Consider the following 57671-nt stretch of genomic DNA (forward strand, 5'->3'; position numbering starts at 1 on the left):
TACGCACTTAACAAGCGGGATACCTTATAGTACCTCTAATACAACCTTGGTTTTAAACCCGGATCTGTAAGTTTTCCTTTTCTTCATGACAACAAAAAGAATACAATTTATTAATGATACTTGTTGTCCAAGATTTGGGGGTAATTATAATGTAGATGAATTAGAAAATTATTGATTTTTTGAAAGGATCAAGGTAATGAATCAAATTAGTTCAATGCCATAATGTTTTGCAAGTCTTTCTATACTGTCAATGTAGTGTTGATTTATATAAGTTCTTGTATTCTCTTTTTTTGTCCCACCAGGGAAATTTACTGTATCAATAATAGTCCGGGGGGTTAAGGCAATTTTATATTGTTCCTTCATAAATCGTTTGCCTTTTTCTGTTTGTCCCGTTAGCATAAGAAACACAATTTGTCCGAATGGTGAAAGAAGAAAACCTGTATTTTTTTCTGGAAATCTTTTAAGGTCATCAAGTGATTGGTAATCATCAAACAATGGTTTAAGATATTTTTCAAGGTCACTTTTTACTTGTTCCGCTACTTTATTTCTATCAGTACGTTTATTTAATTCATACCATTGGTCACGTTTATGGGAATAAGTTCCAAGTCTGTCTTGTATAAAACAGTCAGTAGTTTTTGGAAAGTCAGTCGGTATTTCTTGTCCCCAAGAAAGAGTTCTGATAGTTTCATTATAAAAGCCAAGATTAAATGTAAAGCTCAAACTGTCATGGTATGAGTTCCATTGACTTTTTTGAATATTAAAGCATTGTGTAATGTCGTTTGTCTGTCGGGTAAAGTGTTGTATCTTACGCTTAAACGCTAAATCTTTAAAGAAAGGTATAATTACTCCTTTAAAAATCTCGTCAAAGTCTCTCTTTAAGTTGTCAGGAGTCATTTTAGTCTGTCTGTTTATGTTTGCCGCTAACGGTTCTTTTGTGTTTGGGTGGTTTTCGGAGGTACAAAGTTAAAGTTCATTAGAAACACAAAACTTTAAGTTGGCAAGCCAGCTCACCTGTGTTACCTGTCAGCGGTTCGTTATTAATTTTTCGTCAGTCATTATTTTAATTGCTTTCGCCGTTGCACTTTTTCCGTCTGTTGATGAACCTGGAAGCATAATTAGGCGTTTTTTTATTTTGCCTTGTTCGTCTTCAAACAGCACTTCAAATCTTGAACGTGTCAAACCGGCAATTGCTTTTTTAAATTTAACTTCTTTGATTTTTTCCCGATCTATAATTGGCGTTGCAGAGTTGTTGATACTATTGACTATTCCATAAATTAAATAAATTCCCAAAAGACCAAATAGGGCTGGTTGTGCAATTTGTCCATTTTTATAACTGTCAAATGCGAAATAAAAAAGTCCGATTGATAGTCCACCGTAAATAATTAGTATTCTTGAGATGTTATTTCCAACCGTTGCCTTTGCAACATTTCCAATAATTCCGTCACGTGTGAGAACAATTTTTTCTGGTAAAATATGGCAAAAGCCTGTCTTTGTTTTAAATGTCTTTTCTTTGTCCATTGTTTCTCTGCTTGACACTTATTTCTTAAGCACATGACGAAGGTAACCTTGAAAATTTTCATAACCGTGGTTTGTAGGTTTTTCCAAGTCGATCATCTGTCCATTGCCGGTATCAAATATTTGCCAATTGTATTTCTTTGCAAGTTCTACCAATTCAAATAGTCCATTTTCACCATAAAGGCTTACTATTTTGTTACTTACCTTATCCTCCTCTATGAAGTAATCAATTGTGAAGTCTTCACCTTTAATTTCTCTATGGTCGCCATCTTTTATGATTTGCGAAAAATGACTTTCGAAAGCAGCGCAAAAGTCTGTAGCTTCTAACTGTGTGTTGTCCACTTCGTCAACCGAGGTGATTTTCTGTCGTGAATTAAATAAAACTATGTCCCAACTCATATTTTAAAGATAATTCAGTTTACGCCTATCCTCATCTCTTTCCATTGGAAAGACCGGACATTCTTAATTAACGTTCTTCTTGCAAAGATAGACTTTTTCACCCACTATACAACTTTGAGAAAAATAAAAATCAACTCAGGTTTTCGTTAAGCATGGACAGAGAGAGTTTACAACACCTTGGCATATTGGTACGTTAGTTTACTCATCTCTCAACGCTTCTGCCGGCGGCACTTTTACCGCTTTTCGGGCTGGAATCAGGATACCGAAGATAATCATCAATGCTAACAGTAGATAGGTAATGAGAAAACCGATAAAATATCTTCCGACCGTGAAAGGCATCAGATAAGTTTCGAATATCCCTTCCCTGCCAAGGATAAAGATGATGATCATCGTGGGGATCATTGCTGCCGTAAGCAATAGCAGACCTTCTATATAATATTTTTTCAATACCTCTTTGGGTGTGTCTCCGAGTGAAATACGCAGACCAATTTCACTCTTGCGGTGCTGTGTCCTGAACCAGAATATTCCGGTAATACCCAGAAAGATATTAACCAGCAAAAAGAGTACGATAAACATACGCATCTTCAGGTCGTTGATATCATCTTTCTGGAATGCTTTTTTATTGGCCGGTATCGATTGTATCTCTCCCAGATAGTAGTTGCCAAGGCGTAATTGTTGGGTCATATCCTGCCGGAAACGGCGGATAAAATTATGGTCCTCTTCCGGATTTACACGAACACAAAATTCAAGAGAAGAGACCCATTCACCCGAAAATCTTTCAAGAAAATCGTTATCCATGCGTTGCGCAAAATAAGAATTCCAATTGGAGAAATTGTCGTAACGGACAACATCGGAAACGGCTCCTATCCTGTATAACTGTGCAGAATCGCTTTTGGAGAAGGATATCTGTTGACCTACGGGTAATTCGTCTGATTTAAACAATTCTGTTACCACATCAGTAGAGAGAACGAGCTCGTTGCGTTCCAACGCTTGTACTAATTCGTCGCTACTGCCATTTACCGACTTGTATCTGAATACACGGAAGAAATCCGGCGTAACCGTTCGGTTCAATACACCATATCTTGTCTGCAATGTATCCCGGTAAATGGTCATCGACCTGTTACTCCCGATATGAGGACTGGAGTTTTGCGATATGCTGGCCGCTTCAACCATGGGATTCCGCTCAATGCGCTCCAACGCCGTATGTAAGTACCCGACAGCTGTTTCTGTGGATATATCTTTTACATATTCATGACTGCTCTCATTCAACAAGCCCAAATGCATGATATAGGTATGCTCCGTATCGAATCCCAGAGGCTTATAGTAATTATGGAGTGTGACATACACATTATCTACTATGTACCAAAGGAAGACGGAAACAATCAGCAGTTCTATCCATAAGCCGATATTTTGCTTGCGTTCGTTTTTGATGATCGTGAGGATATGCTTCAACATACTATGATTTATTTAGAATGAATAGAATCTACAATGGGCTTGTGCGATACGCTCCGTGCGGGGATAAATGCCGATAGCACATTGAGCAACAAACAGAAAAGGAAAGCATACAGGAATATGGCGGGACTGAGCAGTGACGCCGGGTTCAGCGTGACTTCTCCCAATTGGTATGCCATATCACTATTTTCATAAATGATTCCTTTTAAGGCATAGGCGGCAATATAGGAAAGAATCAACCCTACCATACCGCCCAACAGCGTTTGCAGCAGACTTTCCCACATCACTTGCGAAAGCAGGTTACCTCGAGTGGCGCCGAAGGCCCGCCTTACGCCGAGTTCGGAGAGGCGCTTCCTCATCCTGGAGTTCATCATTCCCGATAAGTTGATCGCCGGCACGATTAACAGCAATACCAATACAATGGCCGACTGCTGTACAATCGCTTTCATATCGGGTTCCATATTTGCCCATTTGCGGTGTATGTAGACAAAGTGGGTATCGGGTTGTTTGCGGTAGAATGCCTCGTAAGTGGTTGTTGCGTCATTGTATCTTTTGCGGAGTACTTCAGCTTCTTCCTTTATCGCAGAAAAATCCTTTTTACTTTTTGCCAGTATATAGACCCTGCAAACGCCTTGTATTCCTTCTTCACCACCGTCAGGAAGAACTGTCGTGGTGATTGGCGCCCATATCTGAGAGTAAGCTGCCGTTGCCACTGGGGAAACATCTTTTACTACACCGTTTACGATGAATTCAGTGTAGTCGATTAAAATACGCTGCCCGGAAACGGCCGTAGTGCCGAATGTTTTGAGGGCAGTTTTTTCTGAGATCACTACTTTTCGTAATCCGGCATCCACATCCTCTTTAGTGTAGGGTTTACCATCGATAAATGAGAAATCGAATACACGCCAGAAATCTTCATCGGTAAGCATTTTATCATAACTCTCAGCGAAGATTTGTCCCGGGATGGATGCTATCGCTGATGGTGTAAAAGGCGACACAATGGCTACAGCTTCGGCCGTTTTCAGGGTTTTAAAACATGCCTTTGCAAATGCATACGACATGGAGCCATTGCTTGATCCGCTATTCGGGGATCCTTTCTCCCTGCTCGACATCCATTTCACATAGAGCATCCGGTCGCGGTTGGTCTCGGGCGGATAGGGCGCGTTCTTCACCTGATGCGACATCACCATCACCATGATCATGCAGATCGCCAATGCCGTGCCGATAATGGAAATGGCACTCAGCACGGGATTTTCTTTTAACAGCCTCCATGCTTGTTTGAAATATTGTTGTAGCATACTTTTTTAACTAAGAAAGTAAAAATGAAAACTATGACTTTATTAATTGACAATGAATTGCAAATAGAGGTAGTCAATTAATAATCGGGATCAGTAAATCATCACATCAATTTCATGAGATTTGCCGGCCGTCGAGGAAGCGGATGATACGGGAAGTCTCTTTGGCCTTGCTTTCGTCATGCGTTACCATTACGATGGTATGGCCGTCTTCCTTGTTGAGCTTGTGGAGCAGTTCCATCACTTCGGCACCCATTTTCGAGTCGAGGTTCCCGGTCGGCTCATCGGCAAGGATAATGGACGGGTTACCGATCACGGCACGGGCGATTGCCACACGCTGGCACTGCCCTCCCGATAACTGGGTGGGAAAATGGCGCATCCGGTGCGATAGCCCGACTCGCGCAAGCACTTCTTCCGCCAGGCGGCGGCGTTCACGTGCCCCCGTCTTGCGATAGAGTAGGGGTAGTTCCACATTGTCGAGCACATTGAGCGAGTTGATCAGGTGGAAGCTCTGGAACACGAAGCCGAGGTTTTCGTTACGGAACTTGGCCAGTTCGCGATCTTTCATCTCGGCTGTCTCTTTGCCGTCGATAATCACTTTCCCGGAGGTGGGGGCATCTAACAATCCCATCACATTGAGCAGGGTGGATTTGCCACATCCCGACGGTCCCATTACCGCGAGGAATTCGCCTTGCTTCACTTCGAGATTCACGTTTTCTAACGCCACAGTTTCAATCTCTTCAGTGCGGTAAATCTTGTGTACCTTGTCTAATAAAATCATTGTTCCCATTTTTGTCATTTATTTATTTGAGTAATTATTTTTATTTTTTACATTGTCACTACCTATTCCGATTTATTGGAATTATTCAATCATCCCATCAGACCGGAATCTTCACTACGCTTCGATTGGCACTACCTGTCCCGATTTATCGGGATTAATCATTCCTCCCTCAACGCCTCCACCGGATGGATTTTTGATGCCCGGTAAGCAGGTATCCATGCGCTTAATCCGACGATTACCGCCAAAAAGATATAAGTTATGATATATGTAAAGAAAAAGCGAAGCCATTTTCGGCCGGTTATGTATATATCGTCAGGGATCCGTTTCCCAAGAGTCTCTATCAGGTCGGCCTGCACGATAAAGGTGCTGATACAAATGGCAGGAATGATGGCTATGGTCAGTAATAATATCGCTTCCAGAATAAACTGTTTTTGTAAATTCCCGCGGGTACTGCCCATTGCCATACGCACGCCTATTTCGTTGCGCCGAGAGGCAATACGGAACCAGAATGTGCCGATCACGCCCAATGCAATACAAAATAAGAAAAATGCCATGATAATCATATTGGTGCGAATTTCATTGGTCTTTCCGAACTCGTATTCTATATTGGCTTTCTTCGCTGTCATGGACTCGATATCCTCCAGATATAGATTCCCGATCCGCAATGAAGGAGTCATATCTTTTTTGAAGCCGGAGATAAACGGTTTTTCGGGTGTTCCTGCTTTCAACCGGATACACACGGCGTGGCTGTTCATATTCCCGACTGATAATGGTTCGGCAGGGATGAAAACGGCCGGTGCCGGAAGGTCGTAATCAAACCGCTTTTGGTCGTTCAGTATATCTGCAACCATATATTCCTTGCTATTATCGCCTCTGCCGATGGTTATCTTTTTGCCTATGCCTGATTGTTGTCCGAACAATTTTTTTTCGATCATACGGGTGATGAAGACCGCATTGTCCCGATACAGGTCGATACCTGCAGGACGTTCCCATGAGTTGTCCATGGCGGATGTATACCGGAAAATGCGGAAATAATCACCCGATGAGATAAACTTTCTTTCAGTAGACGTATTAATGGTATCGTATTGTATTACCCCTCCGTAAAAACCGCCGGAATTGGGGAGTGTTCCCCAGCCGGTATTGAGCAGGCTGGCCGTTTCTACCTGTCCATATTGTCTGATTTTGCGCGTGAATAGCTCCAGGTTCTGCATCATCCGGAGGGAATCGCTCTCCGCGGCATCATACCGTGAGTTTTCTTCCGGCAGCACACCATAAGTAACCACATAGGTATCGCTGATATCCGAGCCTGTCGGAATGCTTTTATTATGGAGGAGTACGAAGCAGAAATCCACAATGTACCACATCAACATGCAGACAACCAACAACTCAGCGAATATCCATCCGTTTTGCTTGCGTTGTGCCCAAATCTGTTTTAAAAGTTGTTTTATCATCTTTGAATCATGTATAGCGTATGTGAAGCGAATCAGTTATATTTTTCCGTAAGGAACGGTACACGGGGATCAATGCCGAAAGGAGGTTCATCACGAAACAAACCAGCAATACCGCCACAAATATCTTGAGATTGAAGAGCATGGACAGGGAAAAATCGACTGTTGCACCTTCCGGTAAAATATCTGCAATTTGTTTTCCCAAATCGAGTATCCAGTTGCGCGATACCGATATAAACAGATAGGAAAGCAGCAATCCCGTCAATCCCCCGCCAAAGGTCAGTAACAGGTTCTCGGTAAATATCTGGTTGAATAATTTCTTGCGCGAGGCGCCGAAGGCTTTCCTCACGCCCATTTCACTCATGCGTTGTTCCATACGGGTGCTGTTCAATCCGGAGAGGTTGATCGCCGGAACCAATAGGAATAACAATACCAACAATACGTTGTGCAATGTGATTTTATGCATGTCGGGACCGACATTCGACCAGAAACGGTTGACTTCCACTTTCTTCGTATCGGGTTGTCCTGCCAGGTTGATATTCCACTCGGTTGATTGCGCATTATAACGCCGGATATTTTCGTTGACTTCTGTGCGGATCATATCAAAGTCATCGGCTGAATGCGCCAACAGGTAAATATTCCGCATTGATCCTATCAATCCATCGAGTTCATTGTCTTCTTTGTTATAGTTTTTATTTGTAGTATAAGGTATCCACACCTGCGCATAGGTGCCCGAAAGCACATACGATACATCTTTCACGACACCCGCTATCCGAAACTCTTTAAAACCGCATTCGATGTATTTTCCTACAATATCGATCGTACCGTACAATTTTTTAGCCAGTGATTCGGATATCACCGCCGCAGGTATCCCGGAGCGGAAATCAGCTTCGGTAAAGGATTTTCCTGATAAAAAATGAAAATGAAATACATTCCAGTAGTGGTTATCTACATAGCGTACCTGAACCTTATTGAGGTAATTATCATTTGGCAGGGAGACGAATTTCGAGACAGGATCCATTGCCAATGATACCAATTCGGGCGTTTTCAGTGACAGGAAAAATAGGGTGCTGCTTTTATAAGAAAAACCTCCCGAGTTCGTCCATTGGAGGGCGGTATCTTTTGGTGTTACTATAATCGATTTCACGTACAGTGTCCTGTCGCGGTTGGTTTCAGGATAGATGTTCGCCGTTTTCACATGATTGATGATTGCCATCACCATCACCATGGAAATTCCCAATGCCGTTCCGGCAATATAAATGCCACTGAACAGTTTATTTTGCTTAATCAGATGCCACGCCTGTTTGAAGTATTGTTTGAGCATTGTTAAAAAATTAAGAACTAAAAATTAAGAACTAAGAGTGAAAAATTAAATCAGAACCAAGAATCAAGAACCAAGACTTCTTAACTTCTCAACTTCAGACTTCTTTTTTCATTATTCACATTGGCACATTATTCAATCATCACATCATCATATCTGTAAATCATCGAATCATCACATTGGCACATTAGTCACTCTTCCCTCAACGCTTCCACCGGATGCAGCTTCGCCGCCCGACGGGCAGGAATCAGTACACCGACTAAGATCGTGCCCGCCAGTATGATTGCCGTTGCAATAATCGTTATCCAAAAGCGTCCCCATGTATAGTCCATCGCATTGTTATAGGTATAGGTGACATCCCAATAAGCGAGGCTGGCGCAGATGATGAGCGCGGGAAGGAAAGCGGCGGAGAACAAAGCCAGGCTTTCAGTCATTATATAATTTAAAACACCCTTCCTGCTCGATCCCAACGCCATACGCAGGCCTATTTCCCCCTGTCGCGATTCCATCTGGAACCAGAATGTTCCCAGCATGCCGAGGAAAATGATGAACAGGAAGAAGAGGATCATCCACGTGATGATGTTGACATACTTGTTGATGCCGGTGGCGGTTTCATATACTTCGGCCTTGTAATCGTAGGAGGAGAGGCTGAAAAGATAAAACGGACCGATATTGAGTTTGCTTTTCATCTCCTCCGTAAACCGTTGTTCAAATCCGGGAATGTCGGCTTCGGGACTTATCCTGAACCCGATGACCGGGATTGTATAAGCGAGCCGGAGCATATTGAAGGGGGTATAAATAAAAAGGCCGTACCGTTCGTAGATATTGTATTTGGTGGGTTGTGAAACGCCTGCCACTCGAAATTTGAGACTGGGTTCGTAATAATCCCTGAAAGTCTTACCTGTAGCCGATTGTGTATGGAAAAGAGAATCGGCCAATTCAGGCGAGACAACCGCCCCCTGGGGAGATGTCTGGATACCCCAATCGGTGAATCCACCTTCCTTCATCTTAACTTTAAAGACCTTGTCATAATTTTCGCTGACATAGCGGATATTGGCGCCATACGCATTCTCCTCATCTGCCGTGTATCCCTGGAACATGAGATTATCGTCGTAGGGTTCGCTGGCATAGTAGTAAGCGGTGGTCTCCACGCCGGGGTATCCGTTTACCAACTGCACGATTTGCCATATCGGGTTGATCCATAAAGCCTCAATGCTGTCGGGATTGCTTCTGTCGATTGTCTGTGTCGGGTCTACGCCCAGCTTTAATCGATATACATGTTCGAGGTTTATACCCAATGGTTCGGTGTTCTTGCGGACAACCACATAGAGAAAATCCACACAGTACCATAGCAATACCGCCACGGTAACGATCTCGATAAAGATCCAGCGGTTGGACTTCCTGTTCTTCCAGAGTTGTTTGATGGCTGATTTCCACATGGTCTTATTCTCCTTTTATGGTTTCGATGATGGTGGTGCGTGATGCATTCCATACCGGAATAATTGCCGACAATAAGTTGATGATCAGACAAAACAGGAATGCGAACACAAAAAGTAACGGTCTGAAAAAAGCACTCAATGGCAAGTGGAAATTCTCCATGACATTGACCGTCATTATATCTCCCAAGAGCGCGTTTTTGAATAGAATGACGACGGTGATGGAAAGCAACAGGCCGATGATTCCACCGATGAGGGTCAGCCACAGGTTCTCAAACAGCAGTTGGCCGCCTATCTGCATATTACTCGCCCCGTAGGCTTTGCGGATGCCTATTTCTGCGCTGCGTTTCTTGATTTGCGTGGAGAGTAATCCCGACATATTGATAGCCGGCACGATCAGCAATATCAGCATAAGGATAATGAATATCCGCGCAGGATTGGTATTGCTCTCTTGAAAGAAGTTGCTTTGCGCCTGCGTGTGTACAGCTTGCTCGAAAGTGAATTCCCGCAGATTGTGATTGAATGCCGTTATATTTTCGTCAATTTCTTTTTCCAACGCTTTCAGCGATGAACCTTTTTTTGCCACAACCGCGACAAGGCAATTGCCCACCAATCCCTCCGACCGGTCAGGTACCCAGTCCATCGCGGTTTTGTCGACCACAATCCAGACATCGCTGTAAGCTTTATTAAAAAGAGAACTGACAGAGCGTACCACCCCTGTGATTTTGTAATCGGTAAACCGGATCATGATATTTTTACCGATGACGTCCGTCGTGTTGAAGAACTGCATGGCCACCTTGTCGGTGATAATGGCTTCCCTGCGGGCGGCATCCGCCTGTTCGGGAGTAAAAGGGGTTCCCGCTATGAAATCATAATTGAAAATCCGGAAATAGTTATTGTCGACGGGGCTTACAATTTTCTTTTCGAAGTTGGCCCGGCTTGTACCTACAAATCCGGCCCCCTCACCTTTGGCCATAAAATAACTTACCGTTTCGGCATGCTCAAGATTGTCAAAGATATTTTTAGCTGCAGTATAGGACATGCCACTGTTGGCCTGTGACCGGTCTTTGGTCAGGTAAGAATATCCTAAATCGGAATACAAGGTGCGGCTCCGGTTGATTTCCGGTTCCATGTCGGTAGTCCGGAAAGCATATACCATATACAACACCATCACAAAAGTAATGGTCAACGCCGTGGCCAGCACCGAGATCGCACTGAAAAGCGGATTCGACTTCCACAGTTGTATGACTTGTTTGTAATAATGTTTGAACATTTTTTTAGACTTTTAGAATCAAGAACCAAGACTTTATAAGTGAAAAATTAAAAGTTAATTCTTAACTTCTTCACTTCAGACTTCTTTTTTATTAGTCTCATTATTCACATTGGCATATTGGCATATTAGTCTCAATCAGATACCTTTAACTTGTTCTTATCCCGATACCGGCTCATGTCTGATACTACTGCACGATCGCCCGGTTCCAGGCCGGAGATCACCTCTACATATTGATAATTGCTTTCGCCCAACCTCACCTTGCGTTTTTCAAGTGTACCGCCATTCAGGACAAACAGTTCATAGGTACCCGGTCCACTGTAATAGGGTCCGTTGTCGATGTGCAGCACATCCTCCTTGACGGCATTCATCACATAGACATCGGTACGTAATCCCGAGCGTAACCGGGCGTTGTCGGGATCATCTAATTGCACGGTGAACTGGATTACGCCGTTTTTCGACAGTGGTGTCACGTTGCTGACGACGCCCGTCAGCTCATCACTCCCGACCCTGACGACTGACTTGCTTCCTACAGAAATACGGTCCCCATAACTGTCGGCAATCTCTCCGTCGATACGGAACTGAGACAGGTCCGAGAGGATGGCCACTTCAGTGCCTTGTCCCACGCGGGCACCCACCTGGTTGTTGATATAGGTGAGGATTGCTTTCCTTGGCGAGCGGATCTGTGCGTCTTCGAGGATACGTTTCGTTTCGGCCAGCGTCTTGCGGAAAATCTCGAGTTCCAGTTCCTGCACACGCAGTTCGGCATCAGCCACCTTGCGGTCGTTCTCTAATTTCTTGTGTGCCTGTTCCTGTTCTAATTTTGCCACGTTGTATTTGATCTCCACTTCACGCACCTTATCGGTGGTACCCGCCCCAATGCTGTCCAGATATTTCTCATTGACCACCTCCACCGCCATCTTATCTATCTGCATGTCATTGACTTTCAACTGCATCTGCATGTCACTAAGTGTGCTGCTGTTTTTAATGCGCTGCTGTTCAATGCGGTACTGGCGCATCTGTAGTTCGTCTAACATCTTGCGGTAGTCAGTCTCAATACTTTGAAGGTCGAGTTGTAGCAGGGGAGTACCTACATCCACGGAGTCACCGGCTCTTTTATGCACTTTCATGATGCGGCTTTCGATGGGAGCGATGACAGTCTCTTCAAATGCCGGCATCACCTTTCCCGACGCGCTTACGGTGACTTCAATTGTCCCTTTATCGACGGAGGAGAGTTGGATGTTTTTTAGAGGTATACTGTCCCGCAACAAAGAAATGATCACAGCTATGACCACTATAGAGGAGAGAATGACCGTTCCATATTTGATCCATCTTTTTCTTTTCTCTTTGAGGAGAATATCTTTGGGTATTTTTCTGTCCATGAATGTTGTTTGTTTTGCCGGATCAAAAACAAAACGTGTGCCATAAATGTAATAGATTGATTTTTAGGTGTATGATATGATATGAAGTGTCCGATATCGGACAGTGCTGTACGGAAGCGAACACCCGTATAGAAGGTCGTATTAATGTTGGTCTTTAATGTAAAGGGGCTTAAGATAGTATTGGAATAAGTATAACAAGAATAAGTATTAAAGTACAGCTGTTGCTTTTCGTATTTCTGCAAGTCGATCATTCCATGATTTGTTTTGACGGATAGTTTGCACATTATAACGAGATTGCATTTTTAGGAGCATCTCTGCCTCAATACCTAAAGCTGCTTCAAGCAGTAAGGCATATTCAGTTGTAACGGGGCGTTTACAGTTCAACACTTCATTCAGCACAGAATATGCAACACCCATTTGAGTGGCGAGTTTACGTTGTGATATACCACGAAATTCTATCTCTTCTTTCAATACTTCCCCCGGATGAGTAGGTTCATAAGGAGTGAGGTTGTTTGCTATCATGTGTGAATCAATTCCTTCAATCTTAATCATAATAAAATCATTTATAATGGCTTGATAATTCTAAGATATTACATATCGTGACAATAGGTTCAATTCCACTGATCGTTACGGTAAATTCAATTCTACATTGTTTGTTTACTCTAATTGAAGAAATACCTTTCTTGTCACCTTTCAGCACTTCATAATTTAAAGCATTGATTGTATACAGATTCTCAACATCACTCGAGTTTATAAGTATATCGATACAACGTTTGTACTTACGCACGATTTCAGGTTGAAACCGGTATTTCTTTTCTTTCGTTTGTCCGGTTTCATATAAATCTCGTAAATATCTCTTTTCAAAGGTTACAATCATACGCCTTTTTACTTTACTGGAAACAAAGATAATAGAAATTTCTCATATTCGCAAAAAGTAGAACATTTATTATTATTCAATTTTACTCAAAGTAATTCTTTTTTCAGCAAAGCATCCCAAAACGTTTTCTCCGTTCAAAAAATGGGGTGAAACAGTTGGATTTTAATTTTGTTTCTTAAGAGAATACTGAAGTTAGTAAAAATCATCTATTTGGTTACTCTGCCGGTTTTTCATGTAGTTTGCCCAGTGATTTGGCTACCACCACCGATACCATGGCGTCACCTGTAACGTTGATTACTGTGCGGCACATGTCGAGTGGACGGTCTATAGCGAAGATCAGTGCGAGACCGATTGCCAGTTTATCAGCAGCATGCTGATTCCGAAAATAATGGAAAAAATATCACCTGCAGCATCAGGCTGTTATTGCCGAAAGCCGTAAAATATTATCAAGTAATAGCCGCAATAGTGGTACTTACATATAGAATGATCGTGCAGATTCCTATGTTCCGGAAGCTCGATATATCTTTCAGGTCGGAAATCCTCTTTACTAATAATTTGAATATTAGTGCGATATCGATCAGCTTCAACAATCTGATGAAGATAGTCCCGAAAGGAGCGATCCAATCGCCTATGAACTGCTTCCCCATTAAAACAACTGACCAATATGCTGAGCACCATTCCTATTACAATCTTCCGATGAAAGGGAAGTTTTTCACTCTTTATGATGATTTTTTATTTATCATTTCCAATAATACCAGCGCATGGGTATGTACTTCATCTTTTCCGGCATAAAGCAGTGTTACGTTTTCATGTTCTTTTTCGAGGTCTTTTATCCTGCGCAGGTCTTCCTTTTCTTCTTCTTCGGAAAGTTCTTTACGGTATCGTTCGCCAAACTCTTTCCATTTTTCGGGATCGTGGCCGAACCATTTTCTTAATTCGGTCGATGGAGCGATCTCTTTCAGCCAGAGATCCACATGGGCATTTTCTTTTGATACGCCGCGCGGCCAGAGTCGGTCAATCAATATGCGATAACCGTCATCGTCGCCTAACTGTTCATATATACGCTTGATCCGGATCATATTCTTTCAGTTATAAGGTGTTGTCGTACCTGTTGGATAAATAGGGACCTATTTATAACAACAAGGAAAAACCGAAAGTTCAACAGATTCCTTTCTCAGGTATTGTGTTTATTTCCAACCACAATGCATACAGTTGCTATTTTAATTGATCTGTGTTGTTTTCACAATAAAATCTCGTAAATTTGCCTCATCAAACGATGATTGAGTATAATCATAAAAAATTACCATTATGAGATATTTGCATTCAGTGATAATATGTGCTGTGGCACTACTGATCATCTCCTGTAATCCTAAAAAAGAAGAAGTGAAGATTTTGCAGCAATCCGATTTTCCCGCTCCTCCCATAGCGGATGTACTTCCCGATACGTTTATTAACTTCGGGCAACAGCGAGTCGATAATTATTATTGGCTAAAAGACAAGAACAACCCAAAGGTAATTGATTACCTGACTGCCGAAAATGTATATACTGATAGTGTAATGGCGTCAACCAAAGGGCTTCAACAGACCATCTATGATGAGATCGTAGGCCGCATGAAAGAGGACGACGAGAGTTATCCTTCATTTAAGGATGGGTATTATTACTATAGCCGTACTGAAAAAGGGAAACAATACCGTACCTACTGCCGCCGTAAAGGCTCGATGGAGGCGCCCGAAGAAATAATTTTCGATGTGAACGCGATGGCGGAAGGCAAACCTGCATTTATTTTCAGGGGCTATTCCATCAGTCCGGATAACAGTAAGGCGGCCTATTTTTATAATGAGACCGGCTCGTATGCGGAATTCACGATGAAAGTCAAAGACCTCGCCTCGGGTGAAAATGTGGGGTTTTCGAAAGACGGCGTGGTTTCGGTGGCGTGGGCCAATGACAATAAGACGCTTTTCTATAGCCTTATCGACCAGACATTGCGCTCTTCCAAAATATACCGACAAGCGTTGGACGCATCCGAGGGTGAGCTGATATATGAAGAGAAGGACGCCCGTTTCGGTACCTATGTCTCCGGCAGCAAGACCAAACAGCATATCTTCATCACCAGTGCAAGTTCCACCACATCCGAAGAGAGATATATCTCTGCCGACCGGCCTGCCGATCCGTTCAAAGTGTTCCTCCCCCGTGTGCAGGATGTGGAGTATGAGGTGTATTCTCATAGGGATAAATTTTTTGTCCGTTATAAGGACAAGGAGAATCTCAATGGCATGATCTATGAAGTGCCGCTCACAGGCTACGAGGATCGTGCTACCTGGAAGCTGTTTGTGCCGCACGACAAGGATGTCCGCATAGAGGGGATCGATATACTGAAAGATTATGTGTTATTGGAGTTAAGGAAAAACGGTTTGGCGGAAATCCGGATCAAACCGGTGTCAGGTGAGGGAGATACAGAAACCATCGCTTTCCCTGAACCGGTTTACACGGCATCACTGGGTGGTAATCCCGAATATGATGCTGCCACATTCCGTTATTCATACACCTCGCTTAACCGCCCTACAACCTTGTATGAGTACAATATAGCCACCAAAGAGACCGGGAAACTGAAGGAGCAGGAAGTGCCCTCCGGTTTCAATCCCGGTGATTACACGGTAGAACGGCTATGGGCGACCGCCTCCGACGGGGTACAGGTGCCGATGGCTATCGTCTATAAAAAAGGATTGAAAAAAGAGGGCGGCAATCCGGCATTACTGTATTCCTATGGCAGTTATGGAATGAGTTCCGACGTCTATTTCAGCGCCAGCATGTATAGTTTGATCGACCGCGGTTTTGTATACGCCATTGCCCAGATTCGCGGTGGAAGTGACCTCGGTGAGCAGTGGTACGAAGATGGAAAATTGTTGAAAAAGAAGAATACTTTTACCGATTTCATCGCCTGCAGCGAGAAACTGATAGAGGATGGTTATACCTCTCCCGACAAATTGGCTGCCATGGGCGGAAGTGCCGGTGGTTTGCTGATGGGGGCGGTGACGAATATGCGTCCCGACCTCTACCGGACAATCGTGGCACAAGTGCCCTTTATCGACGTGGTCAATACTATGCTCGATGATACTTTGCCACTCACCACAGGCGAATATGAAGAGTGGGGAAATCCCAATGAAGAAGAATATTACAACTATATCCTCTCTTACTCTCCCTATGACAATATTATAGCACAGGATTATCCCAATATATTGATTACCGGGGGGATCAACGACTCGCAAGTGCTTTTCCATGAGCCTACGAAATATGCGGCCAGACTGCGTGCCATGAAGACGGATGATAACATCGTGCTGCTTCACATGAATATGGATTCCGGCCATGGTGGTGCTACTGGACGCTACGACGGCATCAAGGATACGGCCTTTGAGTTCGCCTTTATCCTCAACCGTGTCGGGATTGACAAATAGAAACAGCCAAGTGTATGGATCCACATCATCACGACCACGGGGATGTGAAGAATAATATGACAGAGGAGAACGGCAAATTTAGAATAGCAAAGATGGAACATTTATTGCCGATTTTATTTTCAATAGAAGCGAAAAAGAATAACTGCCTTTAACAGTACAAGATTTCTCCCACACAACCAGAAAAGCCACACAGTCTAAAAATCAAATTTATGGAACCAGAAAATCAAATTATGCTGTTGCGGGAAGCTGAAATTGAACCGACAGACGAAGTTTTGAAAAAAGCGCTCGGAAAAGAAGTTTTTGAAGTTTACGGGGATTTACTGAAAGATATTTCGAATGAATTCGGCTTGGAACACGAATGGAAGTTTTATAAAGACGGAAAAGCTTGGCTTTTTAAAGCGACCTGCAAAAAGAAAACAATTTTTTGGCTTTCAATTTGGGAAAAGTTCGTAAAGACTAGCTTTTATTTTACGGAGAAAACCCGTTCCGGGATTTTTGATTTGCCGATAAGTGGAGAAATGAAGGAAAGTTTCGATAAAACGGAACCAGTCGGAAAATTAATTCCGCTGATTTTCGACATGAATCAGAAAGAGCAATTAAAGGATTTTCGAGAAATTGTGAAATACAAGAAAAGTATAACGTAGGGGGCACTTCAACAATCCGGGTAAATACATAGGATGAAAATGGAAAATATGAGTAGTACATCACATTTTTAGTACTAATAATGTGGTTTTATATATCTTTGCGGTCGAATTATCAATCGTAAGTAGTATACAAAATCTATCCGATAGAAGTAAAATCAGGTGAAAATGTCAAAGGTAAAAGTTTGATAGTTTTCAGAGAAAAATACAGTCCGGATTTGAGCATCCGTTTCTCACCCGGAGGATTGGAATATAATGACGGCTTGTTGAATGTCCCTTTGTATTACTCATTCTTATTCAACGATTTACTTGATCATAAAGACAAATTCGACATTTGCATTCATAAAAGAATAGGCAATAGGGCCACAGATACACATGATCTTGACGCGGTGCTTTCAGGAAATTTTAATTGTTTTGGAAAACACTGCGGGAAGCTCAAGCTCGTTAGCCGTCAGCAGGCGAACAGTATGGTGGTTATATTACTTTACTCCAAATAGGTATAACCATATAATCCCGACCGGTAGTTGGAAAGGAACTCCTTGCCTTCTTCCACGGATATTTTTCCCTGCTTCACCGAGCTCATCACCCAAGTCTCGACGGTACGCACTAATTTTTTTGGATTGTACTGCGCATATTCCAGCACATCCGCCACCGATTCGCCATCAATCACCTGGTCGATTTTGTGCCCGTTTTCACTGGTCGATACATGCACCACGTTGGTGTCACCGAACAGGTTGTGCAGGTCGCCCAAGATCTCCTGGTAGGCTCCCACAAGAAATACACCGATATAATAGGACTCGTCCTTCTTGAGCGAGTGGACGGGGAGGTAGACGGAACGGAAGCCGTCCTGCGAAGCGAAGTTGGCTATTTTCCCATCGGAGTCGCAGGTGATGTCCTGTAGGGTGGCAGTCCTGTCGGGTTTTTCATCCAAACGATGGATAGGAATGATGGGGAATACCTGGTCGATTGCCCAAGAGTCGGGGAGCGACTGGAATAGCGAGAAGTTGCAGAAATATTTGTCGGGCAACAGGGTGGAGAGTTGCCTTAACTCCTCCGGCGCGTGTTTGGCACGGTTAATGGTGATATTGATTTCCCTGATGATTGAGAAATAGAGCTGTTCCATCTGCGCACGTGTTTTCAGGTCGAGCATGCCCAGACTGAAAAGGTCGAGCGACTCTTCCCTTATCTGCTGTGCGTCGTGCCATGCCTCCAACATCCGGGCTTGCGTGAGCGTATCCCAGATATTATAAAGTTCTTTCACCAATTCATGCGCATCCTCTTCAAGTTCCTGGTCTTCGGGCCATGCGGGTAAGGTCGCCGTTTCAAGTATTTCGAAGATTAGTACGGAGTGGTGTGCCGTAAGTGCGCGCCCCGATTCGGTAATAATGTCGGGGTGGGGCAGGTTATTTTTGTTTGCCGCATCCACAAAGGAAAATACGGAGTCATTCACATACTCCTGAATGGAATAGTTGATGCTGTTTTCAGTGAAGGACGAACGGGTGCCGTCGTAATCTACACCCAGTCCACCCCCTATATCCACATATTTGATCTTGAATCCCAGAGAGTGCAGCTGCACATAAAATTGGGCTGCTTCACGGAGTGCCGTTTTAATACGGCGTATTTTTGTGATCTGGCTTCCTATATGAAAATGGATGAGCTGGAAGCAATCTTCCATCTTGTTTGATTGTAGTATCTCCATGGCTTCGAGTAACTCACTCGAATTAAGTCCGAATTTGCTGGCATCGCCACCCGATTCTTCCCACTTGCCGCTGCCGGAACTGGCCAGTTTTACCCGGATACCTATGTTGGGTTTCACTTTCAGTCGTTTGGATATCTTGATGGTCAGGTCAAGCTCATTCAGTTTCTCTACCACGATAAATACTTTCTTTCCCATCTTTTGTGCCAGCAAGGCCAGTTCTATATAGCTTTCATCTTTATATCCATTGCAGATGATGAGCGAGTCATTGTCGGTATTGATGGCCAGCACGGCATGCAATTCCGGTTTGGACCCCGCTTCAAGACCGATATTAAACCGCTTTCCACTCGAAACGATCTCTTCTACCACCTGCCGCATCTGGTTTACCTTGATAGGGTAAATGATATAATTCTGAGCTTGGTATTCATATTCTTTGGAGGCGATAGCGAAGCTTTGGGATATCTTCTCAATTCGGTTATCCAATATCTCAGGAAACCGTATTAATACAGGAGCTGAAACGTCACGCAGGTACAGTTCGCGCATCAGTTCGCTCAAATCTACGCTTTGACCGGCTTCCTTGCGTGGAGTTACCTGTACATGCCCTTTTTCGTTGATGGAGAAATAACCGTTTCCCCACCCGTTGATATTATATAATTCTTCTGAATCTTCGATACGCCATTTTCTCATTCCGGCAGATACTTTTTAATGGTGATACATGAATGGTGATCAATCCACACTAGATTTGACCAATCATCCGGCAAAAATACGCATTAATTTTGTCTTTTGAAGTTATGGCCTGCAAAATGATAGCGAAAACATTTACTTTCCCTCATATTTTATTTATTTTCTTTCGCTTGTTCTCCTGAATATTTTTCCTGTTTTGTTTTTTTAAGAGATTTTTCGCAACAATCTATAGTCAAAAAACATCATACTACATATAAGCTGGAAATGTTTGTCAAACTATGTTGTTTAAAAACAGCAAAGAGATAATCAGCTTCCTAAGTTTTATTCGATATAAATTTTATCTAAATACTAAATATAAATATGATGTTATTAAAGTTCAATCCATTTCTACCGCTAATGATAATATGCCTTTTGGGGGCTGCGGCATGTAATAAAAATGACGCCGGTATGCGTGCAGGGAATTTACCGGATCCCATTCGGATAGAATTACGCTCGGCAGAGCAGGAGATGATACGTGCAGATCAGGCATTTGCTTTTGAGTTTTTTGAACAGATATTTCTGGAAGAGGTACTGGATAAAGATAAAAATTTTATGGTATCACCGTTGAGCCTGAGCATGGTGCTGTCGATGACCGGAAACGGTGCGGTCGGTGAGACGAAGGCTGCCATGCAAAAAATGCTGAAAATGGAAGATTTTTCGGATGCCGATTTTAACAGCTACTACAAAAAAATGAAGGAGGCACTCTTGAAAACGGATCCTTCCACCAAATTGTCAATCGCCAATGCGATTTTCACTAATCAGTTTATTCCCATCAAGCCCGACTTTATAGCTGCTAACCAGTCTTTTTATGACGCGACGGTAAAGCCGGTCGATTTTGGCTTGCCGCAGACAGTAAACATTATCAATAATTGGGCTTCTGACAATACCAATGAGCTGATAAAAAAAGTGATAGAGAACACTAGGGCAGAAGACCTGATGTATCTGTTCAATGCCATCTACTTCAAGGGAATCTGGACATCGGAATTCAATAAGAAAAATACGGATCAACAACCGTTTACTTATGAAAACGGTACTCGCAAACAGGTGGATATGATGAAACAGACCTCAAAATTCAACTATACTGTAGATGAGAACATGCAGTTAGTGCAACTTCCTTATGGAAATCAGGCTTTCAGCATGATGGTGTTGCTACCTGCGCAAGGGAAAAAGTTACAGGAGATAGTAACTGCGATCCGTCGGGAAGGATACTGGGAAGGGGTGAAGTCCAGTTTGCGCGAAGCCGAAATCGAACTATCCTTGCCTAAATTCAAAACCGAATACAGTAAGAAATTGAACGATGTGCTTACGAAGATGGGGATGGGAATTGCCTTTTCCGATGCTGCCGATTTTTCGAGGATGAGTGATGTGTCAGCCAAAATCAATTTTGTGAAACAAGATACTTATATCAGTACGGATGAGACAGGTACCGAAGCGGCGGCCGTCACCTCTGTTGGGATGATGATGACTTCTTTGCCCGTGACCCCGCAAAAAGTAGTGTTCAATGCCAATCATCCTTTCCTGTATATGATCCAAGAGAATTCCACCGGCGCCATTCTTTTTATGGGAGCAGTCAAAAATTTTGATAAGTAGGCTTTTATTCATATCCTCATTTTTTATCACTCAACGTGTTTTATGCATTGAGTGATTTTTTTATTTATATTTTGTCTCTTTTCCGTAATTCTATTTTTTCCTATTTATCCCTTTGAGTTTCAGTGAAGTTGTGCTAATTGGAAAACTTTTTCCCTTTTGCTGAAAATTAATCATTTGATTATTAGTGTGTTGATATTTTTTTTGGAAAACTTTTTATTTTTGTTGATAAAAAAATAGATAAATATTTTGCATTCTTAGAAACTTTCCATAAAATTGCAGAACCAAAAACCTTACTTTATAAATTTTGTTATAGATTTGGAAAGAAGGAGTCATTATTAAAAGACAGTTTTAATCATTTATTAATTTTTTTTCCCGATGAAGAAGAAAACATACACTTTTGACGAAGCCTATAAAGCCTCCCTTAATTATTTCCAGGGCGATGAACTGGCAGCCAAGGTGTGGGTAAGCAAGTATGCCCTTAAAGACAGCCAGGGAGCGATTTACGAGAAAACCCCGGAAGATATGCATTGGCGATTGGCTAATGAAGTTGCCCGGATCGAAAAAAAATACACCAATCCATTGAGTGAAAAAGAACTTTTCGATCTGTTTGACCGGTTCCGTTATATTATCCCTCAGGGAAGTCCTATGACCGGTATCGGGAATCAATACCAGGTGGCATCGTTATCCAACTGTTTTGTGATAGGAATGGATGGTGATGCGGATTCCTATGGTGCTATCATCCGTATCGATGAGGAACAGGTGCAGCTGATGAAACGCCGGGGTGGTGTAGGGCATGACCTATCCCATATCCGGCCGAAAGGATCTCCTGTGAAGAACTCAGCGCTCACTTCTACCGGCTTGGTACCTTTTATGGAACGCTATTCCAATTCCACCCGTGAAGTGGCACAGGATGGTCGCCGTGGAGCCCTGATGCTGAGCGTGTCGATCAAGCATCCCGATTCGGAAGATTTTATCAATGCCAAATTGGAACAGGGTAAAGTGACCGGCGCCAATATCTCTGTGAAAATTGATGACGGATTCATGGAAGCGGCATCAGAGGGAAAACCTTATGTGCAGAAGTTTCCTATCGACTCCGATAATCCCAAATATGAAAAAACAATCAATGCGGAGAAATTATGGAAAAAAATTGTGCACAACGCGTGGCAGTCGGCCGAACCCGGCGTGTTATTCTGGGATACCATTATCCGTGAGTCTATTCCCGATTGTTATGCCGATCTAGGCTTCCAAACCGTTTCGACAAATCCATGCGGTGAAATCCCGTTGTGTCCCTATGATAGTTGCCGTCTGTTGGCTATCAACCTCTATTCTTATGTGGTGAATCCGTTTAAGGAAGATGCTTATTTCGATTTTGAACTGTTTGGCAAACATGTACGGTTGGCACAACGCATCATGGATGATATCGTGGATCTGGAAGCAGAGAAAATAGATATGATCCTCGAAAAAATAGAAGCAGACCCTGAATCCGAAGAGGTGAAATCGTCGGAGCGTAATCTTTGGAAGAAGATTCAGCGTAAAACCCTGCAAGGGCGTCGTACCGGTGTGGGTATTACTGCCGAAGGCGATATGCTGGCAGCACTTGGTATCCGTTATGGTACCGACGAGGGGAATGATTTTTCTGAAAAAGTACACCGTATCGTAGCGCTTAATGCCTATGCTTCTTCGGTGGAAATGGCAAAAGAACGGGGGGCGTTCGAGATATTCGATTTTGAAAGAGAAAAAAATAATCCCTTTATTAATCGCTTGAAAGAAGCTGATCCCCGGCTTTATGAGGATATGGCAAAATATGGAAGGCGGAATATAGCACTCTTGACTATTGCACCCACCGGAACGACCAGTCTGATGTCCCAAACCACTTCGGGAATAGAGCCTGTATTCCTGCCTGTCTATACTCGTCGCCGCAAGGTGAATCCCAATGACAAGGAGGTGAAGATTGATTTTGTGGATGAAAATGGCGATTCATGGGAAGAATATACCGTATTTCATCATAAGTTCGTTGACTGGATGGAAGCCAACGGCTATACAACCACCAAGCGCTACACCAATGAAGAGATTGAAGAACTGGTGGCTAAGTCGCCTTATTATAAAGCTACATCCAACGATGTAGACTGGTTGCAAAAGGTGAAGATGCAAGGGAGGGTGCAGAAATGGGTAGATCATTCCATCAGTGTTACCATCAATTTGCCGAATGATGTAGATGAGGAACTGGTGGGTCAATTATATATGGAAGCATGGAAGAGCGGCTGTAAAGGATGTACCGTATATCGTGACGGCTCACGTGCCGGTGTACTTATTTCCAATGGTGACAAAGATGAGAAGAAAAAAGACAATGATTGCTACGAATTACCGCCCATTGTCACTTCGCGTCCCGTAGAGCTGGAAGCTGACGTGATCAAGTTCCAGAATAATAAGGAGAAATGGATCGCTTTTATCGGATTGCATAATGGCCGGCCATATGAGATCTTCACAGGTATCAATGACGAAGACGATGGTATCATGTTGCCCAAGAACGTCACGTCGGGAAAGATTATCAAGGCATATGACAGTGACGGCCGAAAACACTACGATTTCCAGTTTCAGAACAGACGGGGGTACAAGGTGACCATCGAAGGTCTGGATGGTAAGTTTAATCCCGAGTATTGGAACTATGCGAAATTGATTTCCGGCGTATTGCGTTACGGCATGCCAATCGATCAGGTAATCAAATTGGTATCGGGACTGGAACTCGACAGTGAAACGATCAATACATGGAAAAACGGTGTGGAGCGCGCGCTGAAGAAATACCTCCCTAATGAGTCCGAGGCTAAGGGGCAAAAATGTCCCGTCTGCGGACAGGAGACATTGGTCTACCAGGAAGGATGCCTCAAATGCCGCAATTGCGGTGCTTCCAAGTGCTAGAACCTGTGCCGTAAAAGAATATTACTTAATTTCTGCCCCGTCCTTCCGGTTCAACTACCGGGATGACGGGGCAGTTTTCTTTATGGCCGTCCCATTATGGGGACTAACTCCTATCCTGTGCAGCCTTGGGTGTTAAGGATAAATCAAAGACGAAACTAAAAATAGTACCCGATACTTGCAAAAGGATAAAGTGTTTTGGAAAGGGTGGAGTATCCCAGTTCGAGTGAGAGTGGTCCCAGCCTGGTGAGGTTGGAGTAGCCGATGCTTCCGCCAAAGAAATATTTGCCGTCCAGTAGTTTCAGCAGTTCGTCGTGATGCACGATTCCATTCAAACGCAAGAGAAGATGCTGCTTTGAAGCGACGCGATAGCGGATTTCCGTGGAGAGCATGCCTACCGCGTCTTTCATTAATTCCATACCGCGCGATCCTTGCAATGCTATCTGTTGGGGAACGTAATGTCCTTTGTATTGTCCGCCTACAAAATTGGCATATGCCAACGGGATGCTGTCATTGGCGTTGAAAATAGCCCGTCCCGACACTTCGGGGGTGATGGTGAGTTTATTGGACAACCTGAATGGCTTAAAAAAGTTTATATCCAATACGTTAAGAGGTGCTTTACCATACATCTGATAGAGATTGTCGGTATGAAGGGCGTATTGAAAGGATAAATACTGCCCGGAAGTGGGTAGGTAGCTCCTGTTGAGATTATCGTAAGTTCCCTTGATGAAATAATTTATATACATCTTGTCCTTCAGTTTCAAGCCTGAAGCCTGGTAATTCGGTTCGCTCCGAAGTCTGGACCGGAAATGGAAATTATCGATATATGCACCCAAATGCAGCTGTATGTTGTATAAATAAAATTCCGAAAAATTGAGGAGAAGGTTGCTTCTTGTGAAATCGAGCTTATAAGCGGATTCTCCTCTTTTATAGATGTCAATTTCGTTGAGGCTTATCTTGCCGGTAATACCACCTCTGTAAAAAGGACCCCTGTTGAGGGTATAATTGACTTCCAGATAGGAATTACGACTCAAACGCGCTGTGACGTCGACAACGGAATTCATCGAAGAATTGAGCCGTATGGATGTATGTGCGAGGATGGCCGACAAATCTCTTATGTCGAAACGCAGACCGATATCGATTGTGTTAAGGCTCTTTTCCTCCACCGTGAATACCAGATCGAATGGTGATTGTCCGTCCAGCCGGTAAAAAACTTTGGTGAACAGCCCGCTCCCATAAATTTGGGAAGTGAGCTCTTCCAACTCCCGGCGTGTAATCTTGTTGTCCCGTAGGTCCATTCTTTTTATCATATCCTCCTCTTCAACTTTTGAAAGGCCTTCGAACCGGATACTGCTTATTTTCAGTGTATCCATTTTGATATAGGGGTTCTCAATCTTTTGCATTCCCTTTACGGAATCCGGTATGGCCAGCATTCTTTTCAGCGCTATAAGCTCGTCCATCTTTTCCCTGGCGGCTTGTTCTCCCCGGTTTATGATGGTGTCGATGCCCGGACTTTCAAAATCCAACGTTCCGTATGGGTAAATATTAGGCGTGATGAGTATATGGGTATTGGCGATGTTTTGTTTTAGTTTATCCTGTCCGGTAAAATCCAATAGTTGGCTCATCACTTCGCTAAGTGTGCCACGCTCCTTCTCAATTTTCTTTTGATCGTCGGGCATCCTTACGCCGATTACGATATCTGCCCCCATGTCCCGTACCACATCTACCGGATAATTATTGATGATTCCTCCGTCTATAAGCAGCATCGAATCTTTTTCTACAGGTGCAAACATACCCGGGATAGCCATACTGGCCCGTATAGCTTCAGGCAGGCTCCCTTCCCTGAGAACTACCTCACTCGCAGTACGGGTATCGGCAGCCACACATGCGAACGGAATGGGGAAATCATTGAAATCCATGGAGCCCTGATAGCCTATTGTAAGGTTTGAAAACAGGCTGTAGAGGTTTTGGCCGATGACTACACCCTGTGGTAGCCGTACTTGCCCTTTTCTTTCTTTTACCTGCACTTCGTAAGGCAGCGAAAAGATAAATTCCGGATTGTCTTTCAATGAAGCTGGAAGGTATTCCCTGTATACACCGTCGCTCAACAGGTGGGGCCAGTCCTGTTGCTTAATCAGCGAATCGATTGTATGCGTGTCGTATCCTATAGCATAAAGCCCGCCCACAATGGCGCCCATACTGGTCCCGGCGATATAGTCGATAGGTATGCCTATTTCTTCCAATACTTTGAGAGTTCCTATGTGAGCAAAACCCTTGGCTCCCCCGCCACTGAGTACTACTCCTACCTTCGGACGGTCTTTGTGTGTTCCCGACGTAGGAATAAGGGCCGAAGTATTTTCCTGACCTACAATCGCCGCAATAAAAAGAATGCGGGTAAAAAATAAAATGAGTGGTTTACGCATATCAATCTTTATAGATAGTATCTTTATAATTATAAACAAAAATGTTATTCTTATGTTTTCGACGGATTCTATATCCGCCGATTTTTTATGGGTAATAGTGTGTTTGCCATAGCTGTTAAAGAGATTTATTTGCATATAAATATTGATAAAATAAGAGGTTAGATAAAAAACCTTTATTTGTGTTGTTGTGTTGTATAAATGCTATATATAAAAAAGAAAGGAGCTGAAAATGGCTAAGTATTCAAAAAAAGCACAGGAAAAAATCGGAGAGGTAATGCGTGAATTTAAAAAAGGGGAATTGGAGACCTCTTCCGGCAAAAAAGTAACTGACAGAGACCAGGCTGTAGCCATAGGGATTTCTGAAGCCCATCAATCAGGATATAAGGTGCCGAAAAAGCCTGACAAAAAAGAATCCTCTTCTAAAAAATCAGGTAAAGAAACTTCTTCGAAGCAAAAACAGTCCGGTAAAGGAAAAACAGACTCGAAGAAGTCCGACAAAAAAGGACCGTCAAAGTAATCCGGTGAGAAAACAGTTCTCCCGGTATTATTTTTGTTCACCTCTTTTTACTACTTTTGCGGTATGGATGACACTTACAAAACAGTAACCCATCCAGCCGAGGGGTACATAACTGAGAAGAAGAGTAAATTTATCGCCCATATCTTTCCGGTGAAGAGCGCTGATAAGGTGAGGGAAATCCTGGATGCGCAACGGAAAAAATATTATGATGCCCGCCATATTTGTTGGGCCTATATGCTGGGTTGGGAGAAAAGTATTTTCCGCTCTAATGACGATGGGGAACCCTCAGGAACAGCAGGAAGGCCTATCCTGGGACAGATCAATTCGGCTGGGCTGACGGATGTGTTGATTACTGTGGTGCGTTATTTCGGCGGTACACTCCTGGGAACAGGAGGGCTGGTCAAAGCATACAAGGAAGCTGCTGCCGACGCCATTGCCAATGCTGAGATAGTGGAAAAAACAGTAGATGATATTATCGAAATAGTATTTGATTATTTCTTACTCAATGAGGTGATGCGTGTGTTAAAACAATTTGATACCATACGATGGACCCAGGACTTTACCGATAACTGCCGGATGCATTTGGAAATACGCCGGTCGCTGACATCTCAGCTCATTAACATGCTGACTTCCATTCACGGAGTAGCCCTATATCAAACATAAAAACACTTTAATAATGAAGGTTTTTCTGAAAAAAATCTTGTTCCTTGCGCAAAACTTAGTACTTTTGCACCCAAATTGAAAAACTTGTTTCGTGAATGATAAGAGATAAAAGGTGAGAAAAGACGAAAAAATTAATTTCAATTGAGAGAAAATATTCCGGATATTGTAAAAAGAAAGAGCATTTGAATGGATAAAAACCTGGTTATCGTTGAGTCGCCGGCAAAGGCAAAGACAATTGAGAGGTTTCTCGGAAAGGATTTCCATGTCATGTCTAGTTATGGACATATTCGAGATCTGAAGAAAAAAGATTTCAGTATTGATGTAGAGAATGGCTTTATGCCGATCTACGAAATTCCTGCCGACAAGAAAAAGGTTGTCTCTGAACTGAAGGCGGCGGCAAAAAAAGCAGAAACGGTTTGGCTGGCTTCCGATGAGGACCGTGAAGGGGAGGCCATTTCCTGGCACCTCTATGATGTGTTGGACCTGAAAGAAGATAAAACCAGACGTATTGTTTTCCACGAGATCACGAAGGATGCCATTCAACGCGCCATTCAGACACCCCGTAAGATCGACCAAAACCTGGTAGATGCGCAACAGGCACGACGGGTGCTCGACCGTATTGTGGGCTTTGAACTCTCACCCGTATTATGGAGAAAGATAAAACCTGCCCTTTCGGCCGGACGGGTACAGTCGGTAGCCGTACGCCTTATAGTGGAGCGGGAACGCGAGATACAGAATTTTAAATCGGAGGCCGCTTACCGTATCGTGGCTCATTTCACTAAAGAGGAAAATGGACACTACTATGAGATCAAGGCTGAATATAATAAACGGTTAAAAACCAAAGCCGAGGCATTAGCGCTGTTAGAGAAACTTAAGACATCGACTTTTACTGTGGGGGATGTACATGTACGCCCGGTAAAGAAATCACCTGCTCCCCCGTTTACTACCTCTACCCTGCAACAGGAAGCTTCCCGCAAACTGGGATTCTCGGTAGGACAGACAATGATGGTTGCCCAGAGACTCTATGAGTCGGGGAAAATTACCTATATGCGTACTGATTCGGTACATCTTTCCTCTTTGGCAATCGGAACCACCAAGACAGAGATCGGTGGGCAATACGGAGAAAAATACATTAAAAGCCGCCAATATGCCACCCGATCGAAGGGAGCACAGGAGGCACACGAGGCCATTCGCCCTACCTATATCAGTGAACATGAGGTGGAAGGTTCTGCTCAGGAAAGGCGGCTTTATGAGTTGATCTGGAAGCGTACCATCGCCTCCCAGATGGCTGATGCTGAATTGGAACGCACTACTGCCGATATTAGTATCTCGAATGGCGACGGCAAGTTTGTAGCGAATGGTGAAGTAATCAAATTCGACGGATTCCTGCGCGTTTATCTGGAAGGAACCGACGATGAAAATGGAGAGAATGAAGAAGGTATGCTCCCTCCTTTGAAACATGGTGAACAACTTGCTATGCTGGAGACCAATGCCACTGAACGGTTTACCCAGCGACCTCCCAGATTTACCGAAGCGGCCTTGGTGAGAAAGATGGAAGAACTGGGAATTGGCAGGCCTTCCACTTATGCTCCAACTATTTCCACTATCATCAATCGGGAGTATGTAGAAAAAACAAATGTAGAAGGAGAGGAAAGGGCGTATAATATCCTTACCCTCAAAAAAGGTGTTATTAAAGATAGCAACAAGAAAGAAATAGCGGGTGCCGATAAGAATAAATTGGTACCTACCGATATAGGAATGGTTGTAAACGATTTTTTGGTGGAATATTTCCCATCGATTATCGATTATAATTTTACAGCGAATGTAGAGAAAGACTTTGACAGGATTGCTGAGGGAAAAGCCCAGTGGAATAAGTCGATAGCCGACTTCTATAAAATATTCCATCCTATTGTGGAGGAAACGTCGCAAATGCGTACCGAACACAAGGCGGGTGAACGAGTATTGGGAACTGATCCCAAGACAGGACGCCAGGTGTCGGTGAAGATCGGTCGTTATGGCGCCATGGCGCAGATCGGAACACAGGAGGAAGAGGAAAAACCGCTTTTTGCTTCATTGCAGAAATCACAATCTATCGAAACTATTACCCTTGAAGAGACATTAAAACTGTTTGAATTGCCCCGTACTGTAGGTGAATTCAGGAATAAGGAGGTGGTAATCGGTGTAGGACGGTTCGGCCCTTATATCCGTCACAACAATAAATTTGTCTCTTTGCCCAAGGGTGTTGATCCGCTGGAGATTCAACTCGATGAAGCAATCGAATTGATTGAGGCCAAAGAGAAAAAAGACCGGGAAAAGGTCATCAAGACATTTGATGAGGAGCCTGAATTGCAAGTATTGAATGGTCGTTACGGACCCTATATTGCCTATAAAAAATCGAATTATAAGATACCGAAAAGTACCGGAAAACCGGAAGAACTCTTATTAGAGGATTGTCGTAAGATTATTTCTGATGCGGAGAATGCCAAAGAGCACAAAACGGGAAAAGGAACGACGAAAGTATCTACGACGAAAACGCCTGCCGGAAAGTCAACAGCAGTAAAATCGACGAAAAAAAAGGCTTCGTCTAAAAAGAAATAACAATACCAGGATCGGTATTTAATATTGATAACGAGCGTTTTTTTTGATCGTTTACTTGATGGAGGATAAGAATCCAGACAGGAGAGTAAAGGGTCGAAGGAATCAGTAAAGAACCAACCCAATCACACCGGAAAGGAAAATGAGCAGAATTGGATCTATTTTTTTGAGAGATGCTATCAGCACTACTCCAAAAATAATCCAACTTTTGTAGTCGATAAAATTATAGGGAGTAATCAGTATAAGCGCAGCAGAAGCGATCAACCCGATAATAGCCGGTTTCAGAATGGAGAGCGCAGATTGTATCCATGGATTGTTTTTGAGGCGGAAGAAAAAGGCGGTGACAAGTGTCATCAGGATAAGAGAAGGGAGACTTACCGCCAAGGTACTGATAGCTGAACCCAGTATCCCATAACCGGAAGTGAATCCCATTTCTGTTACAGCAGAATAGCCGATATATGTTGCCGAATTGAAGGCGATTGGTCCGGGGGTGGTCTGGGAAATCGCCACAATATCGGTGAACTCGTTTATTGTGATCCATTGGTGGGTATCCACTATTTCATGTTGTATCAGTGGCAGCATGGCATACCCTCCTCCAAAACCGAATAACCCGATCTTGAAAAACGATACAAATAGTGCCAGATAGAGATCCAATAATTCCATATTACTTGTTCACTCTCTTTTTTAGATAAATAAAATGGGTTATTCCTAAGAAAATAGCGGTCAAAACGATATACATAGGGGAGATATTCAGTTGCCAGACCGCAAGTGCTACGACGATGGGGATCCAGAGGTTTTTCCATTTCACTCCGGCTGATTTACCCAGACTGAAGAGCGGGGAAACAATCAATGCTACCACTGCGGGACGGATACCTTTGAAAATGCGCTCCACTACCGGGTTATCCTTGAATTGCGTAAATACCAGGGCGATAAGCAAAATTACAATAAACGAGGGTAAAATGACACCTGCCCCCGAAAAGAGACTCCCCTTGAAGCCTAATCGCTTACTCCCTACGAACAGAGCTGTATTGAGTGCGATGGGACCCGGTATCGATTGAGCAATGGCAAGCATATCCATAAATTCCTCGTCTTCCAGCCATCCTTTTTTGTCGACTACTTCGTTACGGATAAGGGGAATCATGGCATAGCCCCCGCCAAAAGTGAAAGCCCCAATCTTGAAAAAAACAAGAAAAATTTCCCAATATTGTTTCATTATTTGCTCCGTCGGATTAAAAAAGTGAAAAGCAGATTGCAATCGAAGTATATCTTCTTGCTAATCTGCTTTTTATAAAAAAGCCGCACCGGTGGAATAAGACGAAACTCCTTATGACAGGATTTGAGTGTCCCGGTATCTTTGTAATCCGCTGTTCCGGTAAACCGGAATCCCGAAGGCTACGGCCCGCCATTGATACCAAAAACGAGTCTCGGTTCATAAAATGTAATTGATGAGTTTCCCAATCGACCAATGCGGCAATGACTCATTCAATTTTTATGTATCCAAAGATAGGGGCTAAAAATGAAACTTCCAAATTATTTATGTTATTTTTTTGTCCCTTTCCTTCGTCTTGTATGCGACACTGTTCATTTTCAGAAGGGTTGGGTTTCTATTCAAAACTCCGTGAGATATTCAGTAATTGATTGTAGTTGCTGTCTGCTCATGTCAGGATTCCGCTAAAAACCGAGCGATCTCTTCGTCTGAAACCTCATGATTAGTCAAGTCGCCCGCCAGATATTGATCATAGGCTGCCATATCTACCAAGCCGTGTCCTGAAAGATTGAACAGGATCACCTTCTTTTTTCCCTCTTCTTTGGCTTTTAATGCTTCACGAACGGCCACAGCGATAGCATGGGTGGATTCGGGGGCGGGAACAATACCTTCGGTACGGGCAAAAAGTACACCTGCTTCAAATGTTTCCAACTGTTTGACGCTTACTGCTTCAATCAATTTCTCTTTCAATAGTTGGCTCACGATACTACCGGCACCATGATAACGCAGCCCGCCTGCATGGATATTAGCCGGTGCAAATTTATGTCCTAATGTGTACATCGGGATCAGTGGGGTGTAGCCTGTCTCGTCACCGAAATCGTACCGGAACTCACCTCTGGTCAGTTTGGGACAGGATGCCGGTTCCGCTGCGATAAAGCGGGTAGTGGTTTTTCCTGCGATATTATGGCGAAGAAAAGGAAAACTGATACCCGAGAAATTGGAGCCTCCGCCAAAACAGCCGATTACTACATCGGGATACTCGTCAGCCATCGCCATCTGCTTTTCAGCTTCCAGACCGATAATAGTTTGATGGAGCGCTACATGGTTCAGTACACTCCCCAGAGTGTATTTGCATTTGGGTGTCTGCATCGCCAACTCAATCGCTTCGGAAATAGCTGTTCCCAGGCTGCCCTGATAATTGGGATGTTCGGTAAGAATCTTGCGTCCTGCTTTAGTCGACATACTGGGTGAAGGAATCACCTGTGCTCCCCATGTCTGCATCAGTGAGCGGCGGTAGGGCTTTTGCTCGTAACTGATTTTTACCATATAGACTGCTAGTTCCAGTCCGAATGTTTTGGCAGCAAAAGACAGTGCAGTCCCCCATTGTCCAGCGCCGGTCTCGGTAGTGATGTTGGTAGTTCCTTCTATCTTATTATAGTAGGCCTGTGGTAGCGCAGAGTTGAGTTTGTGCGATCCTACGGGACTCACACTTTCGTTTTTAAAATAAATATGTGCTGGCGTATCGAGTGCTCTTTCCAGAGCGGTAGCACGTACCAGTGGGCTGGGGCGGTAAATTTTATATTTCTCGCGTACCTCTTCCGGAATATCAATCCACGCGTCAGTCTGATTCATCTCCTGGCGTGACAGTTCTTCGGCAAACAGGGGATAAAGATCTTCCGCTTTCAATGGCTCTTTTGTCTGCGGGTTAATCATGGGCTGAGGTTTGTTTTTCATTTCAGCCGTCACATTATACCATTGTGTGGGAATCTCTGTCTCCGGAAGAATGAATTTCTTTGTTTTTTCCATTATCATCATATTATTGGGGTTTTATTATTCAATCCTTGTAAGCCGATTTGTCAGGATGTTTTCTTCCACGATCGCATCAATTACAGCTACCGCTACCATGTGGACGATATCGCGTACGGATGTTTCCACATCAAGGATATGTACCGGTTTTTTCAGTCCCATCTGGATAGGGCCAATGATGTCATTTGTACCGGTCTCCCTCAATAGTTTATATGCTGAATTGGCGGAACTGAGATTGGGAAATACCAATGTGTTCACTTCCTTATCACGCAGGCATGAGAATGGATATTTCTTATCACGCAATTCCTTGTTGAGTGCATAATTTACCTGCATCTCGCCATCGACCACCAATTCGGGATATTTTTCATGCAATGTATCCACTACTTTGTGTACGCTAGCGGGACTACCTATCGAGTCGGCACCAAAATTGGAGTAGGAAATCATGGCAATCACCGGGTCATGGGCGAAAAACTTGACGGTGGCATTGGCCAGCCGGGCAATATCTATCAGCGCATCGGTATCGGGATGGCGGTTGAAGAGCGTGTCGGCCAGAAAAAGCACACCTTTTTTCGTATTGACGATATGCATTGCGCCGATATGGTTCAACCCGTCGCGGACGCCTATTACCTCTTTGGCAATATCGGTAGTATCAGCATACTTGCTGAAGACACCTGTGATCATGGCGTCGGCATCTCCCGTTTCCACCATCATCATTCCGAAATAATTCCGCTCGAACATCTTTTCTGCAGCTTCGTCAAAGGTCATGCCTCTACGTTTCCGCTTTTGGGCAAGGATTTCGGCGTAATGCAAACGCCGTCCTTCTTCGCGGTCGTGGCGCAGATTCACAATTTCTATTCCCTCGAGGCTGATTTGGTTTTCCTTCGCTACGTTCGCGATCTTCTCCTCGTTTCCCAATAGCACCGGCATACAAATACCTTCGGCATATGCCATTTCGGCTGCCTTGAGCATATTCAGATGGTTTGTTTCCGAGAAAACCACTCTTTTAGGGTTTTGGCGTGCCATCTCGAACAGGCGACGGATCATTTTGTTGTCCAACCCCATCAAGTCACGCAGCTTATGATCGTATTCTTCCCAGTCGGTAATCGGCTTGCGGGCCACCCCCGATTCCATCGCAGCCTTTGCCACTGCCGGAGCGACAGTGGTCAGGAGCCTTGGATCCAATGGTTTGGGAATGATATATTCTCTGCCGAACCTTAATTTTTTGATGCTATAGGCTGCATTTACCACGTCGGGTACCGCTTTCTTGGTAAGCTCCGCAAGGGCATAGACCGTGGCAACTTTCATCTCTTCATTGATAGCGGTGGCCTGTACGTCGAGTGCACCACGGAAGATATAAGGGAATCCCAGCACGTTATTGATTTGGTTGGGATAGTCCGAGCGTCCTGTGGCGAAGATGATGTCATTTCGTGATTCCATCGCCAGTTCATAGGATATTTCGGGATTCGGGTTTGCCAATGCAAATACAATAGGATTAGAATTCATCGATCGCAACATATCAGGGGTAAGTACGTCAGCTACCGAAAGCCCAAGGAACATGTCAGCATCTTTGATAGCCTCTTCCAGGGTAGAAATATTGCGGGTAGTGGCAAAAGGTTTTTTACGATCGTTCAGGTCAGTCCTGGAGGTGTTGATTACTCCTTTTGAATCAAGCATCACAATATTTTCCGGTTTTGCTCCCAATGCAATGTACAGCTGTGTGCAAGAGTTGGCAGCTGCCCCCGCTCCGTTTACCACGATGCGGATATCTTCAATTTTTTTACCGCTCATTTCCAATGCGTTAAGTAATCCGCATGCCGAGATGATGGCTGTGCCGTGCTGGTCGTCGTGCATAATGGGAATATCCAATTCGCTTTTTAATCGCTCTTCGATTTCAAAACATTCCGGTGCTTTAATATCTTCCAGATTGATACCGCCAAAAGTGGGAGAGATAGCCTTCACTACCTCAATAAATTTCTCAGGATCTTTCTCGTTTACTTCGATATCAAACACGTCGATTCCTGCGAATATTTTAAAGAGTAATCCTTTCCCTTCCATCACCGGTTTACCGGCCATGGCACCAATATCACCCAGACCCAGTACGGCTGTACCGTTGGAGATCACAGCTACCAGATTGCCTTTTGAGGTGTAATCATAGGCTGTCTGCGGATCTTTTTCGATTTCAAGACAAGGTTCAGCTACTCCCGGTGAGTAGGCCAGCGAGAGGTCTCGTTGAGAACTATGGGGTTTGGTCGGAATAACTTCTATTTTTCCCGGACGCCCTTGCGAATGGTAGGCTAGTGCGTCGTCATGCAGTTTATTGTTTGCCATTTTGATTGTTATTGAGGAATGAAAATACAAAATCGTACAAAATTATAAAATAATAGCGACAGATTATAATTTTTAGAGAATTTAGGGTACGATTATCACTTTTTATCTGTCTCCATACTCCATAAAAGCGGTTTTTCAGGGAAATTTTTGAATGCAGAGCCTTTGAATGTGTCAGACTCCCGTAAACTATGTTAAAACTCAAAAAACTAATTTGAGTTTTTAAGTTTTCTATCTTACCTTTGCTTCGTTTTATGAATATAAAATGGAATTAAATGAACGCATAATAGAAAAAGCAGGCGAGCTGTTCCGGAAATATGGTATAAAGAATGTGTCGATGGATGAGATTGCGTCCTCAATGGGTATCTCCAAGCGTACATTGTATGAGAATTTCAGGGATAAGGAAGATATTTTGTTATCTACGCTCCATTGGTTTGGTGATAAAAGAAAAGAAGAATTTGAATCTCTTTTCGCACAATGTCAAAATTCGGTGGAGGTATTTATCAAAATTATCGAAGTGCACGAAAGTGCGCAGGATTGTAGTGTGAAGTTCTTTGAAGATATTCGGAAGTATTATCCGAGTGCTGACAAGATATTGAAAAAGCGTACTGAAATTAATAAAACCCATTTGAGAAATTTTTTGTTGAAAGGAATTAAAGAAGGATATATCCGTGAGGATCTGAATGTGGATGTAGCCGCCTTTCTGGTAGAAGAAAGTACCTACACTTATATCCGTGCCTCCTACCTTGAAAAGCCTCCTTTCTCTTTTAATGAGCTCTTCTATACGATGATGATCAATTTTGTGCGGGGGATTATGACCGGAAAAGGAATCAGTATTATAGACGCTTATTTACAGCAACAAAAATCCAATTGAGCCGGTTCATGCACTAAAGAGATCCATGGTATATTAAAAGTGTCCGGAATGGAATGAAGAGCGGAAACTGATGGACGAGAGTCGTTTAAAACAGCAATGAGTTGAAGTATAAAAAAGAAAAAAGAAACGATTATAATGAATCAACGAAGTATAATACTGTTTTTATTGCTGCTGGTGCGGGTACTTGCCGGCTTATCGGAGACAGCGGCACAACAACCCGATAGTTTGCTGATCGATTTGAATCGGGCGTTGGAGATCGCCTTGAGCGAGAATCCCACGGTGAAGGTGGCCGATATGGAAATCACCAAGAAGCAGTATGCGAAGAAAGCGGCATATGGCGCACTTATGCCGCAGATGGACCTGATTGGGCAGTACCAGCGTGCCATCAAAAGGCAGACGGTTTATTTTGACGAAGGTTTCGGTTTGGGTGGAGGAGGTTTTGATCCGGGCGATTATACTGACGAAGAATTGCGCGTATTGGAAGTGCTCCAAAAAGTGATGATGCCCGGAGGCGGTACTGATAGTGGGGAAGGGATACAGATGGGCCGTTTCAATGTCTGGTCGGGCGGATTGAATGTGAGCCTGCCTTTGGTGGTGCCTTCGCTCTGGAAAAATATTCAGATGAGCGAGGTGGATATTCAATTATCCATAGAGAAAGCACGTGCGTCGCGTATTGATCTGGTGAACCAGGTAAAGAAATCATTCTTCAGCCTCTTATTGGCGCAGGATAGCCACGATGTTTTCAGGAAAACATACCAAACGGACTCTATCAACCTCGAGGATATCCGCAACCGTTATAATCAGGGAATTGTGGCTGAGTATGATGTGATCACAGCCGACGTGAGGCTCAAAAGCCTTATCCCTAATATCCTGCAGTCGGAAAATATGATGAGAATTGCTGAACTCCAATTGAAAATGCTGATGGGGATCGATAGTGATATGCCGATGAAGGTGATCGGCTCCCTGGATGATTATGAGAAAAGCATGTTCGATGCGATTATTCCGGCGGATACGTCCCTTATGAACAATAGTGATATCAGGCAATTCGACCTGCAGGCAGAGCAGGCAAAAAAAGCGTATGAACTGCAGAAATTGCAATATGCACCTTCACTGGTGACCTCTTTCAATTGGACATATATGAGCCAGAATAACGATTTCAAATTTAGTACTTATCGCTGGGATCCCTATTCCATGTTGGGTTTTACTCTTCAGATTCCACTTTTTAGCGGCGGACAACGTTATCATAATGTGAAACAGGCGCAGATACAGCTATGGCAACTTGCTGAACAACGTAAGGATGTGGAGAGGGGGCTTCGGTTGTCGATCCGCAATAACTACGACCTTATCCACAAAAATATAGAACAGATAGTAGCGACACAATCGTCGGTGGAACAGGCGCGAAAAGGGTATGAAATTACCCTCAAACGTTATGAGACAGGTATGGGGACCATCGTGGATGTCAATGCTGCGGCACTGGCCGTGCTGAATGCCGAACTACAGTACAGGAATGCTATTTATGATTATCTTTCCGCAAAAACTGACCTCGAGAAAGTACTGGGGTATGATATTATACCGGTAAGTGAAAAATGAAAAGTGGAGAATGATGGATAATTGACCAACCTTCGAATCCTACATTCAACAAAATACATTAATAATTATATGAAACAACGTAGTTTATTGAGAATAACTCCATTACTGGCAGTTGCATTACTTGCTTCCTGCGGGGGAGGGGATCGTACCAAAAACGCTGAGAGTGAAGCTTCGCAGAAAACAAAGGTACGTGTGGAAGAGGTGCAGTTAGTGCCGGTGGATCAGATATCTACATTCACCGCTACAGTAGAGGCTGATCAGGTGAACAATATTGCCCCTGCCATGGGAGGGCGGATCCGTGAGATTAAAGTGGATGTCGGCGCCCCGGTTCGGCATGGTCAGGTGTTGGTAACCATGGACAATGCGAACCTTTCGCAGCAGCAGATACAGTTTGCTACACTGAAACGTGATTATGAGCGGTATAAAGAACTTTATGAGGTGGGGGGTATTTCCAAACAGCAGCTTGATCAGGCAAAAACCCAACTTGACGTATTGGAATATGCCTTGAATAACCTGGATGAAAATACGACACTCACCAGCCCCGTGAACGGGGTTGTGACAGCCCGTAATTATGATCCGGGTGATATGGCAGGACAGCTGCCCATCCTTACTATAGAGAGTATCAATCCTGTGAAAGTGAAGATCAATGTGTCCGAGTCTTACTATAAGCAGGTTGTGAACGGAATGCCGGTAGAAGTGCAGGTAGATGCCCTGGGAGGTGATGTTTTCAAGGGAAGTGTCTCTCTGATCCATCCTACGATTGATGCGGCTTCACATACCTTCACCGTGGAAGTGAAAGTGCCTAACCCAGACCAGAGGCTGCGCCCCGGCATGTTCGCCCGTGTGAAGATGAATTTTGGCACCAATGAACGTCCATTGCTCTCGGATAAATCGGTCCTGAAGCAGACCGGTTCTAACGACCGCTATGTTTTTGTGGAAAAAGGGGGGAAAGCGATCTATACATTAGTGCAACTGGGAGTCCGGATTAATGATAAATATGAGATCGTATCGGGCTTGACGGAAGGCGACAAGGTAATTGTAGAAGGAAATACCGGTTTGATTGACGGGAGCGAGGTTGAAGTGGTGGAATAATGGAATAGTTCCCCAGGCCCCAGTCCCCAATCATAAGTCATAAATCATAAAATTCCAAAATTCAAATTTCAGTCCATAATTCTTAATTTCTTAATTGGTTTAAATGAAGATATACGAAACCGCGGTGAAAAACCCCGTGGGAACATCATTGATATTTATCGGCGTTGTGCTGATAGGGTTCATGTTCTATAGGCAATTGCCCATAGACCTCTATCCCAATATCGATATAAATATAGTCTCGGTTATGACTTCTTACTCGGGAGCGGGCGCCGAAGACGTGGAGACCAATGTAACCCGTCCCCTCGAAGATGTGCTGAACTCCACGGAGAAGCTCAAAGAGATCACTTCCCAGTCGAGGGACGGAATGTCGATGATCATGCTCGAATTTGAGTTTGGTACCGATATGGATGCTGTGATGAACGATGTGAGAGACAAGGTGTCTATGGTATCAGGCTTTTTGCCGGACGGTACTGAAGATCCCATGATCTTGAAGTTCAGTTCCGACATGATACCGGTGGTGGTGCTTTCCGCTACGGCAGAAGAAAGCTCCGGGGCGCTGTATAAGATACTCGATGAGCAGGTAGCCAACCCGCTCAACCGTATTTCGGGAGTGGGTACCGTCTCTGTCAGTGGAGCGCCGGAGAGGGAAATACAAGTAAATGTGATTCCCGAAAGACTGGAAGCTTACAATATCTCCTTGGAGCAAATCGCACAGGTGATTGCCTCTGAAAATGTAAATGTCCCAGCCGGGAATTTTGATATCGGCACACAGACCTATATGTTGCGTCTGGAGGGTGAATTCAAGGACAGTCGGGACTTGAACAATATCATTGTAGGTAGTAATGACGGACGGGCCATCTATCTGAGGGATGTGGCTTCAGTGAAAGATACACTGGAATCGCGTGTACAGGAAAGTTATACCAATGGACAGAGAAGTGCTTCTATCGTGGTACAAAAACAGTCGGGCGCCAACACCACTGCGATTGCCAATGCAGTATATGCGCAATTGCCGGTACTGGAAAAGAATCTTCCTCCCGATATAAAACTGGTGACCGTGATGGATACCTCCGATTATATCAAGGTGTCTATCAATAGCTTACTGGAGACAATCTTTCTGGCGCTGATTATTGTCGGTATCATCGTGCTTTTCTTCCTGGGACGGTGGCGTGCCACTATCATCATCATGGTGAGTATCCCCATCTCGCTGATCGGATCATTTATTTATCTCTACCTAACAGGAAACAGCATCAATATCATTTCGCTCTCGGCACTTTCCATCACTATCGGTATGGTAGTGGACGATGCCATTGTGGTACTGGAGAATATCACCACCCATATTGAGCGGGGAAGCCGGGTCAAACAGGCGGCTGTATACGGTACGGAAGAGGTCTCCCTCTCTGTGATTGCTTCTACCTTGACCATTATTGCAGTATTCCTGCCGATGACCATGGTAGGTGGTTTTGCGGGTGTGATGTTCAAACAGTTGGGATGGATGGTGACCATCATTATCTCCCTGTCACTGATCATAGCCTTGACGCTAACGCCAATGATGAGTGCCGGTATGATGCGGTCGGGCAAAGATGCCAGGGTATCGGCCTTTGACAGGTGGTATAATAAAAGGATTTTACCGCTACTCAACCGGATCGATCATTCTTACGCCGGATTGGTGAATTCGGTGGTCCGCAGGAGACGCCTGACCATACTGGGAGTAGTGGTGATTTTTATCATCAGTGTAATCATCAGCGCTGTGACGCTGAAGACGGAATTCATGCCGGCATCGGACAATAATGAAATTGCCATTACCGTAGAGATGCCTACCGGAACCCGTATGGAAGTAGCCCGCGAAGCCGGACAGAGGATTGCACAGGGGATGAGGGATAAATACCCCGAAATTGAGATTGTCTCTTTCAGTGTGGGAGCCGCTTCGGAAGATAATACCTGGGCAGCCATGCAGGAAAATGCTTCCAATATCATGACATATAGGATGCGCCTGACGGAAGCCAGAAACCGGAAAAAGACTATATATGATATCTCGGAAGAAATACGCCAGGACCTGGGCAATATGCCGGAACTCTATCGTTTCCGTGTAATGCCGGGTGGCGGCGATATGGGAATGACCGGCGGAAGCAATGTCGCTTTGGAAATATATGGCTATGATTTGGCAGCTACCGACCGGCTGGCCGCTGAAATGAAGACGAAACTGGAAGGAGTGAAAGGTTTACGTGATATCACGGTATCGAGAAAAGATTACCGCATGGAGTACCAGATTCAGTTCGATCGTGAAAAACTGGCATTGAATGGGTTGAACATGAGCACGGCTTCCAATGCTATCAGAAATCGAATTAACGGACTTGTCATGTCGCGTTATCGTGAAGAAGGGGAAGAGTACGACATCCGTGTACGTTATGAAGAGCAATACCGCCAATCCATCGAAGATATCGAAAATATATTGATATATAATCCGATGGGAGCCGGAGTACGGGTGCGCGACCTGGGAACAGTAGTGGAGTCCTCCACACTTCCACAGATCGACCGCCAGGACCGCCAGCGTATTGTCACGGTGACGGGCACCATTTACGGACGTGCGCTGAGTGAGGTAGTGACCGATGTGAATGCTATTGTGGCAGAAGCGAATCTGCCACCGGGAGTGCAGATGGAGATAGGAGGATCACTGGAAGACCAGCAGGAATCTTTTTCTCAGTTGGGACTCCTCCTGATGATTGTTTCCCTGCTGGTATATATCGTTTTGGCATCGCAATTCGAATCGCTCACCTATCCTTTTATGATCATCCTTACCGTGCCGTTTGCGTTTACCGGTTCGATACTCTTTTTGGCACTTACCGGAGAACCTCTTGGCATCATGGGATTTGTTGGATTGATCATGCTTGTAGGGATGGTGGTGAAAAATGCTATCGTGCTGATCGACTATATCAATCTGAACCGGGAGAGAGGGATGTCTATTATTACAGCCGTAGTGCATGGCGGACGCTCCAGGCTGCGGCCCGTATTGATGACTACCCTTACAACAATCCTTGGAATGGTTCCGCTGGCTATAGGTACAGGACAGGGCTCGGAGATGTGGAAAGCGTTGGGTATCTCCATTATCGGAGGTATGACCTTCTCCACCGTCATCACCCTTATACTGGTGCCGGCACTCTATTCAATGATGGCGGGCTATGGCGTGCACAGGAGGCGTAAGAAACATCGTGAGGTATTGGTGAAGTGAAAAGTGAAAAATTAAGAAGTCTTTGTTCTTTATTCTGAAAAAAATGAAAGCTGTAATGATAACTTTAGACCAGGCGCACTACGATGAGATCGTGGGCAACCTGAGTTCACTCAATATACGCGGATTCACCGCATGGAAAGAGGTACACGGACGAGGGACCAAGAGAGGAGAACCGCATTATGGATCGCATGCATGGCCCTCGGTAAACAAAACGATCCTCACCATAGTGGAAGACGATAGGGTGAGGTTGTTGCTGGATTATCTGAGAGAACTCGATGATGAGTCGCCTAATCTGGGACTCCGTGCCTTTGTCTGGAATATTGAGGATATGATGTGAGGGCGGTAATCTCCGGTGTTGATTTTATGGCGTTGGGTGACCAAATATTCCATTTCGGTAAGTTCTTAAAAGAGGATGCTTTGCGGTGATATATCTTTGTAAAGTAAAATCTTGAATGGATAGGGAATATGGACAATCAGCAAACATTTTATCTCAAATCCTGGCATTTTTTATCGGCAATCCTTCTATTCACTCTGTTGATGGGAATTCTTACCGGAAAGGATGTCCGTAATATCCCCTTGTTGATGGAAGAAGACTCCCTGTTGACGGAGTTAAATGAAATCGACTTCGATAAAGAGGGTACCACCTTTCTCTATTTCTATAGGAAAGATTCCGAATTATGCCAAAAGATGCGCTACAACATAGAACAGTTAGATGCAAAAAATCTCCAGGGTGTTCATTTCTATGCTATGGATATTGAAGAGAATATGGATTATTTTTATAAATACAATATTTCCGGAATACCCAACCTGTTGATATTTAACGGTGATACCGAAGCAAAGCGTGTTATGGGGATCGTGTCCACCGGTAATCTGGAGAAAATAGTGGAGAGAACAAAATGATAAACTTTTATTATATGGGATGAAGATGATAATCATTGCCATCCAAACAAATGAATAACGAAGAAGAAAGATGAAACAAAGAACTATAAAAGAAACTTTTTCTATTCAGGGAAAAGGACTACATACAGGATTAAAGTCGACTATCACATTCCGTCCGGCACCTGTGGATTTCGGGTATAAAATAAAACGGACCGATCTTGAGGAGAAACCGGTAATTACGGCTTCTGCTGAAAATGTAATTCATAGCCAGAGATGTACCCTCTTGTCTGTGGACGGGGTAGAGGTGGCTACGATAGAACATGCCCTGGCAGCGCTTTACGGCTGTGAAATTGATAATTGTCTCATTGAAATTGATGCACCTGAATTTCCCATACTCGACGGGAGTGCTGCAGAGTACGTGAAGAATATTCATCGGGTGGGTATTGAGGAGCAGTCTAAAGAGAGGATTTACTACGAGGTGGATCATGAAGTTGAATATTTCGACGCTGAAACAGGGTCCTTTCTGCGATTATTGCCCTCCGACAGTTTTAGCGTCCATGTGCAAATTGCGTTCGATTCGGATGTCTTGCCGGTACAAAATGCTTCCCTGGAGAATTTATCCGATTTTGAAAAGGAACTATCGATGTGCAGGACTTTTGTGTTTATCAAAGAAATCGAAAGTCTCCTGAAAACCGGGTTGATCAAGGGGGGCGATCTGGACAATGCCATCGTCATTTATGATCAACTTATTCCACAGCAGGAACTGGACCGGTTGGCCGATGTCATGGGCATAGAGAGGAAACAGGTCGATAAATTGGGATATATCATGAATAAGCCGCTTTTATTCCCTAATGAACCTGCAAGGCATAAGTTATTGGATGTGTTGGGGGATATTTCGCTTGTAGGGAAGTTTATGAAAGGGACCATCATAGCGAATCGTCCCGGCCATAGGGTCAATAACCTGTTCGCACGGAATATCATTGAGCATATGCAAATGAAGCCGGTCCTTGAAATGGTGGAGGTTGTATAGAAATCTGCAATCGGTATGAGAACTATTCTTTTATTTTTCAGTAAAAACATTGCTCCTTTGTTAGGGATGGTACTGGGGTTGATAGCCGGATATTTTTACTGGCAATATTATGGAATCTATGATGGTACCTTCGGATTTTCTTCGGAATGGTGGGTCAATAGCATATATGGCTCATTATTGGGAGGATTAGCCGGTTGCTTCGTCAGGAAATAGTGTCTTTGAATTATAACATATCTCACTTATGAAATTTACCAAATTGTTTCTTACTGTGTTTTCCGTCATGGTACTCACTTCCACTCTCCATGCACAAAATTATAATACAGCCCTGGGGGTGAGGTTGGGGTATGACAGCGGTTTAACGCTGAAGCATTTCTTCACTCATGAAAATCCCGGTGAATTAATTTTATCTATTTCACCCCGGTATTTTCAGGTTGTGGGAATGTATGAGTACCAGAAACTCCTTCCGGGTTCTTCCGATTTCTCGTGGGTCCTGGGACTTGGCGGTCATGTGGGAGGTATACACCACGATAAAGATAAACACAAAAGCAATTTGTTGCTGGGTGTCGATATGATGGCGGGGCTGGAATATAGTATTGCCCGCACGCCCTATGTGGTTGCGCTGGACTGGAAACCGTCTTTTAACTTCACCAACAGTTATAACGATTATTGGTTTCACGGGTTTGCAGTGAGTGTGCGGTATACACTCTTTTAGCGCAGTGAGTTGTCTTTTGGTAAATCACTGAATACGATATGCATATGTTTTAGTTCGGTAGCCAAAAACAGCGTTTGAGTCGGTTTCAGGGAGATACAGCGTTTTAAGGCCATATCTTTGTATCATCAAACAAGAGATTGGATATCGCTTCTAAGGAAGTGATCAAGATAAAGAGATTGCCTCGATCCTTGGCTTTAAATACTCCAACCATGCGCAGAATTGCCGGTAATAGGATTGCATCGCACGCTTGATGGGATAAAGGTGAAAGTTAGATAGGGGCAATCTCCTCAAACAGGATGAAGTTTCTTCTTCTTCAGGACTCAACGGACAACGGGAAATAATATCCCAAGTCCGTTGAGTTTCAATGTGGTTTATATACACCGGTCACTTTTATCGATAAGTGTACTTATTTAGATTATACAACTTTTATGCGTCAAATAGCTCGAAAAAAAAACCATTCCGTCATCCAATTAAATAATAAAACGGCATTTTTATCTGCCCTGTCGTTGAACATATTTTTTGTTTGTGTGCAGCTGATTGTCTTGCTGTATAGTTTCTATATGGGAGAGAACATCGGGGAAAGGATTTCCAGAAGGCTATCCGGGTCAGGCATTTACCTGCAGCATGCGAGTTTGTTTGTAATCAATATATTGCTGTTGTATGTCTTCTTTCGGATTGAATTCTGGATTATTAAACGTTACCACAATAATAGAAAGAGAGCCTGGTTCTCGGTTCTCGCTTTGTTTCTGTTTGTAGGTGTTGTAAGCACTGCCATTTCACAATTGTTAGGTATTTGGTTTAAGGGTGAGTTGACATCATATCAGTATTCTATTGTTCAGTTTATCAAGGATATGATGCTTTTCATTACTTCCATTTTTGTCACTTCCCTGATCTACCTGACCATTAAAAACCAGAAGGGAATGGAAGAGAACAAAAATTTGGCCATTGAGAATTTCAGGAACCGGTATAACGCGCTGAAAAATCAAACCGATCCCCATTTCCTGTTTAACTCGCTCAATTCGCTCAGCGGACTGATCGGTTATGACGATGAACGCGCGCATGAATACGTGATGCAGCTCTCATCCGTATTTAGATATACAATACAGGAACATTCGGTAGTGACGCTTTCAGAAGAACTGGAGTTTGCCGAATCATATATCTATTTGATGAAGATCCGGTACGGGGATTCCCTTTCTGTCGATATCCGGATACCGGACGACCATCCGGAGTACTATATCCTGCCTTTCGCCATACAGACATTGGTAGAAAATGCAGTGAAACATAATATTGCCAGTCGGCAGAAACCATTGAAACTGACCATCCGGATGACGGAGGCGGAATCGGTCATTGTGGAAAATAATCTTCAGAGAAGGCAGGATATAAGGCCGGGAAACGGTCTGGGATTGTCGAATCTGAATGAACGGTACTGGTTGATGTTCAGGGAAAATATCAAAATACAGGCCGATGATGCTGTTTTCAGGGTCGAGATCCCATTGATAAAAAATCTGGATAAATATAACGATAAGTTTGTCAATTAAAACAATCAAAAGTCTCTATCTTTACTTTTTATTCTCAAAAAAATGAACGCTGTCATTGTAGAAGACGAATTTGCTGCCGCACAGAATCTTGAAAGGCTTTTAACGTCGATAGACGAAAATATGAATATCCTCACCGTATTGCAGAATGTGGACGAGAGTATAGAGTGGTTTTTAACCAATCCGCTCCCCGACATAGTCTTTATGGATATCCATTTGGCGGATGGAGACTCTTTTTCTATTTTTAAAAGTATCGAGATTCATTGCCCTATTATTTTTACGACAGCTTACGATCAATATGCACTGAAAGCATTTGAAGTGAACAGTATAGACTATTTGCTCAAACCAATCAGTAAAAAGAGTTTGGAAAAAGCATTGACCAAACTGAAGAACTTTGTGCCCAATTCCAATAATTCCGAAGTTATCACGCAGATAATGCAGAGTATCAACCAGTTCAGCAAACATCGCCAGAGGAATTTTCTTATCCCTTTCAAGGATAAATTGATACCCATTTCATCCGACGATATTGCCTTTATTTACTCCCAAAATAAAAAGGCCGAGATCGTCTGCTTCAATAAGCGTGACTATATGATGGATACCTCGCTCGATGATTTTTTGAAACAACTCGATCCTGACCTTTTTTTCAGGGCAAACCGGCAGTTTATTATCTCTCATAAAGCCGTAACCGACATGTCGATATGGTTCGACGGGAAACTGGCTGTCAATCTTTCTGTTTCTACCCCGGAGAGGATCATTGTGAGCCGTGCCCGTGCCGGTGAATTTAAAGAATGGTACATGAGGACAGATGATTGATATATGATTGATATATGATTCTCCCTGCCGGAGGCATGCTTTTATTTCCAATCTGTTAACCTTCTTGTAAAAATACCGGCACTTTAGCTATAATTGCCCTAAGTTGAGTATTGCTATTTTATATTTCAGCTCTTAAAAATGCCGTTTAGGAATCCTGACCACAACAATCTGCTCATTTGTGGTATTACTTTGTATCGTCAAAAAAGAAATTTTTTCGGTTTCCAGAGTTTCAAAAATCGATAAACCGTGTTAAGTAAAAAACAGCTTAAGAAGATTTTTTTGAAACGATATTCAGTTCACTAAAGAATACAATGATAAAAGAAAGAATCATTCAACAGGCTACATCTCTTTTTATCCGTGATGGTATTAAAAATGTATCGATGGATTATCTGGCCTCTTCATTAGGTATTTCGAAACGGACTATCTACATGAATTTTAAAGATAAAGAGGATATTCTAAAGCAGTGTATCCTCATTTCTCAGGAAAAAATAAAACATAACATTCATATACTCATCGATCAATCAGAGAATATCATAGATGGATGCCTTCAAATAATTGAAGAGTATAAAAATATTCAGCTGCCCACGGCAAGATTTTGGGACGATATCTATAAATATTACCCTCTGATTTACCAGTCCTTTCTGGATGAAATAGGAAAAAACAATACCTGTTTGAAAGAATTGCTGGAAAAGGGAATACAAGACAATTATTTTCGTGAAAATTTGAATATCGATGAAACATTAAATTATTATGTAATAATAAGCAATATTTATTCATTGAGAATTTCTTTCTCCCGCACAGATTTAATTTCCAATATAATGGTGAATATGCTTCGCGGAATTTCTACCTATAAGGGCATTGAAATCATTGACAAATATATTGATAACATAGCCCATTCAAATAATTAATAATTTTATGAGAGTTACAAAAATTGGTATCGCCTTGATGGCGGTGTGTGGATTGTTCAGGTTATCCGCCGCAAATGCGCAGGAAACGGACTCCGGGATATTGCATCTGGACCTGGAGACGGCTGTTCAAGTTGCTTTGAACGAAAATCCCCTGGTCAAAGTGGCCGATATGGAGATCGAGAAAAAAAACTATGCAAAAAAAAGTGCCTATGGCGCCCTGTTACCCCAGGTTGACCTGATGGGACAGTTCCAACGTATGCTGAAACGCCAGACGATGTATCTGGATACGGATATGGGTAGTCTTTTTGGTGGCGGTTCCGGTGGTGCGGGAAATCTTACCCCGGAAGAGCAGGAGATCGCGGCTGTATTGGGAAAGTTGATGGCACCCGATCCCGATGCAGCGGATGAGGGTATTCAGGTGGGACGAAAAAACATGTGGACAGGAGGAGTCAACGTCAGTTTACCTCTCGTAGTTCCGTCATTATGGAAAAACGTCCAGATGAGCAAGGTTGACCTGGAAATGGCCGTGGAGCAATCGCGTGCGTCAAAAATCGATTTGACATACCAGGTAAAGAAGGCTTTTTACAGTACATTATTGGCCAAAGACAGTTATGACTTGTTCAGGGAAACTTATACGAACGACTCGTTGAACCTGGCAAATATTAAAAATAAATTTGATCAGGGGATTGTGGCAGAATATGATGTCATTACCGCCGACGTGCGTCTCAAAAGTATTATTCCCAATATCCTGCAGGCCGAAAGTATGTTGAAGATTTCGGAACTGCAATTGAAAATGCTGATGGGTATCGATGCGGAAGTGCCTGTAGAGATTGTAGGGTCGCTTTCTGAATATGAAGACTCAATGTTTGAAGCCATCGTTCCGGATGATAATAATCTTCCGGGGAATAGTGATTTGAGACAATTAGACTTGCAAGCCATGCAGGCGAAAAACGCGCATGAGATGAATAAACTGCAACGTTTGCCTACGCTCACCTCGTCTTTCAATTATTCCTACATGAGCCAGAATAACAATTTCAAGTTCGGCGACTATCGTTGGGATCCCTATTCGGTGGTGGGCGTCACCCTCGCTATCCCCATCTTTAGCGGAGGACAACGGCATCACAATATCAAACAATCCCAGATCCAGTTATACCAGTTACGGGAACAACGCCGTAACCTGAAACGCAGTCTGGACCTGTCTGTGAAGAACAGCGTGGAGCTGATCAATAAAAGTATTGAACAGGTGGTGGCCGCAGAATCATCGGTGGAACAGGCGAATAAAGGGTACGAGATCACCAGGAAGAGATACGACACGGGAATGGGTACCATTGTGGACCTGAATGCGGCCGCATTGGCAGTGACCAATGCAGAACTGCAATATCGGAATGCTATTTATGATTATCTGGCATCCCGGGCCGATTTGGAAAAAACCCTCGGTTATGATTTGTAAATTGATCCGGTTATAAAGGCTACAATATAAATGCCTATTGAATCCCTTTTTTCAGATTTTATTATCCTTACAAGATATTGTGAGAAAATCGTTTTAAGAAGATTTATAGAAGCAGACTTAAATATAAAATAAAGAAATTGAGACTAAATAAATAAAATCAAATGGAACTAAGAAACTTTCTCAAATTTATACCGCTGGCAGCCCTATTGGCGCTCCCTTCATGTGGTGCAAAAGGTGAACAAGAGACGGAGAGTGTGAAAAAAAACGTGACCGTGGAAGAGGTCAGATTAGTGCCTGTGGACCAATTGTCTTCTTTCACGGCTACTGTGGAGGCGAAGACCGTCAATAATATCGCACCGGCAATGGGTGGGCGTATCAGAACCATTCATGTGGATGTGGGCAGCCGTGTGTCGAAAGGGCAGACGGTGGTGACAATGGATGCCGCCAATTACTCCCAGCAGGAGACACAACTGGCAACATTGAAGCGTGACTATGAGCGATACAGGGAATTGTATGAAGTGGGAGGTGTCTCCAAACAGCAGTTGGATCAACTGAAAACACAGCTCGATGTGGCCCAGACCGCCCTCAATAACATCGGTGAGAATACCGGCCTGGTAAGCCCCATAAGCGGGGTGGTGACTGCCCGAAACTATGATCCGGGTGATGTGGCCGGCGGGGCACCTATATTGACCATTGAAAATATCAATCCCGTCAAGGTGATTATCAACGTGTCTGAATCATATTACAGTAGGGTTTCCTTGGGCATGCCCGCTGAGATAGCGGTGGATGCTTTACAGGGAGAAATGTTCGAAGGGAAAATCTCTTTGATCTACCCCACGATAAACTCTGTGTCACGTACTTTTCCGGTGGAAATTGAAGTGAACAACAGCGACCAACGTCTTCGCCCGGGAATGTTCTCACGGGTGACGCTTAATTTTGGCACCAATGAACACCCCGTCGTGCCTGACAGGGCTGTGTTGAAGCAGAGCGGATCGAACGACAGGTATGTATTCCTCGAAAAGGATGGAAAGGCATCGTACACAAAAGTGGAGCTGGGAACCAGGCTTGGGGATAAGTATGAGATCGTGTCGGGGTTACAAGTAGGCGACCGAGTAATCGTGCAGGGAAATACCGGTCTGATTGACGGCGTTGAAGTGCAAGTGGGAAAATGAAATATGACTGGGGAGACGAGGAGAAAGGGAGACTGAAAGATGTAGTTATCCTTAATCCAACCCCCAATTTATAATTGAGAATTATATGAAATTATATGAATCAGCAGTCAAGAATCCTGTCGGGACTTCTTTGATCTTTATTGGAATAGTGCTTATCGGGATAATGTTTTACCGGCAGCTTCCGGTAGACTTGTTGCCCGATATAGAAGTGAATATGGTGTCGGTGATGACTTCTTATCCCGGTGCAGGTGCCGAAGACGTGGAGACAAACGTTACCCGGCCTTTGGAGGATGTCTTGAACTCTACCGAAAATATCAAAGAAATTACCTCCACTTCAAAGGATGGGATATCGGTGATTATGCTCGAGTTCAATTGGGGATCGGACATGAATATCATCATGAATGATATCCGAGACAAGTTGGACCTGGTGACCAGCAATCTGCCTGACGGTGTTTCAGATCCAATGCTCTTGAAATTCAGTACCGATATGGTTCCCGTGATTATACTTTCTGCCACAGCGGACGAAAGTGCCAACGCATTGTATAAAATTCTCGACGACCAGCTCGCAGCTCCTCTCAACAGGATATCGGGTGTGGGTACGGTCTCCATCTCCGGGGCACCACAGCGTGAAGTGCAGGTAAATGTGTTCCCCGAAAAACTGGAGGCTTACAATATATCCCTGGAGCAAATCGCCCAGAAAATTGCGGCGGAAAACGTGAATATTCCTGCCGGTAATCTTGATGTGGGTTCACAAACCTATATGTTACGCCTTCAGGGAGAGTTTTCCGAGAGTAGGGAATTGGAAGGTATAGTGATTGGTGTCAGTGAAGGACAATCTGTTTATCTGAGGGATGTAGGAGTAGTGCGTGATACCGTGCAGACAAACGTAATGGAAAGTTACACCAACGGCCGGCGCAGTGCTTCCATCATGATCCAGAAGCAGACAGGTGCCAATACGATGGAGATTGCCAATGCGGTGAAAGCGCAGCTGCCCGAGTTGCAGAAAAATCTCCCTCCCGATATCCAGATAGTAACGGTGATCGATACCTCGGACAATATCAGAACTTCCATCGATAGCTTGCTGGAAACGATTTTGCTCGCCCTCCTTATTGTGGGAGTCATTGTGTTGTTCTTCCTGGGACGATGGCGGGCAACCATCATTATCATGGTGGCTGTGCCGATTTCCCTGGTAGGTTCGTTTATCTACCTCTATATTACGGGAAATACAATCAATATTATATCACTGTCCGCGCTTTCGATATGTATCGGTATGGTGGTGGACGATGCCATCGTGGTATTGGAAAATATTACTACCCACATCGAGCGGGGGAGCCGTCCGCGCCAGGCGGCGATTTACGGTACCGAAGAGGTGTCGCTTTCGGTGATTGCATCTACGTTGACCATTGTAGCGGCTTTCCTTCCGATGACATTGGTGGGTGGCCTGGCAGGAGTGATGTTTAAACAGCTGGGATGGATGGTGACTATCATCATCACTCTCTCCATGATTATTGCTTTGTCTCTTACTCCAATGATGAGTGCCAAAATGATGAAATCTGCGAAGGAGGCGAAAGATAGTAAATTCGACAGGTGGTACAATAAGCGTATTATTCCGATACTCGACAAGATAGATATCGCTTACGGCAGGCTGGTGAATGCCGTGGTAAGAAGACGCGGATTGACATTGACAGTAATCATTGGGGTATTCATCGTAGGAGCTGTCATCTCGGCGATCACCCTGAAAACTGAGTTTATGCCGAGTTCAGACAATAACACTATTTCAGTGACCGTGGAATTACCTACCGGTACAAGGATGGAGATCACTCGTGAAGTAGGATTGCAGATCAACCAGTTGATTGCAGAGAAATATCCCGAGATAGAGATCAATTCGTTTACTGTAGGACAGGCAGACGAAGACAATATGTTTGCTTCCATGCAAGAAAACGGACCGCAGATAATGAGTTTCAATGTCCGTACGAAAGAAGCCAAGTACAGGAATAGGTCTATTTTTGAAATTTCCGATGAATTGCGCAAAGACTTTGCCAATATCCCGGCTATCAGCAATTATGTGGTGACACCCGGAGGAACTACCGGAGCAATGGGGGGAGGAAGTACGATTGATGTGAATATCTACGGTCATGATTTGAACGAAACCGATGCACTCGCAGCAGAGGTGGAAGCGAAATTGCGGGATATAAAGGGCTTGCGGGACCTCAATATTTCTCGTAAGGATTACCGGATGGAATACCAGATAGAGTTCGATCGGGAAAAACTCTCCCTTAACGGCCTGACCATGTCAACTGCTGCCAATGCGATCCGCAACCGGATAAACGGATTGACCATGACGCATTTCCGTGAAGAAGGCGAAGAGTATGACATTCGTGTACGTTATGACGAGCAGTCGCGCCAATCGATAGATGATATTGAAAATATCATGATATATAACCCGATGGGTGTGGGTGTGCGTGTGCGGGATTTGGGAAGGGTGATAGAAGATTCGTCGCTGCCCGAGATCGAACGCAAAGATCGCCAGCGAATAGTGACCATCACCGGTTCTATCTATAAACGGGCGTTGAGTGACGTGGCCGCTGATGTAGGCAATACCATCAGATCTTTGGACGTTCCAATGGGTATACAGGTAGAAATGGGGGGATCCATTGAAGACCAAGCAGAGGCTTTTGGAGACTTGTCCATGTTGATTGTGATCGTTATCCTTTTGGTGTATATTGTAATGGCATCCCAATTTGAATCGCTCACATACCCGTTCATTATCCTTCTTTCCATTCCGTTTGCGTTTATAGGCTCATTGCTGCTCTTGGCAATTACAGGGCAACCGCTCGGGATTATGGGGCTTATAGGACTTGTGATGCTTGTAGGAATGGTGGTGAAGAACGGCATTGTGCTGGTGGACTATGTCAACCTGAACCGGGAGCGGGGAATGTCGATTATCACCGCAGTGGTAGATGGTGGAAAATCGAGGTTGCGCCCGGTATTGATGACGACTCTTACTACCATACTTGGTATGATACCGTTGGCTATTGGCACAGGACAGGGTTCTGAGATGTGGCAAACGCTTGGTATCTCTATCATTGGAGGTATGACATTCTCAACCGTTGTGACACTTGTGCTTATTCCTGTTCTCTATGCAATCTTTGGAGGAAATGGAGTGAAACGGCAACGGAAAAAACACCGGGAAGTAGTGGCCGGTTAAAAAGTGCCTAAATGAAAAATTAAAAGTGAAAATATGAAAGCAGTAATGATAACTTTAGACCAAGCGCATTACGTCGAAATTGTGGATAACTTGAGTTCGCTTAATATACGTGGTTTTACAGCATGGAAAGATGTGCGCGGTCGCGGAAATGTTAAAGGTGAGCCACATTATGGTACCCACGCATGGCCGTCTTTAAATAATGCTATCCTCACTATAGTAGAGGACGACAGGGTGAAACCTTTGTTAAACTATTTAAGAACACTCGATGAGGAGTCGCCCAACTTGGGTCTTCGTGCCTTCGTGTGGAATGTTGAGGATATGATGTGATTCTGAGTAAACTACATTAAGTCGAGAGCCGGGCATACAGGATGTGTCCGGCTTTTTTTATCGCACTGCTACTGGAATTGTGTCGGGAATGTCGAACCAATTATTGCGGCAATTAGGCCTGTTACTTTTCCTCGCCGAGGTGGGTACACCTGCAGGAGCCACCCTTTTCTCCTCATTCCAAACCTATGGCTTGCCTTTGCGGGTGGTATGACGAGCACCCCGGGATTGGCTACCTTTTGATTCAATGACTGACAGTACACGCCCCAGTGTGGCCTACGCTATCGTATATCCTATTGCCATGGTATTGCTGATTGTAATGATACAACTAATGGGAACGTTCTTATAAAGATGTGTATAACGGTGATGCCCTCATAAACTGATGAATTAAAGAGCACTTTACCCTTGCAAACAGATGAACGAAATGACCCCGTCCGGCGTTTATCTGTAATATTTGAAAAATATGGCAATCATTAAAAGTATCCTCGATACCGACCTTTACAAGTTTACCACCGGTTATGCCTATTCAAAGCTCTTCCCGAGGGCATACGGCGAGTTTGAATTTATTGACCGCAGCAACGGCGATTATCCTGAGGGGTTCGACCGGTTGCTGAGGAAAGAGCTGGAGGAGATGACGCACCTTTCCCTCACCAAAGAGGAGGAGGCATTTGTAAGGAAGCAGATGCCTTACCTGCCGCCCATTTATATCGATTTTCTGAAAGGGTTCCGTTTCGATCCGTCGGAGCTGGATATCTGCATGGAAGGAAGTAAGCTGCATATCAAAGCGCATGGGCTTCTTTACCGTGTCACCCTTTGGGAAACGCCTATCCTGGCGACCATTTCGGAACTCTATTTCCGGGAAACAGGTCGTTACCCGGATTTGAAATATATGGAGGAGGTGACACTGGAAAAAGCGAAGAAGATGCGTGAACATAATCTCTCGGTCTCCCTGTTCGGGATGCGGCGGCGATTCAGCGCCGATGTGGAAGACCGGGTGACGGGATTGCTGAAGCGGCATGCAGGAGACAGCCTCTATGGGACGAGTAATGTTTACATGGCCTTTAAGCATGACCTGAATGTTTCAGGAACCCATCCGCATGAATGGGTGCAGTTCCATGGGTCGCTCTACGGGTATAAGATGGCCAATTATATGTCGATGGAGAACTGGATCAATGTATATGACGGCGACTTGGGTACCGTATTGACCGACACCTATACTACGGATGTCTTTTTGCGTAACTTCAGTAAGAAACATGCATCACTCTTTACCAGCTTGAGACAAGACAGTGGTGACCCATTGCTGTTTGTGGACAAGGTAATCCGGCGGTATGAGGAGTTGCGTGTCAATCCTAAATTGAAATACCTGGTCTTTTCCGACAGCCTGAATGTGGATAAGGCGATTCAGATAAAGGATTATTGCGGCAACCATATTGGTGCCACTTTTGGAATTGGCACGAACCTGACTGCCGACGTGGGCAACAATATCAAGGGGATGAACATCGTAATGAAGCTTTTCCGTTGTAAGATGACAGCCCGTGAGGAGTGGCAGGAGTGCATCAAGCTGTCGGACGTGGAGGGGAAACATACCGGCAGTGAGCGGGAAATAGCTATTGCACAAGCGGTATTGGGATTGTAATCAATAATAAAAACTGTACTGGTATTCGCTGCGGTTGCCGGCGCCGTCGATGGCGGTAAAGGTGAATACCTGTTGTTGCCCCTTGGTCAACCGGTCGTCATCGAACTGATAAGTATAAACCGACGATTTAATGTCGTGTGTAAACAATACATAGTCGCCGTTGATCTCTCCCCGGAATGAAGCGATACCGCTCTTGTTATCGGTAAGCCTGATGCGGATACGCTTCCGGCTTACCCATGTGGCCGGTTCGACAGGGGTGATAACCGGAGCAATTGTGTCGGCGGAAATGGTATAGCGGTCGCCCAGTTCCCGGATACCTGCCATGATTCCTCCATGGATATACTCTCCACCGACCCAGCTTTCAGAGCCATTGGCGTTGACTTTTACGATGCCGTAATTCTGTTTGTTTTGTAAAGTATCGGTATGCATTCCGATCCAGATGCTCGCTCGATCGTGTAACGGTACAGGGGTGTTGTTTATTTGGTGCAGGTCTGAATAATGGTTGGGACTTCTTGTGGAGGAGTGAGAGAAACAGATGTCGTCATACAGGTTCCCTCTCGGGATTTGCAACTGGAAACCGGTATCCATATAGGTGTTATATCGGTTCCATGCCATCCAGTGGGCACATTCGGGCTTTTCGGGGATGAGGAGGTTTTTCCCGTTGATCGTGAAATGGTAGGTGAGCCTGTTGCCGTGATGGTCTTCCAGCTCATACCGGAAATGGTAAGGACGCTCTTCATCAATATCGATATATCCATTGTTTTCGGCTTCATAGAAAGGGAGGGTGTTGCCCGGTTCTATAAATGATTTCATAAAGAAAGACTTGCGTTTTCTCCAGTCTTCAAAGTCGACGAAGCTGTTAAGCATGCGTGTGTCAGCAAAGGAATAGCGGTTCACGGTGCTGCTGAATAGTTGCCGGTCGTCCACGAAAAGACGGATATGTTTTACGCCGTAGATATTATTTTGACCATCCATCCGGTCGTATGCCTTCACACCTATGCCTATGCGTCCCCATGCTTCAATCACTCTTGGCAATGACAGCGGATTTTCCGCTTTGTCTTTGCCGATATTCAGTCTGATTGGGAGACTGCTGCCGTTGATCACTCCTTTTCCCGTTACGGGATAGAAGGCGATTCCCTGAAGATCCGGTTTCCGGGTATCGGGGATGGCCGGCAGGAATTCCAATGCGTCCATCGGTTCCTCGGTTTGGGTGTCCCGTATTTCAAAATGGAGGTGAGGACCACCGGAACCCCCGGTGTTGCCACTCAAGGCAATTTGTTCTCCCTTTTTTACCGGCAAGAGTCCCGGCTCAGGATAGAGGGTGACGCTGAACCGTTCCTGTTGGTATTGCTGTTCCTTTACCCATTCCGCAATTTCTTTGGAAAAGCTGTTGAGGTGCCCATAGACACTGGTATGTCCGGTGGACGGATGATCTATATATAGCGCCAGTCCATAGCCGCCGGGGGAGATGCCGATGCGGGAGATATATCCATC

Annotated in this window: 47 protein-coding genes and 1 pseudogene (1 of these 48 running past the window's edge); 25 read left to right on the plus strand and 23 right to left on the minus strand. The window is 44.1% G+C overall.

The annotated features are described in order from the left end of the window. Positions 1-201: 201 nt before the first annotated feature. The 16 genes from B4G81_RS11910 to B4G81_RS11980 form a co-directional block, all read right to left on the minus strand. The gene (locus B4G81_RS11910) at positions 202-894 is read right to left on the minus strand and encodes a DUF4304 domain-containing protein (RefSeq protein WP_294082798.1); all 693 of its coding nucleotides are present in this window, start codon (positions 892-894) and stop codon (positions 202-204) included. 129 nt (positions 895-1023) lie between these two features. Then, complete coding sequence (locus tag B4G81_RS11915; RefSeq protein WP_294082799.1) at positions 1024-1518, minus strand: hypothetical protein; 495 nt, start codon at positions 1516-1518, stop codon at positions 1024-1026. A gap of 18 nt (positions 1519-1536) precedes the next feature. Then, positions 1537-1914, minus strand: coding sequence for a hypothetical protein (locus tag B4G81_RS11920; protein ID WP_294082800.1), 378 nt, complete (start codon positions 1912-1914; stop codon positions 1537-1539). A gap of 198 nt (positions 1915-2112) precedes the next feature. Further along, complete coding sequence (locus B4G81_RS11925) at positions 2113-3369, minus strand: ABC transporter permease (RefSeq protein ID WP_294082801.1); 1257 nt, start codon at positions 3367-3369, stop codon at positions 2113-2115. Between the two features lie 8 nt (positions 3370-3377). Continuing rightward, positions 3378-4664: an ABC transporter permease gene (locus B4G81_RS11930; protein ID WP_294082802.1), complete on the minus strand. Its 1287-nt coding sequence runs from the start codon at positions 4662-4664 to the stop codon at positions 3378-3380. Positions 4665-4776: 112 nt separating this feature from the next. Next, positions 4777-5442 carry an ABC transporter ATP-binding protein gene (locus tag B4G81_RS11935; RefSeq protein WP_294082886.1) on the minus strand — a complete coding sequence of 222 codons (666 nt, stop codon included), beginning with the start codon at positions 5440-5442 and terminating at the stop codon, positions 4777-4779. Between the two features lie 158 nt (positions 5443-5600). After that, on the minus strand, positions 5601-6893 hold the full coding sequence (locus B4G81_RS11940; protein WP_294082803.1) for an ABC transporter permease: 1293 nt from the start codon (positions 6891-6893) through the stop codon (positions 5601-5603). A 7-nt stretch (positions 6894-6900) separates the two neighbouring features. Then, positions 6901-8214, minus strand: coding sequence for an ABC transporter permease (locus tag B4G81_RS11945; protein ID WP_294082804.1), 1314 nt, complete (start codon positions 8212-8214; stop codon positions 6901-6903). A 188-nt stretch (positions 8215-8402) separates the two neighbouring features. Beyond that, on the minus strand, positions 8403-9650 hold the full coding sequence (locus B4G81_RS11950; protein WP_294082805.1) for an ABC transporter permease: 1248 nt from the start codon (positions 9648-9650) through the stop codon (positions 8403-8405). 4 nt (positions 9651-9654) lie between these two features. Next, positions 9655-10920: an ABC transporter permease gene (locus tag B4G81_RS11955; protein WP_294082806.1), complete on the minus strand. Its 1266-nt coding sequence runs from the start codon at positions 10918-10920 to the stop codon at positions 9655-9657. A 131-nt stretch (positions 10921-11051) separates the two neighbouring features. Continuing rightward, positions 11052-12299 (minus strand): efflux RND transporter periplasmic adaptor subunit, encoded by a 1248-nt coding sequence (locus B4G81_RS11960; protein ID WP_294082807.1) that lies wholly within the window; start codon positions 12297-12299, stop codon positions 11052-11054. Between the two features lie 207 nt (positions 12300-12506). Next, positions 12507-12851: a HigA family addiction module antitoxin gene (locus tag B4G81_RS11965; protein WP_294082808.1), complete on the minus strand. Its 345-nt coding sequence runs from the start codon at positions 12849-12851 to the stop codon at positions 12507-12509. A 7-nt stretch (positions 12852-12858) separates the two neighbouring features. Then, positions 12859-13176 (minus strand): type II toxin-antitoxin system RelE/ParE family toxin, encoded by a 318-nt coding sequence (locus B4G81_RS11970; protein ID WP_294082809.1) that lies wholly within the window; start codon positions 13174-13176, stop codon positions 12859-12861. A 214-nt stretch (positions 13177-13390) separates the two neighbouring features. Next, on the minus strand, positions 13391-13534 hold the full coding sequence (locus B4G81_RS15250) for a cation:dicarboxylate symporter family transporter (protein WP_414703199.1): 144 nt from the start codon (positions 13532-13534) through the stop codon (positions 13391-13393). 88 nt (positions 13535-13622) lie between these two features. Continuing rightward, entirely contained in the window at positions 13623-13823 is a 201-nt protein-coding gene (locus tag B4G81_RS11975; protein WP_294082810.1) for a cation:dicarboxylate symporter family transporter, read from the minus strand. A 72-nt stretch (positions 13824-13895) separates the two neighbouring features. After that, positions 13896-14255, minus strand: coding sequence for a DUF488 domain-containing protein (locus B4G81_RS11980; RefSeq protein ID WP_294082812.1), 360 nt, complete (start codon positions 14253-14255; stop codon positions 13896-13898). 229 nt (positions 14256-14484) lie between these two features. Between B4G81_RS11980 and B4G81_RS11985 the strand changes: the two genes are divergently transcribed. Together B4G81_RS11985 and B4G81_RS11990 are read left to right on the plus strand one after the other, a co-directional pair. Then, positions 14485-16629: a S9 family peptidase gene (locus B4G81_RS11985; protein ID WP_294082814.1), complete on the plus strand. Its 2145-nt coding sequence runs from the start codon at positions 14485-14487 to the stop codon at positions 16627-16629. 209 nt (positions 16630-16838) lie between these two features. Continuing rightward, entirely contained in the window at positions 16839-17273 is a 435-nt protein-coding gene (locus B4G81_RS11990; protein WP_294082816.1) for a DUF3788 family protein, read from the plus strand. 481 nt (positions 17274-17754) lie between these two features. On the opposite strand, the gene speA is transcribed toward B4G81_RS11990, so the two are convergent. Beyond that, complete coding sequence (gene speA, locus B4G81_RS11995; protein ID WP_294082818.1) at positions 17755-19653, minus strand: biosynthetic arginine decarboxylase; 1899 nt, start codon at positions 19651-19653, stop codon at positions 17755-17757. 444 nt (positions 19654-20097) lie between these two features. On the opposite strand from speA, the gene B4G81_RS12000 reads away from it, so the two are divergent. Together B4G81_RS12000 and B4G81_RS12005 are read left to right on the plus strand one after the other, a co-directional pair. Further along, positions 20098-21279 carry a serpin family protein gene (locus B4G81_RS12000; RefSeq protein ID WP_294082820.1) on the plus strand — a complete coding sequence of 394 codons (1182 nt, stop codon included), beginning with the start codon at positions 20098-20100 and terminating at the stop codon, positions 21277-21279. 375 nt (positions 21280-21654) lie between these two features. Continuing rightward, complete coding sequence (locus B4G81_RS12005; RefSeq protein ID WP_294082822.1) at positions 21655-24195, plus strand: adenosylcobalamin-dependent ribonucleoside-diphosphate reductase; 2541 nt, start codon at positions 21655-21657, stop codon at positions 24193-24195. A 155-nt stretch (positions 24196-24350) separates the two neighbouring features. Here B4G81_RS12005 and B4G81_RS12010 read toward each other — a convergent pair whose 3' ends face one another. Continuing rightward, positions 24351-26615: a patatin-like phospholipase family protein gene (locus B4G81_RS12010; RefSeq protein ID WP_294082824.1), complete on the minus strand. Its 2265-nt coding sequence runs from the start codon at positions 26613-26615 to the stop codon at positions 24351-24353. Positions 26616-26844: 229 nt separating this feature from the next. Here B4G81_RS12010 and B4G81_RS12015 point away from each other — a divergent pair, with 229 nt between their 5' ends. The 3 genes from B4G81_RS12015 (at position 26845) to topA (ending at position 30393) form a co-directional block, all read left to right on the plus strand. Then, a complete protein-coding gene (locus tag B4G81_RS12015; protein WP_294082825.1) occupies positions 26845-27132 on the plus strand; it encodes a DUF6496 domain-containing protein in 288 nt (95 codons plus the stop codon). A 63-nt stretch (positions 27133-27195) separates the two neighbouring features. Continuing rightward, positions 27196-27795, plus strand: a complete 600-nt coding sequence (locus tag B4G81_RS12020) for an IMPACT family protein (RefSeq protein ID WP_294082826.1) — start codon at positions 27196-27198, stop codon at positions 27793-27795. Between the two features lie 186 nt (positions 27796-27981). Beyond that, the gene (gene topA, locus B4G81_RS12025; RefSeq protein ID WP_294082827.1) at positions 27982-30393 is read left to right on the plus strand and encodes a type I DNA topoisomerase; all 2412 of its coding nucleotides are present in this window, start codon (positions 27982-27984) and stop codon (positions 30391-30393) included. Positions 30394-30495: 102 nt separating this feature from the next. Here topA and B4G81_RS12030 read toward each other — a convergent pair whose 3' ends face one another. From B4G81_RS12030 to B4G81_RS12045, 4 genes are all read right to left on the minus strand, one after another. Beyond that, positions 30496-31053, minus strand: coding sequence for a chromate transporter (locus B4G81_RS12030; RefSeq protein ID WP_294082828.1), 558 nt, complete (start codon positions 31051-31053; stop codon positions 30496-30498). Position 31054: 1 nt separating this feature from the next. Beyond that, positions 31055-31603: a chromate transporter gene (locus tag B4G81_RS12035; protein ID WP_294082829.1), complete on the minus strand. Its 549-nt coding sequence runs from the start codon at positions 31601-31603 to the stop codon at positions 31055-31057. A gap of 447 nt (positions 31604-32050) precedes the next feature. Then, positions 32051-33403, minus strand: a complete 1353-nt coding sequence (locus tag B4G81_RS12040; protein WP_294082830.1) for a TrpB-like pyridoxal phosphate-dependent enzyme — start codon at positions 33401-33403, stop codon at positions 32051-32053. A gap of 24 nt (positions 33404-33427) precedes the next feature. Continuing rightward, the gene (locus B4G81_RS12045) at positions 33428-35731 is read right to left on the minus strand and encodes an NADP-dependent malic enzyme (RefSeq protein WP_294082831.1); all 2304 of its coding nucleotides are present in this window, start codon (positions 35729-35731) and stop codon (positions 33428-33430) included. A 262-nt stretch (positions 35732-35993) separates the two neighbouring features. On the opposite strand from B4G81_RS12045, the gene B4G81_RS12050 reads away from it, so the two are divergent. The 18 genes and pseudogenes from B4G81_RS12050 to pncB all read left to right on the plus strand — a co-directional run bounded on the left by B4G81_RS12050 (position 35994) and on the right by pncB (position 56177). Further along, entirely contained in the window at positions 35994-36602 is a 609-nt protein-coding gene (locus B4G81_RS12050; protein WP_294082832.1) for a TetR/AcrR family transcriptional regulator, read from the plus strand. Between the two features lie 135 nt (positions 36603-36737). Further along, positions 36738-38192 carry a TolC family protein gene (locus tag B4G81_RS12055; protein ID WP_294082833.1) on the plus strand — a complete coding sequence of 485 codons (1455 nt, stop codon included), beginning with the start codon at positions 36738-36740 and terminating at the stop codon, positions 38190-38192. A gap of 69 nt (positions 38193-38261) precedes the next feature. Then, positions 38262-39284 (plus strand): efflux RND transporter periplasmic adaptor subunit, encoded by a 1023-nt coding sequence (locus B4G81_RS12060; RefSeq protein ID WP_294082834.1) that lies wholly within the window; start codon positions 38262-38264, stop codon positions 39282-39284. Positions 39285-39387: 103 nt separating this feature from the next. Next, the gene (locus B4G81_RS12065) at positions 39388-42510 is read left to right on the plus strand and encodes an efflux RND transporter permease subunit (RefSeq protein WP_294082835.1); all 3123 of its coding nucleotides are present in this window, start codon (positions 39388-39390) and stop codon (positions 42508-42510) included. Between the two features lie 43 nt (positions 42511-42553). Next, the gene (locus B4G81_RS12070; RefSeq protein ID WP_294082836.1) at positions 42554-42847 is read left to right on the plus strand and encodes a PG0541 family transporter-associated protein; all 294 of its coding nucleotides are present in this window, start codon (positions 42554-42556) and stop codon (positions 42845-42847) included. Positions 42848-42975: 128 nt separating this feature from the next. After that, positions 42976-43410, plus strand: coding sequence for a thioredoxin family protein (locus B4G81_RS12075; RefSeq protein WP_294082837.1), 435 nt, complete (start codon positions 42976-42978; stop codon positions 43408-43410). A gap of 70 nt (positions 43411-43480) precedes the next feature. After that, the gene (locus B4G81_RS12080; protein WP_294082838.1) at positions 43481-44419 is read left to right on the plus strand and encodes a UDP-3-O-acyl-N-acetylglucosamine deacetylase; all 939 of its coding nucleotides are present in this window, start codon (positions 43481-43483) and stop codon (positions 44417-44419) included. A gap of 15 nt (positions 44420-44434) precedes the next feature. Continuing rightward, positions 44435-44632, plus strand: a complete 198-nt coding sequence (locus B4G81_RS12085) for a hypothetical protein (protein WP_294082839.1) — start codon at positions 44435-44437, stop codon at positions 44630-44632. Positions 44633-44660: 28 nt separating this feature from the next. Continuing rightward, on the plus strand, positions 44661-45131 hold the full coding sequence (locus B4G81_RS12090) for a hypothetical protein (protein WP_294082840.1): 471 nt from the start codon (positions 44661-44663) through the stop codon (positions 45129-45131). A gap of 428 nt (positions 45132-45559) precedes the next feature. After that, entirely contained in the window at positions 45560-46669 is a 1110-nt protein-coding gene (locus tag B4G81_RS12095) for a sensor histidine kinase (protein ID WP_294082841.1), read from the plus strand. Between the two features lie 42 nt (positions 46670-46711). Next, the gene (locus B4G81_RS12100; RefSeq protein ID WP_294082842.1) at positions 46712-47479 is read left to right on the plus strand and encodes a LytR/AlgR family response regulator transcription factor; all 768 of its coding nucleotides are present in this window, start codon (positions 46712-46714) and stop codon (positions 47477-47479) included. A 311-nt stretch (positions 47480-47790) separates the two neighbouring features. Then, positions 47791-48387, plus strand: coding sequence for a TetR/AcrR family transcriptional regulator (locus B4G81_RS12105; protein WP_294082843.1), 597 nt, complete (start codon positions 47791-47793; stop codon positions 48385-48387). 7 nt (positions 48388-48394) lie between these two features. After that, on the plus strand, positions 48395-49837 hold the full coding sequence (locus B4G81_RS12110) for a TolC family protein (protein ID WP_294082844.1): 1443 nt from the start codon (positions 48395-48397) through the stop codon (positions 49835-49837). A 161-nt stretch (positions 49838-49998) separates the two neighbouring features. Beyond that, the gene (locus B4G81_RS12115) at positions 49999-51009 is read left to right on the plus strand and encodes an efflux RND transporter periplasmic adaptor subunit (protein ID WP_294082845.1); all 1011 of its coding nucleotides are present in this window, start codon (positions 49999-50001) and stop codon (positions 51007-51009) included. An 85-nt stretch (positions 51010-51094) separates the two neighbouring features. Beyond that, complete coding sequence (locus tag B4G81_RS12120; RefSeq protein WP_294082847.1) at positions 51095-54217, plus strand: efflux RND transporter permease subunit; 3123 nt, start codon at positions 51095-51097, stop codon at positions 54215-54217. Positions 54218-54250: 33 nt separating this feature from the next. After that, positions 54251-54544 carry a PG0541 family transporter-associated protein gene (locus B4G81_RS12125; protein WP_294082849.1) on the plus strand — a complete coding sequence of 98 codons (294 nt, stop codon included), beginning with the start codon at positions 54251-54253 and terminating at the stop codon, positions 54542-54544. Positions 54545-54623: 79 nt separating this feature from the next. Beyond that, positions 54624-54890 (plus strand): annotated as a pseudogene (locus B4G81_RS12130) (transporter); the annotation flags it as partial. A 114-nt stretch (positions 54891-55004) separates the two neighbouring features. Then, positions 55005-56177, plus strand: coding sequence for a nicotinate phosphoribosyltransferase (pncB, locus tag B4G81_RS12135; RefSeq protein WP_294082851.1), 1173 nt, complete (start codon positions 55005-55007; stop codon positions 56175-56177). Here the strand turns inward: pncB and B4G81_RS12140 are convergent, their stop codons facing one another. Further along, on the minus strand, positions 56178-57671 hold the 3' portion of the coding sequence (locus B4G81_RS12140; protein WP_294082853.1) for a M23 family metallopeptidase. 204 nt of this gene lie beyond the right edge of the window; 1494 of the gene's 1698 nt are visible here — the last part of the coding sequence; its start codon lies beyond the right edge, outside the window; the stop codon is at positions 56178-56180.

The organism is Proteiniphilum sp. UBA5384 (assembly GCF_002410825.1).
In the GTDB taxonomy this organism is placed as follows: domain Bacteria; phylum Bacteroidota; class Bacteroidia; order Bacteroidales; family Dysgonomonadaceae; genus Proteiniphilum.

Bases quoted from the DNA above. Each gene is read 5' to 3' on its own strand.
- B4G81_RS11910 (WP_294082798.1), bottom strand. From the start codon at position 894: ATGACTCCTGACAACTTAAAGAGAGACTTTGACGAGATTTTTAAAGGA.
- B4G81_RS11915 (WP_294082799.1), bottom strand. From the start codon at position 1,518: ATGGACAAAGAAAAGACATTTAAAACAAAGACAGGCTTTTGCCATATT.
- B4G81_RS11920 (WP_294082800.1), bottom strand. From the start codon at position 1,914: ATGAGTTGGGACATAGTTTTATTTAATTCACGACAGAAAATCACCTCG.
- B4G81_RS11925 (WP_294082801.1), bottom strand. From the start codon at position 3,369: ATGTTGAAGCATATCCTCACGATCATCAAAAACGAACGCAAGCAAAAT.
- B4G81_RS11930 (WP_294082802.1), bottom strand. From the start codon at position 4,664: ATGCTACAACAATATTTCAAACAAGCATGGAGGCTGTTAAAAGAAAAT.
- B4G81_RS11935 (WP_294082886.1), bottom strand. From the start codon at position 5,442: ATGATTTTATTAGACAAGGTACACAAGATTTACCGCACTGAAGAGATT.
- B4G81_RS11940 (WP_294082803.1), bottom strand. From the start codon at position 6,893: ATGATAAAACAACTTTTAAAACAGATTTGGGCACAACGCAAGCAAAAC.
- B4G81_RS11945 (WP_294082804.1), bottom strand. From the start codon at position 8,214: ATGCTCAAACAATACTTCAAACAGGCGTGGCATCTGATTAAGCAAAAT.
- B4G81_RS11950 (WP_294082805.1), bottom strand. From the start codon at position 9,650: ATGTGGAAATCAGCCATCAAACAACTCTGGAAGAACAGGAAGTCCAAC.
- B4G81_RS11955 (WP_294082806.1), bottom strand. From the start codon at position 10,920: ATGTTCAAACATTATTACAAACAAGTCATACAACTGTGGAAGTCGAAT.
- B4G81_RS11960 (WP_294082807.1), bottom strand. From the start codon at position 12,299: ATGGACAGAAAAATACCCAAAGATATTCTCCTCAAAGAGAAAAGAAAA.
- B4G81_RS11965 (WP_294082808.1), bottom strand. From the start codon at position 12,851: ATGATTAAGATTGAAGGAATTGATTCACACATGATAGCAAACAACCTC.
- B4G81_RS11970 (WP_294082809.1), bottom strand. From the start codon at position 13,176: ATGATTGTAACCTTTGAAAAGAGATATTTACGAGATTTATATGAAACC.
- B4G81_RS11975 (WP_294082810.1), bottom strand. From the start codon at position 13,823: ATGGGGAAGCAGTTCATAGGCGATTGGATCGCTCCTTTCGGGACTATC.
- B4G81_RS11980 (WP_294082812.1), bottom strand. From the start codon at position 14,255: ATGATCCGGATCAAGCGTATATATGAACAGTTAGGCGACGATGACGGT.
- B4G81_RS11985 (WP_294082814.1), top strand. From the start codon at position 14,485: ATGAGATATTTGCATTCAGTGATAATATGTGCTGTGGCACTACTGATC.
- B4G81_RS11990 (WP_294082816.1), top strand. From the start codon at position 16,839: ATGGAACCAGAAAATCAAATTATGCTGTTGCGGGAAGCTGAAATTGAA.
- speA (WP_294082818.1), bottom strand. From the start codon at position 19,653: ATGAGAAAATGGCGTATCGAAGATTCAGAAGAATTATATAATATCAAC.
- B4G81_RS12000 (WP_294082820.1), top strand. From the start codon at position 20,098: ATGCGTGCAGGGAATTTACCGGATCCCATTCGGATAGAATTACGCTCG.
- B4G81_RS12005 (WP_294082822.1), top strand. From the start codon at position 21,655: ATGAAGAAGAAAACATACACTTTTGACGAAGCCTATAAAGCCTCCCTT.
- B4G81_RS12010 (WP_294082824.1), bottom strand. From the start codon at position 26,615: ATGCGTAAACCACTCATTTTATTTTTTACCCGCATTCTTTTTATTGCG.
- B4G81_RS12015 (WP_294082825.1), top strand. From the start codon at position 26,845: ATGGCTAAGTATTCAAAAAAAGCACAGGAAAAAATCGGAGAGGTAATG.
- B4G81_RS12020 (WP_294082826.1), top strand. From the start codon at position 27,196: ATGGATGACACTTACAAAACAGTAACCCATCCAGCCGAGGGGTACATA.
- topA (WP_294082827.1), top strand. From the start codon at position 27,982: ATGGATAAAAACCTGGTTATCGTTGAGTCGCCGGCAAAGGCAAAGACA.
- B4G81_RS12030 (WP_294082828.1), bottom strand. From the start codon at position 31,053: ATGGAATTATTGGATCTCTATCTGGCACTATTTGTATCGTTTTTCAAG.
- B4G81_RS12035 (WP_294082829.1), bottom strand. From the start codon at position 31,603: ATGAAACAATATTGGGAAATTTTTCTTGTTTTTTTCAAGATTGGGGCT.
- B4G81_RS12040 (WP_294082830.1), bottom strand. From the start codon at position 33,403: ATGGAAAAAACAAAGAAATTCATTCTTCCGGAGACAGAGATTCCCACA.
- B4G81_RS12045 (WP_294082831.1), bottom strand. From the start codon at position 35,731: ATGGCAAACAATAAACTGCATGACGACGCACTAGCCTACCATTCGCAA.
- B4G81_RS12050 (WP_294082832.1), top strand. From the start codon at position 35,994: ATGGAATTAAATGAACGCATAATAGAAAAAGCAGGCGAGCTGTTCCGG.
- B4G81_RS12055 (WP_294082833.1), top strand. From the start codon at position 36,738: ATGAATCAACGAAGTATAATACTGTTTTTATTGCTGCTGGTGCGGGTA.
- B4G81_RS12060 (WP_294082834.1), top strand. From the start codon at position 38,262: ATGAAACAACGTAGTTTATTGAGAATAACTCCATTACTGGCAGTTGCA.
- B4G81_RS12065 (WP_294082835.1), top strand. From the start codon at position 39,388: ATGAAGATATACGAAACCGCGGTGAAAAACCCCGTGGGAACATCATTG.
- B4G81_RS12070 (WP_294082836.1), top strand. From the start codon at position 42,554: ATGAAAGCTGTAATGATAACTTTAGACCAGGCGCACTACGATGAGATC.
- B4G81_RS12075 (WP_294082837.1), top strand. From the start codon at position 42,976: ATGGACAATCAGCAAACATTTTATCTCAAATCCTGGCATTTTTTATCG.
- B4G81_RS12080 (WP_294082838.1), top strand. From the start codon at position 43,481: ATGAAACAAAGAACTATAAAAGAAACTTTTTCTATTCAGGGAAAAGGA.
- B4G81_RS12085 (WP_294082839.1), top strand. From the start codon at position 44,435: ATGAGAACTATTCTTTTATTTTTCAGTAAAAACATTGCTCCTTTGTTA.
- B4G81_RS12090 (WP_294082840.1), top strand. From the start codon at position 44,661: ATGAAATTTACCAAATTGTTTCTTACTGTGTTTTCCGTCATGGTACTC.
- B4G81_RS12095 (WP_294082841.1), top strand. From the start codon at position 45,560: ATGCGTCAAATAGCTCGAAAAAAAAACCATTCCGTCATCCAATTAAAT.
- B4G81_RS12100 (WP_294082842.1), top strand. From the start codon at position 46,712: ATGAACGCTGTCATTGTAGAAGACGAATTTGCTGCCGCACAGAATCTT.
- B4G81_RS12105 (WP_294082843.1), top strand. From the start codon at position 47,791: ATGATAAAAGAAAGAATCATTCAACAGGCTACATCTCTTTTTATCCGT.
- B4G81_RS12110 (WP_294082844.1), top strand. From the start codon at position 48,395: ATGAGAGTTACAAAAATTGGTATCGCCTTGATGGCGGTGTGTGGATTG.
- B4G81_RS12115 (WP_294082845.1), top strand. From the start codon at position 49,999: ATGGAACTAAGAAACTTTCTCAAATTTATACCGCTGGCAGCCCTATTG.
- B4G81_RS12120 (WP_294082847.1), top strand. From the start codon at position 51,095: ATGAAATTATATGAATCAGCAGTCAAGAATCCTGTCGGGACTTCTTTG.
- B4G81_RS12125 (WP_294082849.1), top strand. From the start codon at position 54,251: ATGAAAGCAGTAATGATAACTTTAGACCAAGCGCATTACGTCGAAATT.
- pncB (WP_294082851.1), top strand. From the start codon at position 55,005: ATGGCAATCATTAAAAGTATCCTCGATACCGACCTTTACAAGTTTACC.